This is a genomic window from Symplocastrum torsivum, assembly GCF_059505465.1.
Genome location: NZ_JCACKQ010000010.1, coordinates 1 through 57671 on the forward strand (window position 1 = coordinate 1; position 57671 = coordinate 57671).

Below are 57671 nucleotides of genomic sequence, written 5' to 3' on the forward strand. Positions count from 1 at the left end.
TTATTTGGGGCAGTATTTCCTTAAGTTGACACCAATGACAGCCGTGCGCCCCTAATAGGCAATTGGATATGGTAGCAAATCTCTGATTAAGATTGAAATACCACTTATGAAGTTTTATTAATGATGATTGTTCGGCGACTAGCTGCATTCCTCTTGACGCTCCTTGCTCTATGCTGTGCCTTCCCAGCAGAAGCGGCTGACTATCCTCCTCCGCTGTCCTACAGTAATGCAGAACTAAAAGCCCATGACTTTTCGGGGCAAACCTTACGAACTGCTGAGTTTTCTAATGCAAATTTGGAGTTAACTAACTTTGCTGATGCCGATTTGCGGGGAACGATTTTTAGCGCCTCGGTGATGACTCAGGCAAATCTGCACGGCGCGGATTTAACTTACGGAATGTTAGATCAGGTAAATTTGACTGGCGCAGATTTAAGCGATGCCATATTGAGTGAAGCCATCTTGCTGCGCTCTATCTTTAACGGTACTGACATCCGTGGTGCCGACTTTAGTGACGCGATTCTCGATGGTGCCCAAGTCAAAGAACTCTGTGCTAAGGCATCTGGCGTAAATTCTAAGACAGGCGTAACGACTCGTGATTCTTTGGGATGTCGATGAGATAATCTAACGTCTATTAGTTCAGTAACAGCAATTCGGTTAAAGACTACCCTCTATTTTCTTAGTCTAGCGGCTTGGCTTGAATGAATTGCAACTGAATTAGGGGGATAAGGCCCCTCGAACGGAATTTCTGAGTACGAGGCTGTAGGGTAAATAATCCTATACCCTAAGCTAGAAAGGAATTCATAGGTGTCTTTAATGCTGTGGGAACTGGTTGCAAAAAATATTTCTAGGGTTTCAAAATACAGAATCGGATGGTATTTCTCTAGAACAGCTTTACCCCCCATCAGCACATCATATTCCATCCCTTCAACATCAATCTTAATCACATCTATCTTGTCTAATTTCTCAAGAGCAACCCATTCATCTAGAGAAAATACTTCTACAGCAATTCCCTTTTGTCCATGCAGAGAACCGTTGCCTCTATAATTTGGATCTTCGTTATAAAAGCCTTTGTAGTTGTGTCGTCCAAGCCCATAGGGCAAAACCGTTACAATCTCTTTGAGTTTAGGATTTAACTCTACATTGCCTTGAAGCCTAGAACGAACTGTTGGTGCTGGTTCAAAAGCATAAATTTTTCCTTGATCGATTAAACTAGCGGCGACTAAGGTAAGGGCACCACAATTCGCTCCAATATCAAGAACTACATCATCTGGGTGGATGACTTTTTTTAAAAAGTTAGTTGTTGTAACGTCGTAGACTCCTGCCAACCAAACGGAGGATTCCATCGGATAGGTTGTATCCACCTCAAAATTTAAATTGCCGCAATAATTAGGAATCAAAAATCTTTGATCTTTAGGGAGGAACTTAGCAAATTTTCCTCCTCCCTTACCTGTTAACTTGCAAAATATCCTGACAATTATTTGTAATAATCGACTATAAGCCCTTATAAAAATACCGTTCATAGAGTCTTTATTCTGTGTGTCAAAATTGCTGAATAAAACAGCCTACAGCGAAAGAGATGCAATTTTCATTTAAGGTTTAATAATATATAGAGCAATTCTCGTTGAGAGTGAGGTACATCTAAGTCTCTTACCAATTCCCTGCGGGTGCGCTTCCTCATCCGGAGGGAGCCTCCGGATGCCAGCGTCACCCAATTCCCAATTCCCCATTCCCGAAGACACAGACTATGGTTTCAAAATCCACGCCGATTAACGCCTCCCCATCTTACCAAGAGTCTATTCAAACCACCCGCCTCGCTGAGAGTTCACCTAGCAATATCAAGCGTGTGGGTGTGATTGGTGGAGGGCAGCTTGCCTGGATGATGGCGGGTGCAGCTAAGGCTTTGGGAATTGAACTAATCATACAGACCCCCCATCCTACTGATCCAGCGGTGGCAATTGCTTCGGACACAATTTTTGCGCCAATTGATGATGCCACCGCGACGGGTGAAGTTGCATCTCGTTGTGATGTCATCACGTTTGAAAACGAATTCATTAATTTGCCAGCTTTGATGCCGTTGGCACAGCAGGGTGTTTGCTTTCGCCCACGCCTAGAAGCCTTAGCACCGCTTTTGGATAAATATGATCAACGCTGTTATCTAGAAGATATTGGCTTACCTCAGCCAGAGTTTATGACACTTGCGGGAGACGTTGGCAATGAGGAATTAGTGTCTCCTGCATCTTCTCTTGCACCGATGAACCTAAGCGAGTTAGAGTTTCCGCTCGTCCTCAAGGCGCGACGCCACGGCTATGATGGGCAAGGCACATTTGTTGTTAAAACTAGTACTGACTTACAGGACATTTGGCAAAAGCTAGGATATGCGCCAGTATTGCTGGAAAAGTTCATTCCTTTTGAACGAGAGTTAGCAGTGATTGCTGCACGTTCTGTTACTGGGGATGTGTTGGTTTACCCAATGGTAGAAACTCAGCAGGAAGAACAAGTTTGTCGTCGTGTTATTGTTCCGGCACAGATTAGCTTAAGTGTTGTAGAAGAGATTAATGCGATCGCACAAACTCTTCTTAACAGTCTTGATGTTGTCGGTGTCTTTGGGATTGAACTCTTTCTCACTACGAGTGGCAAGGTATTAGTCAATGAAGTATCACCCCGCACTCATAATTCCGGGCACTTTACCCTTGATGCTTGTGAAACATCTCAGTTTGAACAGCAACTGCGGGCAGTTACGGGTTTACCCTTAGGAAGTCCTACACTCAATTGTGCTGGTGCCGTAATGGTAAATCTTTTGGGCTATGAACACTCCCAGAGTGGCTACCTCGACAAACGGCAAGAGTTAGCGAGTGTCCCTGGGGCTTTTGTACATTGGTACGGTAAAACGGAATCCCGTCCTGGACGCAAGTTAGGTCATGTCACCGTTCGGTTGGACTCTCAACAGCCAACTGAGGCACAAGCCGTTGCTAAAAAAATTGAATCCCTCTGGTACAGCTAATAAGCTGTTATGCAGTCACCTATTGAACTAATCGGTTTTAGGTTAAAGGGTTTTCCCTTTACCTTTCACCCTTCCCCTTTAACCTTTTTCCCATGAATGCATAATGTAACTTAAAATGCATAGCCGCTAATTACTCTAATCCCTGCACTGTCACTAACAAACCCGTCTGAGTTGCTTGCTTAAGGTATTCCTCAGCCATGCGGTGCGGTATGTTTAGCCGCACAATTTCTCGCTCACCTGTTGCAAACCGTCTTCTCACTTGGAGCAGATTCATCTCTTCTTCAACGATACTTTGGAGAAATTTTAGCTGCTCAACTGACAGAGATATCGTTGGTTCAAGATAGATATGGCATGATAAAGACTCTGGTTCACCTAGTAAAAGAACTGGTTCTGCAATAACAGGATCGAAAATATAGGCAGCAACACAAAGACCATTCATGTAAGCTTTTTTTAGCTCTTCATTAGAGTTTAGAAAATACACGCTACGCTCACAACTTTTACAAAAACGGCGGCTAGCATCTGCCGTTAATTCGAGTTGATCGCACTTGTTTGGACATTTGAAACTGAAATTGCAGTTTAGAATAGCTTCAATCTTGTTCATAATTATAGGGCGAGAGTTCAGTCTCTAACGTAACCTCTACAACCCATGTCCAAGCAAAAATAACCTATTTTATGAAAGGCAAAAGGTCAAATTCTTGACGAATCTCTAAGAGTGAACGATCAAGCAATGGTTCAAAATCGAGAAACGGGACAAAGCACTCCCGCTTACGCGACTTTGACCACATCGAAATCTATTCTGGCAATAGTTGCGGCAATACAAAGAAAATTGAGGTATACAACCAAATTACCCCATGCTCTTTTATCAAGTCGTCGTACATCACACGAATCGCAGGGCTGATAGTTGGATCTTTGATTGTGCGTAGGTGATCACGAAACTTGTAGTTGCTAGTCCACCAAGTTAGTGGGAGAATCTTGAGTTCGTCATACATACTTGTATCACAACCGTATACAACGTGTGAAACATCATGCGCCAGCAAAATTTTTGCAAACTCCGGAGGCAGTTTTCTAGGATCAGTGACGTTCGGATTTAGAGCATAGTATTCCTCTAGCCCATCCCGAAGAGTCTGAATGCTATTTTTGTCCGTGTAGTGAGGGCGGGACATTACCTTATCGGCTACTCTATTTCAATACGAAACAGTTTCGTAAACTATAGTAGCACTCATGAGTGATATCACAAAAAAATTGCCGGGAAGACCCCGCAGTACTCAATCTCATCAAGCAATGTTGCAAGCAACCCTAGAATTGCTGGCAGAAGTTGGTTTTGAGGCGATGAGTATTGATGCGATCGCTACTCGTGCTGGAGTGGGCAAGACAACCATCTATCGACGCTACAACAGCAAAGAAGAACTAGTTGCTGATGCAATAGAGAGTGTCAGGCAAGATGTTGTAATTCCGGATACTGGTAATCTCTGGAGCGATATTGATGCGTTAATCGAGAATGCTGCCCAGATCACGCTTAGTTCTCTAGGGCGACAGACGGTTGCGATGATTATCAGCAGTGCATCAAGCAACTCTCAGTTTGCTCAAATTTACTGGACAAAGTATCTACAACCTCGGCGACAAGCCTTTGCTATTGTGCTGGAACGGGCAAAAGCGAGAAATGAAATTCAGGCAGATTTAGATCCTGGGCTAGTCTTCGATGCAATGAGTGGGATTATGCTCTATGCACTAATCTTTCAACCTACGACTGAATCGTGGGAAGCCTACGTTCGTCGTGCTTTAGGTCTGTTCCTGAGAGGGGCTTCTAATCGCTCCTAAAAATTTTACGCCTTGACCTCTTGACAAAAAGATGCAGGAACCTTTAACGTTTGATTTAATTGAACTAGGTAGCCTAATCTTGTCTGGTACTCATACCCATCGTTGTAGAGTAAGAGCCAGCTTAGAGCGGAGGAACCAAATCTTGGGGCTAATCTCGTAACTTGAGAGAGACACCTTCCAGTCTTAGCCCGTCAGCTAACTCCGTCGGCATTGGGAGGAGTACCTATGACACAAGCTTGATGTAAGCCGTAGTCTCAAGGGTCTCCTAAGTGTAGAGCTGTAAATGAAAATATCAGCTATATGCTCCTGCCTGTCTCATCAAACCCCTACAGATTAACAAAGGCTAAGACGATGACTTACAAAGAATGGAGTCTGCTCATCAAAAAAGAGCTGAACCGTATCGCAGTTGACTATGTTGACCCGTCAGGGCAAGTTTATAGTGAACCGTTCTGCTTCTATACTCTTGATGAGGCATTAACCTACGGAAAAATGTGCATTGACCACTCCATCCGCTCAAAGGTATCCGGCAACAAAGGAATTGTGGCTGTTCAAAACTCAGCTATTGGTTAGGTAATTGTAAGGTGTGCTGCGCTTCTTAAGGAAGGTCGTGTGTTTTCTGGAGGAAACGCAGCAGCTAGCAGAGTGAGTCAGTGAATAATCAGGACAGCGATCGAGGCACTTCATCAAAATTGAGGTCAGTAGGATAAAGTTAGGGTTCTTGTTGCCTAACTGCAATTTGGACAAGATTGTACTCTTGAGAAATTTACATCTCACGAAGGATTTTGCTCCCCTCAGGTGAAGTGCTAAGATAGCAAAAATAAATTCAGTAAGTCAGCCTAATCCAGTTTGCGCTTACAACATTCACTAAACTGTAATGCGATCGCTGGAGCGGAGGAACCAAATTTTGGGGCTTATTTCTGACCTTGTGTCTTCTTAAAGTAGGAGACAAAGAAGAAAGGGACATCTCTCAGTCCTAGCCCGTCAGCTAACTTCGTAGGCATTGAGAGGAGACTGAAGAGTCAGCATTTTCTACTAATATGCGTGAACTCTTTCAGTGTCCTTGGCTGGTATCTGTTCGCATCGTTGTACCTGCCTCGCTCCTGAAAAAGGGTTGTCGTACTCTAAACTTCTGGTGTCTGAGGCAGGAAAAGTTGCTATTAGGTGAAAAACTCCCATGTTCCTGACTCAAAAGCATCTTGTAATCCAAGAAATTGACAAAGTTTTGGCAGATTATCCAGAACACCCTTATCAAGCTGCCTTCTCGATTGAGGAACTGCGCCAAAAGTTAGTTACTCATGTTCTTAAGCATATCCCTGCTGAATGCATGGTCACAGAGATTGAGCAGAAACAACTGAAGAAACCCAATTCTCTATTCCTCACCAAGGAACAACGGCTACGCATTGATGTTTTGATTCGCGGGAGTATTCTGCATCTCCTCCGAGAAAACGCCGACTGGATTGGTCACCGCATTCATCAAGCGAATAACTAATCCAAGAAAAATTTCGGCTAAAACTACACTGAAAACTAAGAGATTCAGACATGATTGAAAAGAAATACCTTTACAACAAAGGGGTCAGCTACAGAAGCTTCTTTGTTTGCCCAATCGTACACCCAAACGGTTACACCTACAGATGTCTTCGTCCTCAAGATAACCCAGAAATTCAACTGGGAGGGGGGCTATTTGCTAGTATTGCGGAAGCTCTAGAAGCTGGGAAGCGATACTTGGATCGGGAGTGGCAGTATCAGCATGAACTGAGCCATTACAAGAGGTTATTGGAGACTCAAACAATTTCCAACGAAGAGTATCACTTGAATAAGTGTTCCCTTGATCAAGCGATTTGGGGACTGTCCTAACGGGACTTAAACAAATTTCAAGCCCAAACGAAGCCCAAAGCAGCGATGTTCGCAAAGCACCCAAGTAACCCTACGCGTACGCCACCCCAAGGAAAGAAACAGCCCAAACTGCGGCTCTTCCAATTGCGCGATGTTGTGGCATGAAACCTTCGTGAGACATTGTGCTACTTGCTTCATCCTTGTGTTAATCGCTCAGAAGCCTAACGGTCAGTTACAACCAGATTTTAGCCTGCACAAACCCTTCCTCGGCGAGAGAGATTCGCTCTTCCAAACACCGCTATCAAGATGATCGCCACAACGCAATTCAGGAGAGCGTATGCGACAGGGGACACCCCAGTTATAAATAGTCCCCACACGTTCAGCAAACCATGAAAAAGCGCCACTAGCAAAATACTGCCTTTAGTGCTGTTATAAATCCAGGTATATATAAAAGCATCTGCCACGATGCTGATAAACCAGACAAAAGGAAACTCAGTCATCAAACTCCTGCTGTGCCAGTTCTAGTTTTAACCAGTCACGATCAATTAACGGGACTTAAACAGATATCAAGCCCAAATAAAGCCCAAAGCCGCTTTGTAAGCTAAGAATACGTCCTGGTTGTGGTTGAGCCACTCCACAAAACGGAAGGACATCGCTGTCCGAAACGCTTCTAATGCGTCAGTAAAGGTGTTTAAAGGTTTCGATGCCCAACGCCTTCTTAATCCTCCAGTTTTTGTATGCCATAAAACAAATGTATAAGCACAAAATACAAGCATGAAATGGCGTATTAGGCTGCGAGAATCTCTAACTTGATATTCAGATAGCCCTAACCATCCTTTTGCTTCCCGGTAAAAAACTTCCACCCAATTCCTTTGACCATAAGTAGTTACTATCCATTCGGCTGTGGCAATGGATGAGTCAACATTTGTAATAAAATAGTCAATATCACTAGAAGAGTCGAAGGTTGAGGCATTCATGACGATAGCAATTGTTCTCGTTCCTTCTAGCTGTGGCAGTTCAACTTCAACCGTTGCCACCCAAACGGTTTTCGGTTTATCTAAATTGAGTTGAATAGGGGTAAAACCCTTAATAGGCAAGGACTGCGCTAACTTATCTAGGCGAATCTCTTGGAGTTTATTTGCCTCGGTTTGAGTTATCACTTTGCGGTTTTTGGCTAATCCGCCTAGATACTTAAGTTTCCTTTTTTCCAGTTCCAATAGAAACGTTGTGTTATTTCCATAGCCGCCATCAATTAGTACGATACCGGGTCGATATCCTCTTATCAAGCTGCGATCAATTAAACTTAAGGCTAGCTCCGGCTTTTTCTTGAATTCAATGTCTTTTTTTCCCTGAGGTAAAGAACTGGCATGTTGATATAACTCTATATCTAACGGTAGGCTTTTTTTCCCATCATATAGATGGGTTGTTACCACTACTATTCCGTTATCGGTTTTCCCAATTTCTCCAATGTACTGCCGTCCCACTCCCGCTGTAAAATTGCCACTTTTTCTATGCCCTGAGTCATCGACGATTAACGTGAATCCTCGACTTATCCGGGTTTGGCTGCACTGATTCATCACTTTCAGGCGGCGCTCATTTATCTCTTGGGCTTCCCAGGGCGCTTCCGTCAAAAAGCGGATGCGCCGCCTCGGAGGTTTCCTCCGAATTTAGGCGCACCAAGGGTGTAATCGGTGGTAAGTCACTCCTACCGCGTTCGATGCCATTTGAGACAGGTTTTTTCGCTCACTTTCCCCTAATAATTCCCCGACATAGTTCCTAAACTCCCGTTTTTGCGCTTGATGGCTAAAGATATCATCAAAGCGTTTACACCATCTATCGAAGCAAGGGGGCATGGCAGCGGGAGTTGTCTCTTTCATGACTCAGACTTTAACGTGAGATGTTTGCCATACCAAGATTATACCTTTATTTGTTCTTGTTTTTCGTTTAAGTCCCGTTAACCGATCGACTAGTGGAGAACAGTAATGTTAGATATCGATGAAATGGGACAAAAAGAAATACACGAACTGCTACATAAAGTAGGATATGGACACCTCGGCTGCATAGGCGAAGGACATCCATATATTGTGCCTATGCACTATTACCTCAAAGACTCAGAAATATATATCTTCACAACTGAAGGAATGAAGACTAAGTACATGGATGCAAATCCAAAAGTTTGCTTACAAATCGAAGAAGTTCACGATCTGCTGCACTGGCGCAGCGTTGTTGTGAATGGTCACGCTGAACGCCTCACTGAGCAGCAAGACATTGATCGCGTGATGCAATTTGTCAAAACGCAGAATCCAACACTTTCGCCTGCGATCAATCGAACCTGGAGCGATGCTGGGGGACGAGCGGAAGTAGCCGTAATATATCGCCTTCATCCCATCGAAATGAGCGGACGCACGACTGATGGAGTTAGCAGTCAGTAAAAATCGAAAAATTTGCACAAACTTATTCTGGAAGGCTAATTTTAATTCTGCGATCGCCTCTCTAAAATTTCGCCCTAGCTTCATTATCTATAAATCTGCCAACCAGGGTATCGCAAATCTTCAGGGGAACATCTTGAAGAGTTTAGGAAATCGTTATGGGTTGAGAACCTGGATTGAATAGGCTTTTCGTCAAGACAAGCAGGAATTGGTTGGACGGATTATCGCTTTACTAATTTCCAGGAGATTGAAAAGTGGTGGGAAATCATTTTTAGCGTTTATTTGATGATTAGTTTAAATTCCCCAGCTTTTTTGTCCTTAAGCCAATCTTGTCAAAGTGATACTGAGATTCAACCGACTCCTGTTGATTTCTCTAGCCATCAACAATGGAATCATCAAGGGGGCTGGAAAAATGTTTTGAATAATTTGCGGTTAATTATCCAACCGACTCTTGCCTTGTGGCTCATTTCTCCTTGGTTAGACGTTTTCCCTAATCCTTATTTATTGCTCGGTTTTCACGATTTAATTCATGTGATGAATCAGTTCCAACTTTATTTTCCTGATGGATAATCTGGCTTTCTTGTTATTTCCTGTTTCGGAGAGTGACAGAAGAGGGTTATATGCTCTTAGCCAATTCAAAGACCGCTTCGCACCAAGCTTATCCTGCATATCTTCCAGAGAAGTGTAATCACGCTCGTTAGTGTGCCCAAGAATGAAGCCTGAAGAACAGGATGAACTGAAAAAATCAAAATAGATAACAAAAAATCCCCTACCTTCGGGTGGGGGATTTTATTTAGTTACCTATAAGGCGCTTGTTCAGCCGAGGCTAGCCAAATTTACCAGCCGTCGAGGCAATCAGGAATGCCGCGTAGGTGAGGACATAGCCAACTGTGAAGTGAACTAGACCCGTCAACCAACCTTGAACGATGGATAGAGCAACTGGCTTATCTTTCCAGCTAACCAGGTTCGCAAGCGGTGTACGCTCGTGGGCCCAGACTAGAGTTTCGATCAACTCTTGCCAGTAGCCTCTCCAGGAAATCAGGAACATGAAGCCTGTTGCCCACACAAGGTGTCCGAACAGGAACATCCAGTCCCAAACCGCCAGGTTAGTCGTACCGTAGGGGTTGTATCCGTTAATCGTTTGAGCTGAGTACAGCCAGAGATAATCCCGGAACCAGCCCATCAGGTAAGTAGAAGACTCATTAAACTGAGCAACGTTACCTTGCCAGACACCCAGATGCTTCCAATGGAAGTAGAAGGTGACCCAGCCCAGTGTGTTCAGCATCCAGAACGTAGCTAGGAAGAAGCTTTGCTCCCAAGCGGACGTTTGGCAGGTACCGCCACGACCAGGACCGTCGCAGGGGAAGGTGAAGCCGAAGTCCTTTTTGTCAGGGAACAGTTTGGAACCACGGGCATCCAACGCACCCTTAACACAAATCAAGGTGGTGGTGTGCAGTCCTAGTGCGATCGCATGGTGAACCAGGAAATCGCCAGGGCCAATCGTCAAGAACACAGAGTTAGTGGTGTCGTTAATTACATCTAACCAACCTGGCAGCCAGACGTTAGCATAGTTTGGCCATGCTGTTGTCGCGATACTGTCGGGGTTTGATAACAACACGTCCATTCCATACAGCGCCTTACCATGAGACGCTTGGATGAACTGAGCAAACACTGGCTCAATCAGAATTTGCTTCTCAGGCGTACCAAAGGCGTGCATTACGTCGTTGTGGACGTACAAACCTAGGGTATGGAAGCCCAAGAATAGAGACACCCAGGACAAGTGAGAGATAATCGCCTCTTTGTGCCGTAGCACCCGATCCAAGACGTTCCCTTTGTTTTGCTCTGGGTCATAATCGCGTACCCAGAAAATTGCACCGTGGGCAAATGCCCCAACCATCAGGAAACCAGCAATGTACTGGTGGTGCGTGTATAGCGCAGCTACTGTGGTGTAGTCCCTCCCGATGAAGACATAAGGAGGCAGTGCATACTGGTGTTGCGCTACCAATGAGGTGACAACTCCTAACGCCGCTAGGTGAATTCCCAACTGGAAGTGCAGGGAGTTGTTGTAGGTGTCATACAGTCCTTGGTGAGGCAGGTTGAACTGACCTTCGCTCCTTGGACTCAATAGACCCGCTTTGGAGTTCAGCATCTCTTTGATGCTGTGACCAATTCCAAAGTTCGTCCGGTACATGTGACCGGCGATGATGAAGATGACTGCGATCGCCAAGTGGTGATGAGCCATATCCGTCAGCCACAGCGACTCTGTCTGGGGATGGAAGCCACCCAAGAAAGTCAAAATCGCTGAACCAGCACCTTCGGATGTTCCAAATACATGCTGAGCTGTATCCGGGTCTTGGGCATATACACCCCAGTTCCCTGTGAAGAATGGTCTCAATCCCTCTGGGTGTGGCAGGGTCGTCAGGAAGTTATCCCAACCCACATGCTGACCGCGAGATTCGGGGATAGCGACGTGGATTAAGTGACCTGCCCAAGCCAAAGAGCTAACACCAAACAGACCAGCCAGGTGGTGGTTTAGACGGTGTTCTGCACTCTTGAACCAAGACAAGCTTGGACGGAACTTCGGCTGTAAGTGCAGCCAGCCTGCAAACAAGAAGACTGCGGACAACAACAAGAGGAACACTGCACCTTGGTACAGGTCATTATTTGTTGTCATGCCGATGGTGTACCACCAGTGGTAGACACCCGAATAAGCAATGTTAACTGGGTTAGTCGCACCCGCTTGGGTGAAAGCATCCACTGCTGGTGCGCCAAATTGAGGGTCCCAAATCGCGTGGGCGATGGGACGGACATTTAACGGATCTTTAATCCACTGTTCAAAGTTACCTTGCCACGCGACGTGGAACAGGAGACTAGATGTCCACAGGAAAATGATTGCCACATGACCGAAGTGAGAAGCAAAAATCTTTTGATAAAGATTTTCCTCTGTCATGCCATCATGGCTCTCGAAATCGTGAGCCGTGGCTATCCCGTACCAAATCCGACGTGTTGTCGGATCTTGAGCGAGATCCTGGCTAAATTTGGGAAATTTTGTTGCCATCTCTCTTAGGAAATCCTCCTCGCTGACAAATGAGACTTATGCAATTGGCGCTGCTCATTTTCTGTCTGGGTAGACCCCCTGGAACCGAAGTTCCAGGCTTTTTAGGTCTAAATCGGTGAGACACATTAACAAATTGTGCCTCATTTCAGATTTGGCGTTCGTTCTTCGCCAGTTATCCGATTGCGATGATTCGCGATAGGAAGAACGCCCATATAGTGACGATACTCCCCAGGAGGTAGTGAGTTACCCCCACAGCCCGACCCTGAATGATGCTCAGAGCGCGAGGCTGAATTGATGGTGCGACCTTCAGTTTATTATGTGCCCACACAATTGACTCAATCAATTCTTGCCAGTAGCCGCGACCACTGAACAGGAACATCAGGCTGAAAGCAAACAGGAAGTGACCGCCTAGGAACAGCAAACCGTAAGCTGAGAGCGGTGTTCCGTAAGATGTAATCACCTGAGAAGATTGAGCCCACTGGAAGTCACGCAACCAACCGTTAATCGTAAGGGCGCTCGTTGCAAAGTTACCACCAGTAATGTGAGTCACTACGCCGTCTGGCGACACCGTTCCCCAGACATCCGATTGCATCTTCCAGCTAAAGTGGTAGACCGCAATTGCGATGGTGTTGAACATCCAGAACAGACCAAGGAACACATGGTCCCAACCGGACACCTGGCAAGTACCACCACGACCCGGTCCATCACAAGGGAAGCGGAAGCCCAGATTCGCTTTGTCTGGAACCAGACGAGAGCTACGGGCAAATAGCACACCCTTGAGCAGAATCAGCACAGTAACGTGAATTTGGAAGGCATGAATATGGTGGATCATGAAGTCCGCCGTACCCAGTGCGATCGGCATCATCGCCACTTTACCAGCAACAGCAACAATACCGCCGCCGAAAGCATAGCTAACAGGCTCTAGCGCATTGGGAGCGGTTGCACCCGGAGCTAGAGTATGAATGTTTTGTACCCATTGAGCGAACACGGGCTGCAACTGAATTGCACTATCCGAGAACATATCCTGAGGACGACCAAAAGCCCGCATCGTGTCGTTGTGAACGTACAGACCAAAGCTATGGAAACCTAAGAACATGCACACCCAGTTCAGGTGAGAGATAATCGCATCCCGGTGACGGAGTACCCGATCCAGCAGATTGTTTTGGTTCAGTGCTGGATCATAGTCACGCACCATGTAGATCGCGCCATGCGCCCCAGCACCAACGATTAGGAATCCCCCAATCCACATGTGATGGGTAAAGATCGAAAGCTGCGTGGGATAGTCAGTCGCCAAGTACGGATACGGAGGCATCGCGTACATGTGATGAGCGACGATGATGCTGAGCGAACCAACCATTGCCAGGTTGATTGCCAACTGAGCGTGCCAAGACGTGGTTAGAACTTCATAGAGACCTTTGTGTCCTTCTCCAGTGAAAGGACCTTTATGGTTCTCTAGAATTTCCTTGATGCTGTGACCAAGTCCCCAGTTAGTCCGGTACTGGTGACCAGCCACGAGGAACAGAACAGCGATCGCCAAATGATGGTGCGCCGTATCGGTCAACCACAAGCCGCCAGTAATTGGATTTAAGCCACCCTTGAACGTTAGGAAGTCAGCATACTGACCCCAGTTCAACGTGTAGAAGGGCTTCAAGCCTTGGGCAAAACTAGGAAACAGTTCTGCCATCAAGCCTCGGTTCAAGATGAACTCGTGGGGCAAAGGAATGTCACCTGGTGCTACCCCAGAATCCAATAACTTGTTAATCGGCAGAGCAACGTGGATCTGGTGACCCGCCCAACTCAAGGAGCCAAGTCCAAGTAAACCAGCTAAATGGTGGTTGAGCATTGATTCCACGTTCTGGAACCATTCCAATTTTGGAGCCCGTTTGTGATAGTGGAACCAGCCCGCAAACAGCATCAGAGCCGCCATCACAAGACCACCAATCGCCGTGCAGTAAAGCTGGAACTCATTCGTGATTCCAGAAGCACGCCAAAGCTGGAAGAAACCAGAGGTGATTTGAATGCCGTGGAAGCCTCCACCGACATCACCATTCAAGATACCTTGACCAACAATTGGCCAGACAACTTGAGCACTTGGCTTGATATTCATCGGATCAGAAAGCCAAGCCTCGTAGTTAGAAAAGCGAGCGCCATGAAAATACATGCCGCTCAGCCAGACAAAGATGACAGCTAAGTGTCCGAAGTGCGCGCTAAAGATTTTGCGCGATACGTCTTCTAGATCACTGGTATGACTATCGAAATCGTTGCCGAGAGCGTGAAGGTTCCAAATCCATGTTGTGGTTTTTGGACCTTTTACCAAGGTGCGGTCGAAGTGTCCTGGTTTTGCCCACTTCTCGAAAGAAGTGGGAACCGGGTCTTTATCGACGACAACCCTTACTTTCGCTTCGCCTCCAGGAGGGCCACCAGTAGGAGGTCTGGTAATTGTCATGAGGAATCTCCTCTCTAGACAAGGAACGAGAAATACCCCGAAGGGATGTGCTTTTTATCAATGAGGAAAGCTCGACCCGTTGGACGGCTTTCCTTTGAAACGAGATACCCGATTTGAAAAGGTCAAAGGGAATACCTTCTGTTGTTGATGATATGGCTTGCATCTGGAAGTCTTTGGAAGCCCTTAACAATAATTCAAATTTGGGCAAATCAAGGTCTACTTTGGCTTGCAATCCGAAAACCCCTCGAAAAAAAGTCAAGGGGAGTCTGCTTAATTTTCACAAAACGCAACAATTACCGGATGTGTCTAATGTACATAGTGACTTCGCTTTGGTTAGCGTTGAGGAAGAACAGAATATTTTGCGATGTAGAGCCGAGGAATGGCATAAGCTTTCTCTGTGTCTACAGGTGGCTGACTCTTTTTCAGTGAGTAATGCACTCTCAAAAAGGTAAACATACAGAAAATTTACCCAATACTAGAGAAGAGGTGGAACTGTATTCGGCTATAGTGCCTATGGACGGCTTCAGTTAAGATGGAATGCCCGTGGCAAAAGGAGATTGCGTGTTGGCTAGGAATCGCCAGTGGACAAGTGTGAGAGTATTTTTTTCGTTTCTGATGGCAGTGGTTTTTGCCTGGGGTTTAGTAGGATGTGGCGAACGCATTGAGACACCCCAGATCGGTAATACTAACGGGGCATCCAAAACTCAGTTATCTGGTTCACTTTCGGAGGTTGCACCGCCTCCTGTCATTCAGCAGCTAAGCCAAAGCTTGGAAACTTACCAGCCGCAAGTAGCGATCGCAAGTCCTATAGCTGATCAAGTTCTCCAAGACACAACCGTATCTGTGCAATTCCAGGTTCAGGATTTGCCCATATTTAAAAACCCAGATTTAGGCTTAGGTCCTCATCTACACGTCATTCTGGACAACGAACCTTACAAAGCCGTTTATGACTTAGCTCAGCCGCTAGTTTTTGAAGACGTAGCTCCTGGAACTCATACATTAAGAGTTTTCGCCTCCCGTCCCTGGCACGAGAGCTTCAAAAACGAAGGGGCATATGCTCAAACAACCTTTCACATCTTCACAAAGACAACTGACAATAACCCCAACCCTGCTCTACCACTCCTAACCTACAGCCGTCCCACAGGCAGCTATGGAGCCGAGCCAATCATGCTCGACTTCTACCTGACTAACGCTCCCCTCCACATCGTTGCTCAGGAAAACCCTGATGATGAGATTGCTGACTGGCGGATTCGGGTGACAGTAAACGGTCAAAGTTTTGTTCTTGACCGATGGCAGCCGATTTATCTCAAAGGATTTAAACCGGGCAAAAACTGGGTGCAGTTAGAGTTTCTTGATGAGCAGGGGAACCCTGTCAAAAACGTTTTTAACGACACCGTCCGGCTGATCAACTACGAGCCGAAGGGCAAAGACACCCTTGCAAAATTAGTACGCGGTGAACTTTCCGCAGAAGCGGCTCGTGGCATTGTCCCCAATGCTAAAGTCATACCGACACCGATACCATCACCTGCTATAACGCCAACTCCCATCCCCTCACCCGAACCTGTAGTGCCTGAGGAGCCAGAGCTAACACCAGAACCAGACACTTCAGCAACGCCCAGCGAACTTCCAACAGAAGCAGAGGAACCAACCCCAACCGATGAATTAGTTCCAGCTGAGCCAGTCCCGTCTGAAAAACCTAAATCAGGTGGCTTCTTTAATCGTTTCCGTCGTCCAGCAGCAGTTTCTATCCCAGCGCCTGAACTGCCAGAAGAACTAGAGGCTCCTACCCCTGAACTTATAGTGCCTGAGGAGCCAGAGCTGACACCAGAACCGGAATCCACGGTAACTCCAAGCGAACTCCCAACAGAAGCAGAGGAACCAACTCCTGCTGATGAAGCGGCTCATACTCCGCCAGTCTCCGTGGAAAATCCTAAACCTAGGGGTTTCTTTGGTCGGTTCCGGCGTACCGTCGAGGCTCCAACACCATTACTTCAACAACAACTACCAGAGACACTGGAAGCTCCCTCTCCTGAACCATCCGTTGTCCCAGAGCAACCAGAGCAGTTGGTAATCCCAAGTGAGCCTCCAGCAACCGTGGAGGAACCAACGACTGAACCTGAAAAGCTAGAAGTGGAACCTGCCCCAGTGATTAAGCCAGTTCCAGTACCAATAGAGCCGAGAGGGAAAGGTTTCTTCAATCGTTTGCGATCGCCAGTTCCTAGTAAAGCAATGCCAGATACTGGCTTGCCACCAACCCTACCGGAGATTATCGAGACACCATCCCCAGAACTGTCGGAGCCAGATCTGTTACCAACTACCCCACCAGATGCTACACCCACAGAAACCACGCCAGCCGCTTCAGCTTCTGAAACACCAGAAACATCTAGCCCAGAAGTAGCAGCTACAGCGCCAAAACTGGATTTGAAGGAAGTGTTTCTCACTCCTCCTGCCCTAAGTCCACCCCTTCGTATCATCCAAGCTCCGGCTGATATTAAATCAGACATACCGAGCCGCTTTCTCAAAAAATCAGTACCTGAGTCTCCAACAGATGTTTTAGAACCCGTGGAAGCCCCAGCCGCTGATTCAGAAGCTATTGATGTTCCACTAGAGGCAGAAGAGACTCCCTAAGTTCGCTAGGGTAAAGAAGTCTAAAGCTAAAGCTCATGTAAGGGAAAAGATTCAATGTCGCCTCGTGTGCGATCGCCAGAACTGCCCCAAAACAGAATCTGGTTCAATACAGACCACCCGTTGTTTCTCAAAGATTTAAGAGGACGGGTGGTCATTCTTGACTTTTGGACATACTGCTGCATCAACTGCCTGCATATCCTGCCAGACCTAAAATACTTGGAGCAAAAGTATAAGGATAGCCTTACCGTTATTGGTGTCCACTCCGCCAAGTTTGATAACGAGAAAGAAGCAGAAAGTATCCGTCAAGCCATTCTCCGCTATGACATTGAGCATCCAGTCTTGGTTGACACTGATTTCAATGTCTGGCAACAATATGCAGTTCGAGCTTGGCCAACCTTAGTGGTGATTGATCCACAGGGGTATGTGATTGGCTCTGTAGCAGGTGAGGGCAATCGAGAGGCGTTAGATGAGCTAATTAGCCAGATAATCGACGAACACCACAAGAAAGGAACAACCAACTTTCAGGAACTCAGCCTTACTTTAGAAAAACAGCGGCAACCTCTAACAACACCTCTAGCTTTTCCGGGTAAAGTACTGGCAGATGAAGCTGGACAACGCCTGTTTATTGCGGACTCTGGTCATCATCGTCTTGTGGTCAGTAGTTTATCGGGTGAAGTTCAGTATGTAATCGGTACTGGCAAATCAGGATTAACCGACGGCTCGTTCTCAGAAGCTCAATTCTTTGCTCCTCAAGGTATGGCACTTGATGCCAAAAATCAGCAGCTGTATGTTGCTGATACAGAAAACCATTGCATACGGCAAATTGACCTTAAGGCTCAGCTAGTGAAGACTATTGCTGGGACTGGAGAGCAAAGTCACCAAATTCGTCCTCATGGTGGTGTGACTTTAGAGACAGCGTTAAATTCCCCCTGGGATTTGGTAAAGGTGGATAATCGTCTCCTGATTGCAATGGCGGGTTCCCACCAAATTTGGGAAATGCAGCTAGAAACGAGTAGGGTTAGCACTTATGCTGGCACGGGTGCAGAAGCTTGTGTCGATGGAACACTCGCTGAGGCGGCTTTTGCTCAACCTAGTGGACTGACAACTGATGGTCAAGAGTTATACGTCGCTGATAGTGAAGTTAGCTCGATTCGGGGTGTGGGTATCGTTGACAATCGTCCAGTACGAACAGTTTGTGGCAGTGGTGAACTGTTTGGGTTTGGTGATGTCGATGGGAAAGGGTTGGAGGCTCGACTCCAGCACTGCCTAGGGGTTGAATATAGTAAGAATTACCTTTGGGTTGCTGATAGCTATAACCACAAAATTAAGTGTGTTGACCCTTGTACTGGTAGTTGTCAAACGGTGTTGGGAGATGGAACGGCTGGCTATCAAGATGGTCAGGGAACGGCTACTCGTTTTTGTGAACCATCAGGGGTGAGTGCGATCGCCAATCATCTCTACATTGCCGACACCAATAATCATGTTATTCGCCATGTTGACCTTGGCACTCTCCAGGTAACGACTTTACAGTTAGTTTCCTGGACTATGCACACCAGACGTATGTCTTCCTGCTTTTACCCCTTCGCCTCTTCCTTCTTCACAAGATTAATTCGCTTATTCTCCCATCTCATCCTCTTTTGAAGCAGAGAGAACCCGCAAGACTGTCTCAACATTGGTTAAGTCACCAACTAGTCGTCGGACAGGCTGTGGCCAAACTCGAAGCAGGGTTGGTGTTGCTGAAATATGATTTGCCTCTGCTTGGTCAGGGTGCTTGAAAACATCAATTATTTTTAGAGTGTAAGGATGATGTAGAGAATTCTCTAATAGCTCATGCAGACCTTTAAGTGTATGCTCTGTCGCCTCACTATTCCCAGAAACAAATAAACGTAGAACATAACTGTGAGTACGTCGTGGCTGAGGATGAAGTTCAATTTCCTCAGAGGTGCTAATTGATGCCAAAGGTTGTAGTTCCTCGGAAGCTGTTGTGGTATTTTTATCGACCGAATGCTGTATCTGAAGCAACCCTCGCGCCGTTAGTTCGGTTTCCGAAGACCTAATGTCCTGGCTAACAATGGCTTCTTGCTTGGCATATTTTTTTGGAGAAACTGAAGAGTAGTCTGCTCTAAAGGAAAAAGAGTCAGGCAAGCGCACCGTGCGATCAAAACGCACAATTAGGTCATGGTCTTCCCACAGTTGAGGGAACTGAGAACGATAAGTTTCCAGCACACTTGAGTCGCATGACTCTTCCTGCCAAGGAGCAACCTGCCAGACTAAATTACCCGTATCAAACACAGCATTCAGCAGGGCCTGATGATGTTGCACGGGTCGATAAAGTTCTGCTGATGTTCGCACTTGCTGAGTCCGAGGGTCGAGCCATCGATCTACAGCCGCTGTGTACCCTGGTACTAAAAAATGAGGTGGCTCCGGTAAACCTAATAGTTCTTGTAAGCCCACACACAGATGTAAATGCCAATGACCCTGCTTTGTCGGGTCAATACCATAAATTAGATCTCCCCCTGGCGTGAAAATGGCAATGCCTTTAAATAACTGGGGCAAGAGTGGTTTTTGTAGTTTCAATGCAAAGAGCCAGGGACTGGAGCAGTAGGAATAGAGCGTTAGAGCGTTGCCGTGTCAGAACTGTTGCTTTCAGGAATCGTAGAAAAATTCTCTTACAATCCTCTCGTTCGTCATCTGTATTCATAGGTTATTCGTCCTGGATTACCTGTGAAGAAGGAACGAGCGGTAAAAATAAAAGCGTTCTAGTGGATTTTATACGAACCCTAGGCTTCCTGTCTTACCTCTTGCCTACAATCCAGTCCCATTCATTCTATATGCGACCGCGTAGCATCATCGCCATCTCGTTTTGAGTCGGCGACATTTCCAAGGCAGTTTCTTCTGTGATACGCCCTTCCTGATAAAGGTTAAACAGAGATTTGTTCATTGTAATCATGCCATCATATTCACCCTCCTCCATAAGGGCTGAAATCTCATCGTTCTTCCCTTTCTGAATGTAGTCCTTAACCGTCTCTGTATTCACCATGATGTCGTGAAAAGCCGCACGCTTACCATCGGTTGTACGGCATAATCCCTGAGCAATGATTGCTACGAGGGATTCTGAGATTGCCGCCCGCATCGCTGGCTGCTCTTCAGCACTGTAGAGTGTGAAAATCCGCTCCAGGGTTTTAACAGCACTGTTTGTATGCAGTGTACCCATAACTAAGTGACCGGTCTGAGCCGCTTTTAGCGCTGTGTTTACTGTCTCTCTATCTCGCATTTCCCCAATCAGAATTACATCAGGGTCTTCCCGCAGAGACGCTTTCAACGCATTATCAAATTTCAGGGTATGTATTCCAACTTCCCGCTGTCTAATCAGCGCTTTGCGACTTTGGTGAACGAATTCAATCGGGTCTTCGATGGTGATGATATGTTTGGGCATCTCCTTATTGATGTAGTCCACCATTGCTGCTAGCGTTGTGGACTTACCTGAACCCGTAGGACCTGTCACCAAAATTAAACCCTTATGGGAGTGACAAACATCCTTGAGTACTGGTGGCATCCGAAGTTGCTCTAGAGTCAAGATGGTCAAAGGAATGATTCGCATCACCATGCCTGGACCACGTAGGCTGTCGAAGATATTAATCCGCACTCGCGCATAATCATATTCAGCAGCGCCATCAAACTCCAGGGTGTCCTGAAATTGACGGATTTCTTCGTCCTTTAGGACTTCGCGCAGCCAACTCATAAACGTGGCTCTATCAGTCATTGGATAGTCAGTGGGTTCCATTTCACCACGGTTGCGGAAACGGGGAACCTCACCAACGCCGATGTGAATGTCAGAAAAGCCTTTATCAAAAGCTTGGCGAGTAAGGTGAGCCAAAGTCGGTTGCCCTGGTGAAAGACTTGCGTCACGCATTGGCATCCGGGCTTTAGCGGCTGACGCGGCTGGAGGAGCAGCATTTGGAGACGCTTGTACACCTGGATTAGCCGCGCGTGGAGGGGGAGCAGCGGCACCAGGCTGTTGCAGTGTTTGTGAAGGTATCCGTTGCGTAGCTACACCAGCAGCTTGTCCAGCAGCAGTACTCCTTGGTGGTGGCGCTGGTGGAACACGGGGGGGAGGTGGCGGTGAGATCGGCTGACGCTGTGGGTCTGTCATATTTCAACTACGACTTGGCTTGTGAGAATTGATTTTATGAACTCTTCTTTACAGTATTCCCAAACCTTAGGGTTCACTATCATTTACACACAACATTACTAAATCTGCTTGTAATTGTCTTAAACCGCTGAATGAAAGCTCTTGAAAATTGGTGAATAGAGACTGATTTATGGTTTACAGCCTGTGAGGGGAATTATGAGATTCAGGTTCGTAAATTATAAGAAGTGTTAAGCAAGACCAACAAGCTTGTTGATTCGTTCCTACTTAGAGAAATTTTGCGACTCAGTTATCTATCCTATGGGACTGGAAATAAAGATAAATTAGTGCCTCTATCTTTTGGAAGATTATTCTTCCTAGTTATTACGGAGACTGTAGTTTATGTAACGATTTAGATCCATAAATGTTCCCAGGTGAGTGTAAAGTTTTTTAAACATAAGCTCATCTGATTCGAGACATTACCTATACTGATTTTCACTAAGCAAATCCGCAAGGATTAGAAAAAGACTTTTCTCAAAATTCATTTTTTTTTAATGACAACTGGAGGAACAATATGCAATTGACAACACGCGAGAGCTTGGCAAAGACTTATTCTTTAGTGATGGTCAAAAGCTTTTTGATTTGGACTTTTACATTAGCCGTTTGCTTACTGGTAGTCGGTTTTCCCTTGATTGTATTGATGGTCACCATTGGCTCACTTTTGGCGATCGCATTACAATCCGTCCTACCTGTTAGTGCCGTTTTACTAGTGGCAGGAAGCTTAATTAGCATCAATGTTTTAGCTGTAGTACTGGGTGCAGCGGCATTAACCTTTAAGGGCGTTCATCCGAGTGAAGTTAGTTGGTTGAGCTGGCTACATGGTGAGCCTGATGCTCTGCATACTGCCGTTTATGCAGCTTGCCCTCTTACCTGCGATTTGAGAGCGTAGAAATCAGGTAAAGACCACGAGCAACTGTTGGTCAATCTTTAATTAATTGTTAAGTTTTGAATACAACAGCTTTGCTACCCGGTCAAAACCGGGTTTTTTCATGTTCAAATTTTGTCGTACCAGGACAACCGATTTTTTAAACGGGAAGGATGTCAAACGCTTGCAAGACGGGATAAGCTCAAGGGCAGACTGATAGCTGTAGACTAATAGCTCCCTCAAGAGTAAGACTGCTTTTCCGATTTGTTGCAACTTAACAAACTTTCATGATGCCATCGCCGCTTCCGATTTGTATTACTTTAGGAACTCGTCCTGAGGCGATTAAACTCGCATCGGTTATCCAACAGTTTCGCCAGTGTGCTGCCTTTAAGACTCATGTAATTTTGACAGGTCAGCATCGAGAGATGGTTGAGCAGGTTATGCAGCTATTTGAACTCAGTGCTGACCAAGACTTAGAAATCATGACCAATAAGCAAACTTTGACTGATATCACCTGTCGGAGTTTGCGAGGGTTGGAAACTGTGTTTCAGGAGATTGAGCCGAAGCTTGTTATTGTCCAGGGAGATACAACAACTGCCTTTGCAGCAACCTTAGCAGCGTTTTACCAACAAATTCCTGTGGGTCATGTAGAAGCTGGGTTGCGTACAGATGATTTATTCAATCCCTACCCAGAGGAAGCTAATCGGCGTTTGATTTCCCAGCTAGCGCAGCTAAACTTTGCACCAACTTCCTTAGCTGTAGAACATCTGAAACGTTCTGGGATTGTTGGGGAAATTCACCAAACTGGCAACACCGTAATTGATGCCTTGCTAGCTGTGGCAAAGCGTGAACCGCCATGTAATATCAATGGCTTGGATTGGGGAAAGTACCGCACGATGTTAGCAACCGTGCATCGGCGGGAGAATTGGGGCGAACCTCTGCGGGATATTGCTCAAGGTTTTCTGCAACTTTTAGATAAGTTTCCCGATACGGCATTACTGCTGCCATTACACCGTAATCCTACAGTTAGGGAGCCACTGCAAGCGCTTTTAGGTGACCATCCCAGGGTGTTTTTAACGGAACCGTTGGATTATGCGGAATTGGTAGGTGCGATCGCACGTTGTTATCTTTTGCTGACAGATTCAGGAGGATTACAGGAAGAAGCACCGAGTTTAGGTAAGCCAGTACTAGTATTGCGGGAAACGACCGAACGACCAGAAGCCATAGACGCAGGTACAGCCAAACTGGTAGGGACAAATCCGGAGCAACTTGTGGCAACAGCTAGCCAATTACTAAGTGATGCCAGTGCTTATGACGCGATGGCAACAGCGATTAATCCCTTTGGGGATGGTCATGCGGCTGAAAGAATTTTGGGAATCGTGAAAAACTATTTTGGCTTGTAGAAGCGATCGCAATCGGTCAGATCTAGAGCAGAATTGCCATTAAATTGGTTAGAAAAAAAGCGATGTACACAGCAGGTAATCCAGACCCGCAAAAGGTTCCTGGAGATGTCAAATCCGCTAAGCAGCCCGGACTCGTCTTCAATGCAATGGTGGTTGTAGCCTTTGTCCTGGGTCTGTTCTGTTACTCCTTACCTGGTCTGCACATCGTTCTCAAGCCCACCCTCGTTAATGTTTTGCTAGCACCGTTATATTTCTTAGCGTTTATCCATGTGACAGCCCTGGTGGCGCTGGTGTCCCTACTGTTTTGGCTGAGTACTTTAGGAACAGATTCATCAATTACCTATGTAAGTGCCATCTTTTTTCCCTGTATGTTACTTTGGCTGGTACTCGTGTGGGTTTGGGTACTTCACCCGCCTGTTCCTGTCAAAAAATTATCGGTTCGACGCTGGCAGCGATACAAGCAGCGATACAAAGGGTGGTTTGCGCCAATGATGCTATGGGTATTGTCAATTCTCTGGGCAACCCATATTCCGCTATCTGTTAATTTCTCCTTTCACAAATCAGAGTTTGAGAAATTAAGCGATCGCGTAATAGCCGAGCCGTCTGGGAAAATAGATTTCACACCTATCAAGCCAATGGGAACGTTTTCGATCTCCGGAGCATTTCGTCAGTCCAAAATCATCGCCTCGATTGAAACTACCAGCGATCACAGTTTATGGACGCATGAGGGGTTTGTGCGAGATTTGTCTCGAAAACAAGGCGGACTCAAAGCTAATACCTACAGCCTTGTCCCTTACAGCAACAATGGCGATCAGGATATTGTTTACTTGGGTGATGGTTGGTAGGTTTTCCAGAATCTCTTGGATTGAAGATACAGACTCTGACAACAAAAGAACACCAAAAGTGCGATCGCAAAACCTCCTAAAGATGGCGACCATTGATCGATCGCAATCAACTCTACTCCCAGTTGGGTAAAACCTCGTTGTAGGTCAGCATTTTTTGCTTCTATTACCAACAATTCATGCTCAGACGGCAAATAGTAATCTAGCGATCGCAACTACAAAATCTCTGACTCAGTTAGCCGCTTTCAAAGCTGCACCAGCCCTAAAAAAGACATAGGACTGGCATTTTACCAATCCTACACCTTAAAAATTTAAACTGAAACGTCCAGCACTAGGGCTTACCAATTGTCGGTGCGACTAAAGACACTACCGGCTCATTAGCCTTTGCCACGGCGGGTTGAGCCAATGTAGGTACCGAGGCACGCAACCGAACTGTCAACTGCTGTGTTGTAGAGTCGTAAATCTGAGTCAGCATCTTGGGATACAAGCCAAAGCCAATAATCGGAACCAACAAACAGGCAACGATAAACACCTCTCGTGGTTCAGCATCAATAAGGGCTTCGTGTTCCACTAATTCCTTATTCTCCGGACCATAGAAGATCTCCCGGAGATTAGACAGCAAATAGATTGGTGTAAGAATCACCCCAACCGCTGCCAGGAATATCACAATTACTTTAAAAGTGGAACTGTAGGCATCACTGGTTGCAAAGCCAACAAAAATCATCAGCTCGGCAACAAATCCGCTCATCCCTGGTAACGCTAAAGAGGCTAGTGAACAGGTAGTCCACATTGCGAAAATCTTCTTCATCCTCTGACCCACACCCCCCATCTCATCCAGCATCAGGGTGTGCGTCCGGTCATACGTGGCACCAACTAAGAAGAAGAGGCTTGCCCCAATCAAACCGTGGGACACCATTTGCAGGACTGCGCCACTCAATCCTAAATCGGTGAAGGAAGCAATACCAATCAACACAAACCCCATGTGGGAAATCGAGGAGTAGGCAATCTTTCGCTTCAAGTTACGCTGAGCAAAGGAAGTCAGAGCGGCGTAAACAATATTGACCACTCCTAAAATCACTAACGCGGGTGCGAAAACAGCATGGGCATCAGGGAGCATCCCAGCATTCATCCGAAGTAAAGCATAACCACCCATTTTCAGGAGAATTCCTGCCAGTAACATATGTACTGGTGCTGTTGCTTCCCCGTGGGCATCCGGGAGCCAAGTATGTAGGGGAAAAATCGGGAGCTTAACACCGTAGGCAATCAGGAATGCCGCGTAGAGCAGGAGTTGGAAGTTGAGGGCGTAGTCCTTAGCAGCAAGCGCACTCATATCAAACGTCACGGTATCCCCGTAAAACGCCATCGCCAACGCCGCTACCAAGATAAATAGTGAACCTCCAGCCGTGTACAAGATAAACTTCGTTGCTGCGTAGAGACGCTTTTTGCCTCCCCAAATTGACAACAACAGGTAAACCGGAATCAACTCCAATTCCCAGACGAGGAAGAACAACAGCATATCCTGAACAGCAAATACGGCAATTTGACCGCCATACATTGCCAGCATCAAGAAGTAAAAAAGCTTTGGCTTGAACGTTACAGGCCATGCAGCTAAAGTTGCCAGCGTCGTCATAAAGCCTGTCAGCAAAACCAAAGGCATTGATAAACCATCAACACCCACCGACCAATTTAAGTCTAGTTGGGGTACCCAAGAGTATTTCTCAACCAGTTGCAACCCAGGAGTAGCAAAATCATACTGACTGCCGAACACATAAACAATTAGGGCAAAATCAATCAAGCCCACAATCAGAGCGTACCAACGCTCCCACATACCATTTTTATTTGGCAACAACGGAATCAGCAGCGAGGCTGCGATCGGAAACAGAATTATCGTTGTTAGCCAGGGAAAATCTGTCAAGTTCATGCTTCGTTGTTAGTTTTTAGTTTTTTGTTGTTAGTTAGGAAAGGTCAGCTAAGTTTCTAGGGTTTAGAGCCTATCTAAAAAGTCCTGAGCGGCAATGACCAAACATTCTCGTGTTTATCTTGATTTGCATCTATGGTTTTCCTATCTCATCTCAACAGCTTGGAGAAGCTTTTAGTGGTTAGAAGTCACTCAATCACTCGAATTACCGACGACAAGCTATCTAACCACTAATACCCAATAACCAACAACTAACAACTTTTTAGGTAATACCAGAGAAAATCACTAAACCCAGTACCGCTCCAAAGACGATCAGAGCATAGAATTGAGCGCGACCATTCTCCAGATATTTCAGACCTTCGCCACTGAGCAACGTGAACAAGCCAGTTAGGTTAACTGCACCATCAACAACTCGGTAGTCCACTTCCATAATTTGGCGGGCTATCCGACGCAATCCCATCACAAAAACGCTGTGATAAATGTTGTCGATGTACCATTTGTTGAGAGACAGTTCGTACAGTGGCTTGATTTTTTGTGCGATCAGAGCAGGGTCAATCTTACCCCTCAAGTACATCAGTGAAGCCAGCGTAATTCCAATCAAGGCAATTCCCACAGAATTACCGCCCATAATCAGAAATTCCGTCCAGTCAAATCCCTCTGCCTGTAATGCTACTTCCGCCGCTGTTTCGCCTGCTGGGTGAATGAACTCCTCGAAGTAGTTATCAAACGGCATCCCAACTAAACCAATCAACGTCGATGGCACTGCCAGCAGTAGCAAAGGTAGCGTCATCGTTAACGGGGACTCATGAGGCAAGTCACTGTGATGACCAGGATCGTGTTCATGATCCGTCTCGGCTGACAATTCTCTGGTATCCATAGCACCCGGCCCAAAAGCTGGCATGGGTCTACCCGCTTCTGCTAAAAGCTGATGCCGGATTTCTGTGTCCTTACCCCGAAATTCTCCTTCAAAGGTTCTGAAATACATCCGGAACATATAGAAAGCGGTTAATCCTGCTGTTGACCAGCCAATCAACCACAGTGCAGGATTCACTCCGAACGCACTTCCTAAAATTTCATCCTTTGACCAGAAACCAGCAAAAGGTGGGATTCCCGAAATTGCCAGAGTACCAATCAAAAACGTTAAGGAGGTAATGGGCATAAACTTGCGTAAGCCCCCCATCATCCGCATGTCCTGCGCTAAAGCGGGGTCGTGACCGACAACGGCTTCCATGCCATGAATCACTGAACCCGAACCGAGGAACAGCATGGCTTTGAAATAAGCGTGGGTCATCAAGTGGAATAAGCCAGCGGTATAGGCTCCAATCCCCATCGCCATTACCATATAACCCAACTGGGAGATGGTGGAATAGGCTAGACCTTTTTTGATGTCATTTTGAGTAATTGCGATCGAGGCACCCAGAAACGCGGTAAATGCTCCCGTCCAAGCAATCACACTCATGACCACGGGAATGCCTTCAAACACCGGATACATCCGCGCAATTAAAAACACCCCAGCCGCCACCATCGTCGCGGCGTGAATCAAAGCAGAAATTGGTGTTGGACCCTCCATCGCATCAGGAAGCCAGACATGGAGGGGAAATTGTGCTGACTTCGCGACTGGTCCTAAGAACACCAAAATCGCAAACAATGCCGCTAAACCAGCACTGATGTAACCTGAGGCAACAAAGTCTTGTAGGCGGCTACCGATGACATCAAACTCGAAACTATTCGTTGCCCAATAAAGCCCCAAAATTCCCAACAGTAGACCAAAGTCACCGACACGGTTGACAACAAAGGCTTTTTGACAAGCATCTGCTGCGGATGAGCGGTCATACCAGAATCCAACTAGCAGGTAAGAACACATACCCACTAATTCCCAAAAAATATAAACCTGCACCAAGTTGGGGCTAACGACTAAACCCAACATTGAGGAGCTAAACAGACTCAAATAGGCATAGAAGCGAACATATCCTGGGTCATGAGCCATGTAGCCGTCGGTATAAATCATTACCAGCAAGGCTACGGTTGTCACAATCACCAACATCAAAGCGGTCAAATGATCGACTGTATAGCCCATCATTAAGTGAAAGTTTCCGGCAGCTGCCCACTCAATAGTGCGAGTAAATGGCTCATGCCCGTGAAATTGACTCCAAAGCAACGCCAAGGAGAGAGCCATCGAAGCTCCCAAAGTGGAGACAATAAACACGGCGTTCAACTGCCGCAGACGATTAGTTGCTTTGTTGAATGAGATTAGTCCTAGTCCTACCAGCATTGCTGCTAGTAAGGGCAAGACTGGAATTAACCAGGCATATTGGTAAAGCGGTTCCATTGAAGACAGCCTACTTTAGATTTCTTTACTATTTTGGCAAACCGTTACTACAGTGACATATACCTACTTAAAAAAAAAGGGTAACTCTAACCTTCAGAAGTAATTGTCAAAGCACCCACACAATACAAAAACCATCGGCTGATGATTTATACCGATGGTCATACATAGATAAAACTAATGTTGGTTTATTAAAGATTGTGTGTTGAGCTAGGCCTTTGGGACTCAGGCAAAACTAACCTCATACCTTTGAGAAAAGACCCTATAGTATAGCTCTTGTCTAGTCTTTAGCCTAAGTATGAGGTTGTCTAAAGAAGCCCTAGGCTGACTTGGGTAAAGAACTTAGCATCAGTTTTTTGAGTGCAATTTGTAAATCCTCCCGCCCCTGGAAACCGTCAAGTCGCTGAATCACCTGACCATCCTCGATAAAGAGTAACGTGGGCAGAGACTTGATGCGATAGGTTGTAGCAAGATGCAGATTCTCATCGGCGTTTACTCTCACCAACTTGACTTGATCGCTCCAGTCTGACTGAAATCCTCGGAGGATTGGGTGAATAATGCGGCATAGCCCACACCAAGGTGCCCAAAAATCGACCAGAACGGGTGTAGAAGATTCTAAAACTTCTTGTCTAAAAGTCCGCTCGTTTACAGACAACACCATGCTCCCTCGAAATATATCGGTTTTTTACAATTGTTTGGGATCATGCTACATCCAATTGGGATCATGTGAACAAGAAAAGTCCTGTAATACTTAAAATACAAATTGATGAGTTATCGTAGTACATGTATTACAGGTTGATCGTTGCTGTTGCTTGAATGAGTAGGGGATGTACCCACCACAACAGCACAATAAAGCCGATGACACCCAAGTACGCAGGACGAGCAAACTCCTCCCATTTTAAGTGCTGCCGTCCCTGGAGAATCGCCAAGAAGGGAATAACAGAGGTGCGGGCTTTAGCTGCCTCAAATGCCTCACCATAGCGGGCTAAGAGGCGTTTATCGCCGTGCCAAACGGCAAAAAGATGGTGCAAGACCAAACCAACAGAAGTCAATAGCGTAAACGAGGTACCAATCCAGAGGGTATGAGCAACACACCAGATTACTTGTCCAACCATCTGGGGGTGACGAGTAATCCGAATGATCCCAGTCTCAAATAGGTGAACTTGTGGCTTTTGGATAGCGGCAATTTCCAGCAAGTTGAAGGTTGCTGGATACAGAAACAGAAAAGAAATCGCTGAAAGCACCCAAACAACGGTTTGAATACCCGGAGTCCCCTGCACCTGCCAGAGTTGCAAACCATCATAGCGGTGATTAAAAAAGTAAATTATTAATACAACTGCGAAGGGGAGACTCACAAGGGCAAACAGAACCCGGTAGAGCCTTGCACCGATGCGTTGTTCACCCCAAGGGCGTAGTGCAGCTAAACCACTATGCGCGATCGCAAACCCAACCAGTAATCCAGCCATCACAAAGTGGCTGGATGTCAGCCAATCCGAGGACTTCATATAAATTAAAGTAGATTCTTCAAACATTCCATCCTAGCAAGGATTGGAGAGGGAGTTGATCCCTAGGTATGTTACTGTCGATTTCAGCAGAGGCTTACACATTCGCTTATTGGGGGCAATCTATGGCTTGAGCTAACAGTTCACTCTTCTCTAGTCCTTAGTTGTTTCAGTTGCTCCTTTCTCTCAGGTATAGCCGTATGTCTGACCTTCCTTTCACTCTAGATCAACTCCGTATTCTCAAAGCGATCGCTGCTGAGGGGAGTTTTAAACGTGCTGCTGATAGTTTGTACGTTTCACAACCCGCCGTTAGCTTACAGGTTCAGAATTTAGAGCGGCAACTCGATGTGCCGCTATTTGATCGAGGCGGACGCCGCGCCCAACTCACGGAAGCGGGACACCTACTCCTGAGTTATGGAGAAAAAATTTTGACCCTTTGCCAGGAAACTTGCCGCGCTATTGAAGACTTGCAAAATCTCCAAGGCGGTACTCTCATTGTCGGGGCATCTCAAACTACAGGCACCTATCTCCTGCCTCGGATGATTGGTTTATTTAGGCAACGCTATCCTGATGTCGCGGTGCAGTTGCAGGTTCACTCGACTCGCCGGACTTCGTGGAGCGTCGCTAATGGACAAGTGGATTTGGCAATCATTGGTGGTGAAGTACCCGCTGAGCTACAAGAAATCTTAGAAATTATCCCGTATGCCGAAGATGAACTGGCATTAATCTTGCCAGTCTTCCACCCCTTGTCAAAAATCGGTACGATCCAGAAAGAGGATTTGTACAAGTTGCAGTTTATTGCCTTAGATTCCCAATCCACAATTCGTAAGGTAATTGACCAAGTGTTAACTCGCTGTGGCATTGATACTCGGCGCCTGAGGGTGGAGATGGAACTCAATTCAATTGAGGCGATTAAAAATGCTGTGCAATCGGGGTTGGGAGCCTCATTTGTCTCAATTTCCGCGATCGAAAAAGAGTTACAAATGGGCGTTCTGCACCGTGCCCCCATTGATGAAGTCGTAGTGAAGCGAGGACTGTCTGTCATTGTCAATCCCCATCGCTACCGTTCTAAGGCAGCCGAAGCGTTTAGTCGCGAGATTTTACCGGAGTTTACCTCTCACCTTTTACAACCGCCAACGGTAGTTCCCTCGGCAATTTCAGCGGAAACACTCAAGACAGCTTCTTCTCACATAACAGGAAGCTAACTTAGAGTTGGTTAGGGGCCGAGGCATGAACTGAGCGTTGAGCGAAGATGGCTAAAGTGAGAAGAGAAAAAAAATCAGTGGCTGACTTTCCCTAGTGCCTAATCCTTAGTCCCGACGCTCTCTCGAACATGGAAATTTACTGCACTCGTCCTGCTTGCCCTCGCCCCCAAAACTTCTTTGCTGATCTCGATGACAGAGAAACGCTCAAGACAACTCAGCAGAAATACTGCACAGCTTGTGGAATGCCGCTGATTTTAGTCGGTCGTTACATTCCCTCAAGGTTGCTAGGGCAAGGTGGATTTGGCGCAGCATTTCTGGCACGCGATCGCTATACTCCAGCCATGCGTCAGTGCGTGGTTAAGCAATTTCAACCGTCGGGTGACTTGAACCCCCAACAGCTAAAAATTGCCCAGGACTTATTTGAGCGGGAGGCAGAAGTTTTAGAGCAACTGGGCAGCGAAAATGACCAGATTCCTAATTTGTTTGCCTTTTTTCAGCTAAGTGTCCCCACCCAGCAACTCGGAAAAGATGACCAGTTTTTCTATTTGGTGCAGGAATTCATTGATGGGAAGGACTTGGAGGGGGAACTGGCTGAGAAAGGGAAATTCTCTGAGGCTGAGGTTCTGGAAGTGCTGCGAGAAATCCTCAAAGTGCTAAAGTTTGTCCATGAAAATGGTTCGATTCATCGAGATATCAAGCCCTCCAACATCATGCGCCATCGCAACGGGCGACTGTATCTCTTGGATTTTGGAGCAGTCAAACAGGTAACGAAAGCTGGAGCCGCCGGAGGGGCGGCTGGGCGCTCTACTGGCATTTATTCAATGGGATTTGCACCGCCAGAGCAGATGTCAGGTTCTCAAGTCTACCCATCAACTGACTTATATGCCCTTGCCGTGACATTGATAACATTGCTGACAGGTAAAGAGGCAGGGGAACTCTATGACTCCTATAACAACCAGTGGAATTGGAGAAACTACGCTCAGGTAAACGATACCCTGGCAGATGTTCTAGACCGGATGCTGTTGGCAACGCCGAATCAACGCTATGGCTCAGCACAGGAAGTCATGGATGCCCTGGACTATCGACGAACGCCTCAACCGCTGCCATCTCCACCACCGAGTAATCCCCTACCACAGCGAACCACAGCACCCCCAACGAATCCGCTGCCTGTTCAAGCATCTACACCTACGGCTGCACCGCCAGTTTCTAAACCGCCCAGTAACCCACCCGTAACAGTAGCCCCTAGTACTCCTCCCCGCTCTAGACGTGGCACCTTTTCGACACTAGAGCTACTCCGTGGAGCTGCCTTCACAGGATTTGAGGGTGCATTGTTGTTTATTGCCTTGGGTAGCCTCCTACCATCACCCGCTCTTGGTATTGGCTTGTGGGGCATGGTTATGGGGGGGCTAATCTTTGCTCAGTTCCGTCGGGTTATAGAAAAGTTTGACTTCGTTATCATTGCAGTAATCACGCTGTTACCGCTTGTGTTCTTTCCGGCTTTACGCAACGATATGGTGATTCAGACTGTTATTGTGCTATCCGTTTTAGCCGCCGCTGGAGCGATCGCAGTAACAGCACTTTTTCGTCTGGTTTATCTGCTTTTATCCCGGTTGCTTTAAATCCCTGCAAGCGCCTTCCGGTGTCACCCGTTCATGTCCCAGAAAAACGAAACTGTAGTTCTTTTGCTTTCTTTGCTCGTTACGGTTGCACTCGTAGCGACTGGCTTGTGGTGGTTTACAAATCGAGATGGCATTAATCTGGGAGGCTTAACGGGAAGCAACAATCCAGCCTCGACACAAAGGGCACCCAATCAACCTGTTGAAGCACGAATTAGCCTAGGAGACAAGCTTTTATTGTCTTCAGGAGAAACACCTGAGAAACAAGCGGCTGTAAAAGCGATCGCATCTGGTAACTACGAGGCGGCTGTTTCTGATTTGGAAGCGGCACTAAAAAGCGATCGCAACGACCCAGAAGCACTGATTTACCTCAACAATGCTCGTATCGGCAACCGAAAGTCTTATGCAATTGCTGCCTCTATTCCAATAGGTACTGCCCAGAATCCTTCTAAGGAAGTCCTACGCGGTGTTGCTCAGGCTCAAAATGAAGTTAATCAAGCTGGTGGAATTGGTGGTGTTCCCTTAAAGGTAATCATTGCTAATGATGACAATGATCCAAATGTTGCTCAACAAGTTGCTGAAGCCCTAGTAGAGAATCAACAAGTCTTAGGTGTTGTCGGGAACTTTGATAGTGATGTCACCCTTGCAGCGGGGAAAGTCTATGAAAAGGGTCAACTGGTACAGATTTCTCCCACAAGCACGTCCGTGCAGCTCTCAAACGCAGGTGAGTATATCTTCCGTACTGTACCAAGCGATCGCTTTGCGGGAAATGCGCTGTCTCGTTATATGTTGACTCAGCTCAAAAAACAAAAAGCGGCTGTCTTTTTTAATTCCAAAAGTAATTACAGCCAATCTCTAAAAAATGAATTCTCCACTACCCTGCTTGGCGATGGTGGAGAGGTAGTAGCTGAGTTTGACTTCAGTAGCCCTAATTTTGATGTTGCCAGTAGTGTCCAAGAAGCCATAGGACAAGGCGCAGAAGTTTTGATGCTTGCTCCCAATACAGCAGCCCTCGATCAGGCATTGCAAGTAGTGCAAGTGAATGAAAAACGTTTGCCAGTCTTAGCTGGAGATAGCGGGTACAGTTTTAAAACTCTAGAAGTTGGGCGTAGTAACGCAGTTGGCATGCTATTGGCTGTACCCTGGCATATTTTAGGTAACCCTGAAGCAGAGTTTCCAAAAGCCGCTAATCAACTTTGGGGAGCAGAGATCAATTGGCGGACAGCGATGGCGTATGATGCCACTAAAGCGCTAATTGCTGGAATCGAGCAAAATCCAACACGTACAGGTGTTCAACAAGCGCTTTCTGCATCAGACTTCTCTGCCACAGGCGCTGCGAATCCGATTCGATTTTTACCTTCAGGCGATCGCAATCAAGTCGTACAATTGGTAACCATTCAGCCTGTAAATAATAAAGACCCTGGTTATGAATTTATTCCAGTACGCGAATAAAGCTGGTACCTAACCTATTGGTTATAAATAGAAATAAACTTTCTTAACTTTGCTTAAAGCGCAAGTGCTTAGAAAGCGGATGCCAGGAGAAGTTTTACTGGAAATTTAAACTACACACGCCAAGATGAAATGAACCCGTCCTCATCTAGGGTCGGAGTACAACCTATTTCAATTCAGGATTATGTCTCAGAAAAACGAATCTACAGTTTTGGTCTTAGCTTTCCTGATTACAGCCGCACTACTAGGCGCGGGTTTTTGGTGGTTTACCCGTAGTTCTGGCTTTAATCCTGGAACTTTAACTGGAGGAGGCAATGACACCCAGCCAAATCAACCACAAGCATCTCCATCTGCTTCCAACCCTACCTTTACATCCCCAACGAGTGTACCCAGTGGAACAATAGTCAGAATCGAAGGTTCCACCAGTATGGTGCAGATTAATCAAGCACTCAAAGGCAGCTTTGAGAAGCAATTTCCCAGGACAACGATTAATACTCAAGCAAGAGGAACAGAAAAAGGGATTCAGGAACTCCAAGCGGGAATTGTAGATATTGCAGCAATTTCTCGTCCTCTCACCTCTCAAGAACAATCCCAAGGTTTGACAGCGGTACCTGTGGCTAAGGATGCTGTAGCGATTGTTGTTGGCGAGAACAATCCTTTCCGGAAAGGACTGACCAGTGAGCAAGTTGTCTGGATTTTTACAGGACAGATCACAAATTGGTCAGAGGTAGGAGGAACAACTGGAACCATTCGGGTAATTAACCGACCACCCTTCAGCGGTACCCATCAAGCATTTCGAGAACTGGTGCTAAAAGGCGGAAATTTTGGCACAACGCCTAATATCACAACCCTAGAAAGGGATGCTACCACACCCTTACTTCAAGCTTTACAAACTGATGGAATTGGGTATGCGACCTATGCTCAAGTCGCAAATCAACAGACAGTGCGAACAGTTGCGGTTGATGGCTTAACTCCGGAAGCCGCTAATTACCCCTATCAACGAGAGTTGTACTACGTTTACAAACAACCTGCTAGCCCCCAGGTTGATGCCTTTCTAGGTTATTTGAACTCACCCCAAGCACAACAAGCGATCGCACCTACCAATTGAGACACACGGCTACGGTAAGTGACTACATGCCTGTTTGAGTTAAATTTGTGATACTGCGCTGTGTGTAGACAAAGAATAGACTTCTTGCATAAGTGGCAAAGCTTTGGGAGCTAAGTATTACTGTCTCCCTTGATTCATTAACTCTTACTTTTCTTTAAATCCCTACCGTCCATGTCCCAAAAAAACGAAACGAAAGTTCTTATTTTGTCTCTACTGGTTACAGCAGCTTTATTGGGAATTGGTTTTTGGTGGTTTACAAGACAAACTGGAGTGAATCTAGACAGTTTTTCTGGCTCAAAATCCGGTCAACCTGGCTTAGATACCACTTCTGGAAGCCCAGAAAGCCGGATAAGTTTGGGAGATAAAATTCTCGTCACTGCTGATACAAACCCTAGAAAACAGGCGGGAGTCCAAGCATTTGCCAAGGGAGACTTTGCCACAGCTACCACTGAGTTTCAGGCATCGCTGCAAAGCAACCGCAACGATCCAGAAGCATTAATTTATCTGAATAATGCCAAGATTGGTCAAGGTAAGGGCATCAAAATTGTAGTGAGTGTGCCCATTGGCGGCAATTTGAATGTCGCAAAAGAAATATTGCGAGGGGTTGCTCAAGCGCAAGATGAGGTGAATAAAAGTGGTGGGATTAACGGAGTCTTGTTGCAGGTAGAGATTGCCAATGATGATAATGCCTCTCTAGTCGCAAAACAACTCGCTGACAACTTTGTCAAAGACCCAAGTATTTTAGCGGTAATAGGGCATAACTCCAGTGATGTGTCCCTTGCCGCTGCACCAGAGTATCAAAAGGGAAAACTGGTGATGATTTCCCCTACCAGCGATGCTAGGAACCTATCAGGCTTTGGTAACTACATCTTTCGCACAATTCCCACGAATCGCTCTCAAGCAGAAAGACTTTCCAACTACGCTACTAAGACTCTGGGCAAAACCAATATTGTCGTTTGTCTAGATTCCCAATCTCAATCAAGTCAGTCCTGGAAGGAGGACTTTATCGCCGCAATTGCAGCTAATGGAGGCAAAGTTACCCCAATCGAATGCGATCTTTCTGCACCAACTTTCAATGCTAGCGCTGTGATGTCTCAAGCGATTAGTCAGGGTGCCGATGGCTTGCTACTTTTACCTTCTATTGAGAGGCTCAATCAAGCGATTGATGTCGCGCAAGTCAATCAAAGGCGTTTAGCTTTATTCGGTAGTTCTACTCTCTATACCATCCAGACACTACAGCAAGGGCAAGCTGCCGTTAATGGGATGGTACTGTCTGTTGCTTGGCACCCTCAAGCCATTCCAGGAAATCCTTTTGCTGGGAACGCCGTTAAACTTTGGGGTGGTGAGGTAAATTGGCGTAGTGCGACGGCTTATGATGCGGCTCAAGCAATTATCACTGGCTTGAGGCAAACTAGCACTCGTGAGGGACTACAACAAGCACTATCGAGTCCTGCATTTTCTGCTAATGGTGCCACTGGAACAGTACAGTTTTCATCAGGCGATCGCAACAGTACCGCTATCCTTGTACAAATTCAACCGGGTGAAAGTCCCAGTGGCTTTAGTTTTGTACCCTTGAAGCCTTAACAAGAGTTTTCAAAAAACTTTTTCACCCACTCTGTTCTAATAAATTAGCTAGATAGGGTGTGATCAAGTTTAATTGCTAGTAGTTTTTTCTGATTTAGCTGGTAGAAAAATTAAATTATCGCCTTGAATTCCAATTAGCCCACGCTGGCGAAGCTTACCCATTAAACGAGTTACAGTCACACGGGTAGAGCCAATTGCACTGCCAATCTGAGCATGGGTTAAAGGAAAAGGCAAACAATATCCGTTAGTACAGGGTTCACCAAATTCTTCTATTAATAACGTTAGAAATCCTAATAGTCGATCAATTGTCCGTCGCTGTCCCAACGTACTTAGCCAAAGAAGTTTACGCTGATGCTGATATCGAAAGGCATCCAAAACCTCTCGCCGGAAGTGAGGCCAATTATCCAAGTCGTGCCAGTACATCCAGACAACAGACGTTTGGTCAACATGGGAATAAGCTTGAAGTGTAAAGGGAGACTGTACCACAATTTCAAAAGGTTGACCAGCACCCACAAAGCCCAAAAACGCTTCCTCAGAGACCTGATGCGACAATGGAGAAGCGCTATGACTTGTGCTAGCACTGACTTGAGCTGTACCCACCAAGCGAATTGCTCCACGCTGTACAAGATACAGTAATCCAGCACGGGCAGGAATCCGTTCATCTTTGTTAAAAGTCCGAAAGCGGTAGTGTTCCTGCGCCCAGTCTAGAATCCGTTGCCAGGTTATAAATGGTCGAGATGCCTCTGATGAGGAGGGTGGTGAGTGCATAAGCCTTAAGCGTAGTGGAAACGCCAATTTTTCTAGATTTTACATGGAGTCGAAAGTAGCAAAAAATACTTCTAACTGCCGTTCGTTAAGTGTGAATATATCGCGTAATTTTATTGCGATTAAGCCACTATTACAGCAGCAACTTATAGCAGCAATGAATTTAGCAGGTACGGATATCGCGCCAGCTAATTTACCTAGTGATTTAAAGCTGATGTCACAGATGATTCCGCTGCATCGCTTATCAGATAATGCCTTTGCAGTTTATCGCTGTGCGATCGCATTTAAGCTTGCTCCCCTGTGGCAATTACCCGCCTTCGATATTGCCAATCAACTAGTTGCCTGTTTGCCAATAAATACTCAGAACACCAGTAATCAAATATGTTTAGACTTCACCATAGAGGTCGTGTTCCCCGGTTGGATTAACTTTCGATTAAGCTCTCAGGGTTTAGCGGCTTGGTTACAACAATCACTTCAGACATCTCCCAATCAGCGAGGACAACTGGATAAAAATCAGAAAGAGGCTCACAATCTATTTCCAGCCCAGTATGCCCATGCTCGTTGCTGCTCACTCCTGCGTCTTGCTCACCAACAGGATTTAATCAAGTTACAGGACTTAAGCTTCAAAACTCTTAACTACCCGTTTATCGAACCTCATCCAATTCCTTGGCTAGATAACGACCAACAAGTAAATACAACTACAGGTCAAGTGCAACTGCGTTTAGTACATCCGGCTGAACAGCATTTGATTGCCCAGCTATTAGATTGGCAAGATGCCATCAACATTCAGAACCAAGGCAGTTCGATCAAGCTAGCTAGTGCTTTAAGCAAAGCTTTTGAGACATTCTACAGTAGTTGCCGCATTTTGGGAGAAGTGAAGACCAATACCCCGAAGCTTGCTCAGGCAAGATTAGGATTGGTGGGGCTAACTCAAATAATTTTGCGATCGCTTTTACAAGACCAACTGGGTGTACCTGCACCCACAGAATTGTGAAGTTTGGGTGAAATATAAAAGAAACTTAAAGAAGGTAGTGACAAATCCAATACCCTTCGAGTATTATTTCTTTAGTGTGAGGAGCGAACCAGTAAGGGAACCGAGACGAAACACGGCCAGTCGTCGGTTCCCTTCCTGATTTTAGGGTTCTGATAAGAGCAGACACGAGGTACTGCCTCTACATCAAGAATGCTTCACAACACAAAAGCTTCAATTGCTGCTGCTGCACCATCTTCCTCAACATCCGGAGCTACCCAGTTTGCGATCGCTTGTACTTCTGCTGGTGCATTCCCCATCGCTACACCCAAACCAGCATATTCAAGCATTTCCACATCATTAAAGTTATCACCAATTGTCATCACGTTCTGGGCACTGAGTCCTAGCATTTCTTCCGCTAGATAGCGTACTGCTGTCCCTTTATTGGCGGCGGGATTCGTTGCTTCAAAGAACGTTGCCACCGATTTGGTTAAATAAAGCTCAGCCGGGGTGTATTGCTTACGCAAACTACCTAGCATCTGCTCAATGATTGCCGTATCATCACTCAACGCTAAAACCTTTGTCGGTTCAGAGTCTAAAGTTTTTCGCAAGTCACCCACAGGCATCGGCTGAATATTGGCGCGTTCAGCATAAATCTTGGTTTCTGGTGTGACTTCCCGAACATACAACTGGTCATTGATATAGAAGTGAACCGAGAGAAGCGATCGCAGTGCATCACTCTCAAAATAATCCAGCAATGCCTCTGCTGTAGTGCGTGAGACGGGTAAGTGTTGGTAAATTTGTTGCGTTGCCGGGTCTTGAATCCAAGCGCCTTGGTAAGCCAGTAGGGGTAGAGTAGAAGCGACTTCGTGGTAAAAGCGCAAAGCAGAACAATACATACGACCTGTAGCGATCGCAACCTGAACCCCTTTTGCCTGTGCAGAACGGATCGCTTGCTTCACGGGTTCCCGAACATCATTAGACTGACCTGCAATTGTGCCATCAATATCCAGCACCAGCAATCGAATATCCAGGGCATCTATGTCATTAATCATTTGTCATTCGTCCCTAATGATGAGTCTAAGCGCCATTATTCATTACTTCTGATTAAATCAACGATAATGTTGGGAAACCGTCGTTGGTTCCCTTCAGGCTATGACCGAAGGAAAAAATCGCGCTCAAGTCGGTCGTTTGATTTTATTTACGACTCTCTGGCTGACGTTATTCGTAGTATTAGTCAAAATTTCAGCCGCTTGGGCAACGCGATCGCTAAGTCTTTTGGCAGAGTCGCTACAAACTTTGCTTGTCAGCTTCAGCACACTTTTGAGCTTACTCAAACTTACAAAAAGTGACCGCTCCAGGAGTTTATCAGTCTACGGTCATGGCAAACGAGAAACTATTTTAACATTCCTCTTTATCGCCTTTTTGGGCTTTGCAGGTTGGAGTTTATTGGGAATTTCTGCTCAGCAGTGGGTAGCCATCACTCAAGGGGAAAGGTTAGCGTTTTCTGTACGTGTCAGTTTACCTTTACTGCAACTGCTAGGTGTTGTTATAGTCACTAGCTTAGGTTTAGCAATCCTTAGCCTCTACCAAGGCAGAGTTTTGAGTAATACTGCCCTGCGCTTCAATGGTAGTCAATTACTTAGGGATGCTTTGTTAACTCTTTTAGTTATGGCTGGACTTTTGGGAGTGCTGTGGGGTTGGGTTTGGATTGATGTCGTGTTAGCCATTTTGCTATTGCTGTTGACAGCCGGAAGTTGTTGGCAAGTGGTAAGTTGGCACTTACCGCTGCTTGTCCAGCAAACAGCGATCGCTCCAGAAGTTATCGCACAAATTGCCTGTCAAGTTGGAGGGGTAACACACTGTTATCAAATCCAATCCCAAGGAATTGTTGGACGCTTTGTATATATTCAGATGCACCTCATTATCCATCCTGAATTTGCCAACAGCACTTCCCTAATTGCGGCACGCATTGAAAATGTAATTCAAGAACGTTACAGTCCTGTTCAAGTGACTTTTTACATCGACGATCCATCAATAGAATTAACCACTGGGAGTAAATCTTCGCTTTCACCAGAAGTTAATCGAAAAAACGACCCCATCAGTGGAAAATAACTGATAGGGTCGAGATTATTAGAGAAGCTAACGTTGTTTAATTACTGTGGCTTAGCAACGGTAGCATTAACAGTCACAGTCTTAACACCCTTAATTTCTTTCGCTAAGCTTTCTATTTTATTAAGCTGATCTTGATTTGGGACAGTTCCAGCTACAGTTACAGCATCGTCTTCAACCTCAACAGTAAGCTGACCATTAGGAATATTTGCTTCTAGCTTACTGCGAACTTGACTAGCAAGGTCTTCATCAGGCCGACCTTCTGCTTGACCTTGATTCAGTGCATTGTTGCGCTCCTCACGCGCTTTAATGTCAGCGTTAAGCTGTTGTCTACGAAGTTCGCTTTCTGCATCGGCTTTAGCTTGTTGGGTATCTTCTGCTTTTGGAGCCTGTACCGTTCCTTCATTAGCAGCAGGAGCCTCAGATGTAGTTTTTGCTTGTTCAGAGCAAGCAGCGGCACCAAACAATAAGACGCTACTGAGGAGAAAGACTGTGAGTTTTTTCATTGTTTGTTTTCCTCTTTTTAAAGGGTTGAATGGTGAAATAGTTGAATAACTAAAGTGGAAAAACCCTGATAGTTCAGGAATTTTATGCTTAGAAAGTGCTCCTGTACTCCACTTTTTAGGAAGCGAAGAATTGTGATCTAAGTCCTGATTGGAGATGAGGAGGAGCAAGATTAATTAAGACCTTGCTCCTGGATAGCTACTAGAAAGTTAGGATGGCAAACTAACTAGGGAGCCTACAAAGACTCGTCACGACGATCAATGATGATAACTTCAGGTTCCTTAGAAACAACCTCGGAGTGACCAGGAGTTGTACTAACGCCTGGTGTAGTGTCATGAGCAATCACCTGGCGAGTTGCAGTCGTGGGAGTAGCATTTACAGCACGAGACTTATCTGTATCTGGTGCATCAAAAATTGCCCAATCCTGAATACCACGACGGCTAAGAATCGCTTCGGCACGACGGATTTCTGGCTCGGTACCATCAACCATCACTAGGTAATCACCACGGTTTACGCGGTCGTTATACAAGTGGGCTTTCTCGTCAGGAATTCCTAAGCCAACCAAAGCACCCGTAAGACCACCAGCGGCTGCACCAATTGCGCCACCAGCAGCAGTTGTAGCTAAAGCGGTTGCCAAAGCACCACCAGCAAGCACTGGCCCAATACCAGGAATCGCTAATGCACCTAAACCGACTAACAAGCCACCTAAACCGCCAAGTGCGCCACCTGTAGCTGCACCTGCTTTCGCACCTTCGTCCGTCTTGGTGCGGTCAGTAACGTCACCACCAGTAGCACCTGTGCCACCAGCAACAGTACCTGTGCCATTCAAGTCCTTGCCAACTACAGACACTTGATTCATGTCAAAGCCAGCATCGCGCAATTCTCCGAGTGCGACTTCAACATCACGATGGTGAGGGAAGACACCAATGGCACGATGACGAGTGTAACTAGTGCGTTGCGCCGTAGGAGTAGCAGTAGCAACAGGAGTAGCAGCAGCAACAGGAGTAGCAGCAGCATAGGAAGCGCGATCGCGTTGTAAGGTAGACTTACCGCTATCTCCCGCAGCCACATCTGATTTATCGTAGATACCCCACTCCTGAATTCTGTGTCGGCTGAGAATCGGTTCGGCACGACGGAGTTCGTCTTCTGTGCCATCAACCATCACGAGATAGTCACCCCGATTCACTCGGTCGTTATACAATTTTGCCTGCTCTTCCGGAATACCTAAACCGACTAAGGCACCAGTGATACCACCTGCTGCTGCACCAATTGCACCACCCGCTGCTGTTGTTGCTAACGCGGTTGCCAAGGCACCACCCGCAATCACGGGACCAACACCAGGGATTGCCAAAGCACCCAACCCAACAAGTAAGCCGCTTAAACCACCGAGGATACCGCCTGTAGCTGCACCCGCCTTAGCTCCATCATCCGCTTTGTTGCCTTCTGCACGATTGCCCATTTCTACACCAGCAATCTGGTCATCACCATGGGCATTTTTTCCAACAACAGACAGATGATCCATGTTAAAGCCAGCACTTCTCAAATCATGGATGGCAGCTTCAGCATCACGACGATGGGGGAAGACCCCAACACCACGTCGAACGCGACCTGTATCACGAGGGGAAGTACCAGTAGCAGCGACAGCATAACCAGGACGGGATTTATCTGCATCTGGCGCATCAAAGATATCCCATTCTTGAATTCCGTGGCGCCTAAAAATCGCTTCCGCACGACGAACTTCGTCTTCCGAACCATCAACCATCACCAGATAATCACCATGGTTTACCCGGTCGTTGTACAACTTAGCTCGCTTATCAGGAATTCCTAAGCCCACTAAGGCACCTGTAAGACCACCAGCCGCAGCGCCAATTGCGCCACCTGCTGCCGCCGTTGCTAACGCAGTCGCCAAAGCACCACCAGCAAGAACGGGTCCAATACCAGGAATTGCTAACGCACCTAAGCCAACCAACAAACCACCTAAACCACCCAGTGCGCCACCTGTAGCGGCACCTGTAGCAGCACCTTCGCCTGTCTTAGTGCGGTCAGCAACGTTACCGCCAGCAAGACGATTTGCATCATTCGCATCTTTGCCAACGACAGACACTTGATTCATGTCAAAGCCAGCTGTTCTCAAGTCATGGAGGGCAGCTTCGGCATCACGACGGTGGGGGAAGACACCGACGGCACGCTTGTTGCGGACTAAAGCACTACGGGGAGTGGTTTGATAATCGGTACGAGAATGAACCACTTCGGGTGCATCAAATAGTCTCCAATCTTGGATACCACGACGACTCAGAATCGCTTCAGCACGACGAATTTCATCGGCTGTACCGTGAACCATTACTACATATTCACCACGGTTCACTCGGTCGTCGTAGAACCGAACACGATCATTGGGAAAACCATAACGTGTATTATCCAAGCGATCGCGAACATCAAGCCCTGTAATTCCGTGGTTCCGATCATAGTCACGCGCCACTAGCGAGACTTGACCCATTGAAAAGCCAGAATCTCTAAGTTCGCCAAGTGCTTCGTGTGCCTCACGGCGGTGGGGAAAGACACCAACAGCACGATGACGGCGAGTCGCTACCGCATCAGTGTTGGGCATATCATAGATTCCCCAATCCTCAATACCTTGACCGTGCAAAATCCCTTCTGCATGACGGATTTCGTCATCCGTACCTTCCACCATTATTAGGTAATGCCCTCGCGAGACACGCTCGTTGTAAGCTCTCGCCCGTTCTTCAGGAATACCTAAACCGATAAGTGCACCAAGAAGACTACCAGCTACTGCACCAATTGCTCCACCAGCTAGAGTTGTTGCGATCGCTGTTGCCGTTGCTCCAGCTAGCATGATTGGTCCAATTCCAGGAAGCAATAGGGTTCCTAAACCAACGAGTAAACCCGTGACACCTCCAGCTATCCCGCCAGTCGTTGCACCAATCGCAGCCCCTTCGTCAGCTTTATTGCCAGCGCGATCGCGCACATCAGCACCAGACATATCACCTTGCTGGTCTGTATCTTGCGTGATTACGGAAACTCTATCCATCGGAAAGCGAGAGTCTCTAAGTTCCCGGAGAGCTACTTCCGCATCCCGGCGATTTGAAAAAACACCTACAGCTCTTTTGTGTTGCCCTAAAGCCATATTATCCGCCCCCCTAAGGGAAAATACTAATACTCACAACACCAAAATGTGTTTTTTATCGGTGCTGGTTGTTACTATTTAGGCATCTTTATAAGTAGGGCTTCATCAGTCGAGAGAAATAACTTCTATCTCTACCACTGGAGAGGTGAAAACTAATTGTAATTTGCTATATTACAAAACTAAATGTTTAGCTTTAATTTCCAGTTTATCTTAAATAATTAAAATCTTCCTTATCAAAGAATTCAACTGTTAATAAATAGAATCGTATTACTAAACTTGATAAAATTACCCTATTTTCAAGGGTAAACCAGTCAATAAAACTTGAATCAATTCTCCAAAAGGAATGTGAGTTTTACCAACTGGAACAACGGCAAGACCATTAGTTTGAGCTAGGTTAATTAAATTACCAGAGCTGTGGCTACCACCCGCTAGCTGAAATTCGTAAGTGCCAGCCGTATTTGCACCTAGCTGACCCCAAAGGTAAGTCTCACGCTTTCCATCTGATCGTAAATCATGAAGCGATCGCGCTTGTACAAACATAGGACTCCAGTCTTCTTCAGGCAAACCCGAAAGTTTCGCAAGCGCTGGCTGCACAAATCGCCAACAACTCACCATTGCTGAAACAGGATTTCCTGGTAAACCAAAGTACAAGACACTACGCCCTGGTTCTTCTCTATGTAAAGGAGAGGGAAAAGTAGCAACAGTTAGAGGTTTACCTGGTTTAACAGCAACGGAACGAATATGAAGTTCAGCACCAAGTTGAGCCAGGATTTGATCAACATAGTCGTAATCACCCACAGAAACACCCCCAGTCGAGAGAACGATGTCCGCTGAAAAGATTGCTTGTGAAATTGCCTCTTTAAGAGCTTCTGGTTCATCAGGCACAATTCCCAACCGTTGAGGAGTACCTCCCATTTGCGTGACTAAAGCAGCTAAGGCGTATTGATTTGAGTCTACAATCTGACCCGGTTGCAGAGGTTGGTCAGGTGTTACCAATTCGTCGCCTGTCGATAAAATCGCTACACGCGGACGTCGATAAACAGTTAATTTTGTAGATTGAACGGCTGCTAATACAGCGATTTCCGTAGCACCTAAGCGAATTCCCGGCTTCAGTAGCTGCCCTCCCGCTTCGTAGAAGGCTCCCCGATGACGCACAAAAGCCTGGGGTTCGGGAGCTTCTAAGATAAAGACACTGTTTTCTTCCCGTCGGGTGCGCTCCTGGATTACTACGGTATCCGCCCCCATCGGCATACAAGCACCCGTTAAAATGCGAGAGGCTTGACCCGGTTGAATCGACTGTTGGGGTTGATACCCAGCTGGTATTTCTTCAACTATTTCTAAAACAACTGGCTCTTCGGTACTACAGGCTTGGACATCTGCATAACGCACGGCGTAGCCATCCATTGCCGAGTTATCCCAGTGAGGAAAATCAAGCTGACTCGTCACAGAAGAGGCAAGAACACGACCTATCGCGCCTGACAAGTCTACAACCTCCGCATCTAACTGTTTGTCAAAAGGTTGTACCAAACCAAGAATAATTGACGAAGCTTCTTCAACTGGCAGCATTGCAATCAATCCAGACTTTTGTTTTACTCACTTACTTAGTTTATAGGGCTTGTTAGCTTAAGAGTTTTAAGGGGGTAGGTTTAAAGGCTTTGCACAAGGAACCCAAAACCCTAATTTTTCTAAGTCTTAGTCTGAGTTGTGCCCTACAACCTACGACCTAACACCTTGACACTAATGGTAGTTGTAAGGTCAGGCTAATATGTAAAAAAGCCAGTCCGCCCTTGGTGAATTCCCATGAGTCTCGAACCCATCTACTACCGCTTTCCTAAGGTGCCAATTGAGCGGCGAGTTGCTGCCTTTGGGATTGATTTTGTTGGGGTTTGGTTCGTTAGCGCACTGCTGGGATTAAACGTCGTGTTTCAGGCGATGGTTTTCATCCTACTCTGGCTGGGGATGCGGGTGATTTTAGTATCAAGCAATCAAGGACAGAGTTTGGGGCGCTGGGCATTAGATATAAAAGTTCTGGATACCAAAGGCAAGATTCCTGGACTGTTGACGTTAGCCAAACGGGAAGGAATACTGGGATTTTGTGCTCTACTTGCCATGATTGGTCTGAGTGTCGGTCTAGCTAATGGCATCTCGCTTCTGCTGCTGATTACTCCCTTAGCTGTAGACTGTGGTCTTGCCCTTGGAGATGCTGAAGCTCGGCAAGCATTCCATGACCGTATTGGCAACACGATTGTCATACAGACTCGTCGAGGGTTTTCCCTCGATCTCCGGCTCAAAAAACTATTTACACAGATGAGCCGTCGTATGAAATAATAGAAATTTGTGTTTAATTACGACCAACCATTTGATTTTCTAGAAATAGCACTATGGCAAGCAAGAAAGGTGTCCGCATTATTATCACCTTGGAGTGTACCGAGTGTCGCAGCAATCCCGATAAGCGATCGCCTGGTGTCTCTCGTTATACAACCATGAAGAACCGTCGCAACACGACAGCACGCCTAGAACTGAAGAAGTTCTGCACTCACTGCAACAAGCACACCACTCATAAAGAAATCAAGTAGTGCCTAATCATTAGTTGTTTGCAATGACCAACAACTAAGCACTCACTAGTGCAAGAAGGCAGAAGGCAGAAGGAAGGAAAGCTTGCACAGTATGCTTTTTAACCTTTTTTAACTGGATAGTTATTTCCGCCGTGCTGCACTAGACCAACCAAAAACCAACAACCAAAAACCAACAACGACTCATGGCTTACTTTCGTAAACGTTTATCCCCCATCAAACCTGAAGACCCCATTGACTACAAAGATGTCGAACTGCTACGCAAGTTTATTACAGAGCGAGGGAAGATTCTGCCACGCCGAATTACAGGGCTAACGGCAAAACAACAACGAGATTTGACTAAATCTATCAAGCGAGCGCGTTTCATGGCTTTGTTACCTTTCGTGAATATAGAAGGGTAAGCCAAAGTTTGTAGAGTAAGGCTTGATCAAAGCAAGAGCGGTGGTGTCAAAGGAATAACAAATTGCGAGTCAATTCAATTCATCTTCGATGAACGTCATTCGTGTTTTGATACTCCGCCCCCTGGCTTTGTTATGGCATTGGCACCCGATAGACTGGGTGTAGTTGATAAAAAAAACGCTACCGGGGTTAGCGAAACTGGTGGAAAAGGGAACACTGATTGAATTTCGTCTGCAAGGAGAGCGCCGTCTTGCTGTTGCTGATCGTCCAGAGGGCAAAAAGCACTGGATTGTCATAGATGAACGTGGGCAATCTCATACGCTTCATCCTCGGCAAGTTACCTACGAAGTCGCAGGTTGCACTTTTAAACCATCGGAAATTCATAATTTCTTAGAAGAAGTCGAGTCTTATCTCGACCCTTCTAGCTTGGAAGTGGCGTGGGAATTATTGGTCGAAGACGGAGAAGCTGTAACCGATGCCCAAATGGCCCAGCTTTTATTTTCTGACCAAAGTCCACCACTCCGCTATGCGGCACACTGTTTATTGTCTGAAGACAAAATCTACTTCAAACAAAAGGCAGAAAGCTACGAACCCCGTTCCGCTACGATGGTGGCTGAAATTAAACACCAACGATCAGCGGAAGAAGCGAAGCTGCGGGAGCAACAAGAATTTTCAACCCGTGTACAGCAACGGCTGACGGGTATTCTAGTGGAGTGGCAAGATAGTGATCGCTCTCGCTTCGATGTCTTAGAACGTTTTGTCCTTCATCCAGAAAACGCCTCTCGTGCTGCCCAGGATATTCTGGTAGGATTAGGACGTTCCCAAACCGCCCAAGCCGCCTTTGATTTATTGGTGGATTTGGGTTGGTGGAGTCCCCACGAGAACTTATTTTTGCGGCGTAGTCAAATCCCTATCCAATTTCGTCGAGAGGTGCTTGAAGTGGCGCAGCAATGCCTGGAGTCTCCACCTCCCGATCCGGATGTGGATCGCTTGGATTTAACACACCTGAAGGTCTATACCATTGATGATGAAAGTACCCAAGAAATTGACGACGGTTTAAGTCTAGAAACCTTGGAAGACGGTCGTCAACGCCTTTGGATTCACATTGCCGACCCAACCCGCTTAGTGCAACCAGGGGATGAACTTGACCTGGAAGCCCGACGGCGCAGTACGACACTATATCTCCCCACAGGGATGATCCCGATGTTCCCACCGGAACTGGCGACAGGGCCGATGAGTCTGGTTCAGGGCAGAGTCTGTCCAGCGCTAAGTTTTGGTGTTGTCTTGGATGAAACAGGCAATATCCAAGATTACAAAATCCGTGCCAGTCTAATTAAACCAACCTATCGCCTGACCTACGAAGATGTCGATGAGATGTTGCAGCTAGGGGTACGGGCAGAACCAGAAATCGACGCGATCGCGTCTTGGGCGGTGCGTCGAGAGGAGTGGCGTCGGTCACAAGGCTCAATTAGTATCCATATGCCAGAGGCGGTAATCAAGGTTCACAGTGACGACGAAATCATTATTGATGTTTTAGACGATGCGCGATCGCGTCAGCTAGTAGCAGAAATGATGATTCTTGCTGGAGAAGTGGCAGGGCGCTATGGACAAGAACACCAAATTCCTCTCCCCTTCCGAGGACAGCCCCAACCAGAACTTCCCTCTGAAGAAGAACTAGTACAACTGCCCGCAGGACCTGTGCGCTTTTGTGCCGTGCGTCGGTGTATGCCTCGTAGTGAAATGAGCATTACACCCATACGGCACGCGGGTTTGGCATTAGAAACTTATACTCAAGCCACTTCGCCAATCCGTCGCTACACAGACTTACTGACTCATTTTCAGATCAAAGCTCATCTACGTGGCGACCCCCTGCCCTTTAGTGCTGAACAACTGCAAGAAACGTTACTGAGTGTCACCACAACGGCTTATGAAGCGACATTAGTGGAACGTCAGACTAATCGTTACTGGGGATTAGAATACTTGCGGCGTAACGCTGACCAAGTCTGGCAGGTCTTAGTACTGCGTTGGTTGCGAGAACACGATAACTTGGGGCTGATTCTTTTAGAGGATTTAGGCTTAGAGTTGGTTATGCGTTTCAAGCGTTCTGTCTCACTAGGCGATCGCTTAGAAGTCCAAGTGAGTCACGCTGACCCTCGCCAAGATGTGATTCAGTTTCGAGAACTCGTTGACCAAGAAGCGCAAGCGGCGGCTAGCTAAAAAAGCGATAAGTTTGGAATTAGCGTCTTCTAATTCCAAACTTATGCTTCTTTAAATCCCCATTGCATCCAGTTCATCTGATGAGCCAACCCGTCCCCGAAAAGACTGGATGACTGCCTGGAATGCCGCAAGGTCTTCTTCGGGTATATCGATCACAGTTACCATCTTTGCCTCAGCCTCAGATTCATCAAAACGTAAGGATTCAGTATCTGGTAGTGAGGGAATCTCAGAAAATGGAAGAGCGAGATAAAACCTCGGCAGTCCCTGATTATAAAATTCACCAAAATCCTGCGGTTTCTCAAAAAGGACTGGAACTTTTACGTTCATATTGTTCTAGCTAGCAAATTTTATAAATTATATGGCTGTAGGGCTTTCTTAAGCGGTTCGATAAATGTGTAATGTTGTTATCGAATCCTTAGAATAGAAAAATAAGCTGATCTGGATATATATTAATAGTGAAGCCAGCACCAATCGGTTCGGCATACAAGTTCCAGCCTCGCCAGATTGTTTGTTTAGAGCATGAGGACACTTGTTTATACACCGAAGTCATTGAAGTTGTAACATCACGGCAGGTCTGCTGGGTACGTCCTTTGATGCTAGTTATCTCTGAAGCTAATCGTGACGCGCTCACTTCAGCAGAACTACTAACTTTATACGACTTGCGTCAGGGTGCAGACTTAGTCTGGCCAACAATATTATTCCGCGCTGCTCTAGATACTGAGGTAATTCCACTTTTAGCGAAGCTGGATAACCTAGATGCCAACGGAGCCAGTACTCCAGATGTTCACAAGCAACTGAGCTTGTTTGTTCGCAAAATTTGGTTAGCCTATAAAGAAACTTTTTAGACTTCCATGAGCAATGCTGGGAACAATAAAGGGTGGAACGCCCGATAAAAGTTGCATTCTCTAAATATTTGCTGACAACGCCTTCAGGGTTCTCAACTTGTAATACGGTTTCGAGTTGTTAAACTTCGACTAGAGATTGGGAACTAACTGGATTCGACCAGCGTCCATTTCAGACATTAGCAGTTCAAGTGCCTCGTAATCCACATCTGAGATATGACCCACACGAGTCAGCTCAGAATTTATTGCGTTCTCTATATCAGGAGTTAGTTGCCTAATATAAAGGGCTTTTTCTACCAATTGACGAATAACGTATGTAGTTTTCACTATTCATTGCGTAGAACTCCATACCAAGCCATTTTGCGCGGAATCTCAAGCCTTAAACGTGATCTAAATCTAAATAGCCATGTGATCTAAATCACTTTTTTTAAGAGGAGATTATGTCGGATTTCTTGATTCCTATCTCAATCACGATAGGGAAATCCCTACTTGAGATTGAGAGTGTAATACATTAATTTAAAATATTTCTCGTTTCACTAAGTTCATGTTTTCTAGCCATTACTCAAGGAATTTACATGAATTCTCTTGAGTGCAGTACTTGCTCTGAAGCGAAATTCTTAATGCTTGAAAACGATTGAATGACTGACTTGTAGATAATTTTGTTGTTTGATACAAGAACTCTATTCAACAATTAATTGAAGTAATACACGTAATTCCGTATACTACTACACATTTTTTTACAAACTCTTAGTGAAAACTTTAAGGAAGTAGAGCAACTTGATAAAGATATAGAGAAATCTGCCAAACGGAGTAGTCTTTACGAAGCTTTACAGTTTATTGTCAAAACATTCTCTATCAAGTTTTTTTACTAGTAACCTTGAGGATTTCACTATGGCGCTTACTTTTATGAACTCACAATTGACAGTTATTCAGCCTTCTGGTCATGTCAATGCAGCCAACGCAGTAGAGTTTCAGCAGCAGCTAACAACGGCTGTGTCGTCAGGAGAACGTCCAGTATTGGTTGACATGCACCGTGTTGAGTCTATCGATAGTGCAGGTCTAATGGCGCTAGTTTCTGCTTTTCGGTTAGCTCAAAGTCGAAAGCAGCGCTTTGGTCTATGCTGTCTTGCGCCCTCGATTAGGATTATCTTCGAGCTAACTCAGCTAGATGAGGCATTTGAGATTTTTGAGAGCCGTGATGCCTTTACTGCCACGCTTGAGCAAAAGATTATAGACAAGGCTTTAGAGGATTTAGCTGCATCAAGCTTGAGATCCGGGATGCTCATCGCCTAAACACCTCCCAAAACGACAATGTCGCTTGTCCTTACACATTCACGAGCAACGCAATGCTCCTCACACGAATGCTTGCTACTGTGATATAAGCGAAAACCTTTGCCAATGCTTTTCCCCGGCAATATTAGCAATACTGTCTCTCAATCGCTGGAGAGAGTACCAGCATTGGGGCAGTACCGGGATTCGCTACTGCCTTGAATCAGAGCGATCGCAAGCGTCGCAAAGGCAACACAAAACTCCTCAGGGACGGTGATCGCCCTTGGAAACATCCGGTTAAGATGAATGAGTGCTGCGGGATAACTACACAAAGGCAGCAGGGAAGATTGCCATGGTGTTCACCGTTGAGGAACTACTTAGTAAAGAGATTATTACTCCAGCGCGTTACTTGGGTAACGAGTTAGGCGCAGTCCATAAATCCTGGGAATCCGCGCAGGTGCGCTGGGTGTTAACCTACCCAGAAATTTATGAAGTTGGCGCTTCTAATCTGGGGCACATTATCCTTTACAACATTTTGAATGCTCAGCCTAGGCAGTTGTGCGATCGCGCCTATTTACCTGCACCAGACTTAGCCGCGAAACTGCGAGAAACTCAGACACCCCTCTTTGCCGTCGAAAATCGGCGCTCATTAACCGACTTCGATATCTTAGGTTTTAGCCTCAGCTACGAATTAGGAGCAACCAACATCCTAGAAATGTTGAACTTGGCAGGAATTCCGCTCACCTACCAAGAACGTGCAACGGGTTCTTACCCCTTAATTTTTGCGGGTGGACAAACAGCCACCTCAAACCCTGAACCCTACGCTGACTTTTTTGACTTTATTGCCTTAGGGGATGGAGAGGAACTGCTGCCAGAAATTGGCTTAGTACTAGAGGACGGAAAGGCAGCCAATTTAACTAAAGAAGAACTACTGCTAGATTTGGCACAAATTCCGGGCGTGTATGTTCCGCAGTTCTACGATATGGCACCCGACGGCTCCGTTCATCCCAACCGTCCGGATGTTCCGAATCGGATTTTGCGACGAGTTGCTACACCGATGCCAGCGTACTCGATTGGGCTGGTTCCCTATGTCGAAACCGTACACAACCGATTAACCATTGAAATCCGCCGTGGCTGTACTCGTGGTTGTCGCTTCTGTCAGCCAGGGATGCTAACTCGTCCTGCACGAGATGTGGAACCGGAGAAAGTGGTAGAGGCAATTGAGCAGGGCATGAGAGCAACGGGATATAATGAATTCTCCCTATTGTCTCTTAGCTGCTCTGACTACCTTGCCCTGCCAGCCGTTGGGATGGAAATCAAGAATCGGCTCAAAGATGAAAATATTTCCCTTTCCCTACCCAGTCAACGGGTAGATCGATTTGATGAAAATATTGCGAATATCCTTGGTGGTACACGGCAGGGAGGATTGACATTTGCCCCGGAAGCGGGAACGCAGCGAATGCGGGACATTGTGAATAAAGGCTTAACCAATGAAGAACTACTCAGAGGAGTGAAAACTGCCGTTGAGCAGGGCTGGGATAAGATTAAGCTCTACTTCATGATTGGCTTGCCTGGGGAGACGGATGTCGATGTCCTAGGGATTGCGGAGACAGTGCGTTGGTTAAAGCAGGAATGCTACACGCAGGGGAGACGGCACCTTAACTTTAATCTGACGATTTCCAACTTTACGCCCAAGCCCCATACCCCGTTTCAATGGCACTCGGTTTCAACGACTGAGTTTCAGCGTAAGCAAGCTTTGCTCCGTAATGAGTTTCGTCGGATAAAGGGTGTCAAAGTGAATTTCACTGATGTCCGAATTTCGGCAATGGAAGACTTTATTGGGCGAGGTGATAGGCGCTTGTCTTCTGTGCTGCGTCGGGCTTGGGAACTGGGTGCAGGAATGGATTCTTGGTTTGATAGTTTAGAGCGTGCGTTTGCCGCTTGGGAAAAAGCGATCACAGAATCTGGACTAACCTGGAAATATCGCCAAGTCGAAAATGGCGAATGGAATGTATTTCAGCCGTTAGCTGACAGCCCTCAACCGTCAGAAGCGACAAACTCTACTCCCCAACCCTCATACTCTAATTCTCTTGAGGCTCCCCTGCCTTGGGATCACATTGATACCGGGATAGATAAGAATTGGCTGATAGATGACTTGCAGCGTGCCTTAGAAGCAGCTACCGTGCCCGATTGTTCTTTTGAAGGCTGTTCTCACTGTGGCATCTGCGGCACTGACTTTGGTCACAATGTCGTCATTGCACCGGTGCCGATTCCTGAATTTGCAGGACACTTCAAGCCAAATCAAGAAAAAGTTCAGCGGCTGCGGGTTTGGTTTGGCAAGCACGGCGAAATGGCTTTGGTGAGTCATTTAGATTTAGTCCGACTGTATGACAGGGCTGTAAGACGAGCTTCACTGCCAATTGCTTATACTGGTGGTTTTCATCCCAATCCCCGGATTATGATTGCTAACGCTTTGCCGTTGGGAGCCACCAGCGACGGTGAGATTGTGGATTTTGAACTTAGCCAAGCGATGGATGTTGAACAGTTTAAGGAACGCCTAGCTTCCCAACTACCCGAAGATATTCCTGTGTATCAGGTTGAGGAGGTTAGTTTAACAGCTCCTGCTGCAACGCAAGTGTTAGAACGGGCGGAATATTGTATTACAGTTGCGGCAAGTGAAGGCGCTTCTCTTCAACAATTGCAAGATTGGATAGAAGTGATTAAGCGTCAAGAGGCAATTTGGTGGGAGAAAACAACGAAATCTAGGAAGAAACAACAAGTAAATTTACGCGATCGCCTTTTTGAGTTAGAACTAGTTGAATCAGACAAACCCGAAGCATACCCAACCGATTCAGCCGTTGTCCGCTATGTCGGTAGCTGTCGCAATGATGGAACGCTCCTACGACCAGAGCATTTAGTCTATATGCTAGACCAAGTCAGCCAACAAGAGTGGGAGCTACTACACAGTCATCGGCAACAGTTGATTTTAACTAACCCTTAGTTTTTAAGACAAACGCGGGCGCAATCCGTAATGGCGATACTGCCAATAATCCTGCAAGATTTTGTCATGGTCAAAGCACAAGTTAGCGGGGACATCCCAAGCCTGAAAAACCCCTATTGTTTTAGCATCATCAGCGGCTTGGGGTTCACCTTTTGCTGTTGCTAGAAATACAACACTAAGAGTATGTTTGCGAGGGTCGCGGTTAGGGTCTGAATACACCTGAAACTGTTCTATTAGCTCAACCTGTAAGCTGACTTCCTCTGCCGCCTCCCGTATAGCCGCTGTTTCTACTGACTCGCCATAATCCACAAAACCACCAGGAATTGCCCAGCCAAACGGTTCATTTTTGCGTTCAATCAAAATGATTGGACGATGGGGGCGATCAATTAATTCAATGATGATATCGACGGTCGGGACAGGATTTCGGTAGTCCATAACATTTAGCAATCAGCAGTCAGTTTGTAGTTTCTAGATCTATCCAAGGAATTGATGAAATAAATGATGTACTGATTGAAGGCTTAAATCGCTTCCACCCTACTCCAATTAGTTTTATCCTTTCTTCTGGACAAATAAACTTGAAGACTTGTATCTGAGGCTGATAGCTGATAGCTGACAGCTTTTCCCAATCACAAGTTAGTGTAATTTATCACAATGCTGGTCTTAGCATAGGGCTGTTGCTACGACCAAATTTAGTGCTAGCTAGGGTTTACGATTTCTGCAACTACCTCGCTTGAGATTGATGTTCCGCCGTCTGTACCGTGATAATGTCGTAAGATTTGCTCCCTATACATATTGTCTATGGCGTTTCCCAGATCGAGTGGCATTTTACTGCATCCTACTTCTCTTCCTAGTCGTTTTGGTATTGGTGAGTTGGGATCAGAAGCCTACCGCTTCATTGATTTCTTGGTGGAAAGTTCTCAACAGCTTTGGCAGGTATTACCACTGGGACCTACTGGTTATGGCAATTCTCCCTATGCCTCCTTTTCAGCTATGGCAGGAAACCCGCTACTGGTTAGCCTGGAACAGTTGCAAGAGCAAGGAATACTCACGGAAGAAGACTTTGCAGCATTACCAGAGTTTCCGGTTGACCATGTGGATTTTGACCAAGTGATCAAAACCAAAACATCTCTGCTTCGGAAAGCCTACGAAACCTTTAAAACAAAAGCAACTCTGGTGCAGCAAAAGGAATTTACGGCTTTTTGTGAACTCAAGGCGTATTGGTTGGATGACTATGCCTTCTTTATGGCGCTCCGGGAAGCGCATGGAGGGGCAAGTTGGTTCACCTGGGAGCGGGAGCTTGTCAAGAGGCAACCTGAGGCGTTAGAGCATTGGACAAAGCAGCTAGACGGTGAGATTTACTTCCACAAGTTCTTGCAATTTGAGTTTTTCCGCCAGTGGTCAAAGTTAAAGCAGTATGCCAATTCCCAAGGCATTGAGATCATTGGCGATATTCCCATTTATGTTGCTCACGACAGTGCTGATGTCTGGGCACATCCCGAAATATTTACCCTGGATCAAGAAACGGGTGAAGCCGTACTGATGGCGGGTGTTCCCCCTGATTACTTTAGCGAAACAGGTCAACTGTGGGGCAATCCGCTGTATAACTGGGAACGCTTGCAGCATGACAACTTCGGTTGGTGGGTGCAGCGCTTTGAGTCCCTGCTAGATTATGTAGATATTATTCGGATTGATCACTTCCGGGCATTTGAAGCGTACTGGGCAGTTGATCGGGGTGAAACGACTGCCATAAATGGGCGCTGGATAGAGGCACCAGGTGTTGCCTTTTTTCAGAACCTTAAGGATGAGTTAGGTGAACTGCCAATCATGGCGGAAGACTTGGGAATTATTACACCAGAGGTGGAAGCACTGCGCGATCGCTTCGACTTTCCTGGTATGAAAATTTTACACTTTGCCTTTGGTGGGGATTCCAGTAATCCGTATTTGCCCTTTATCTACCCGCGCAACTGTGTGGCTTATACAGGTACCCATGACAATAACACGACTGTAGGCTGGTTTAATCAGCTTTCAGGCGGGGAAAAAGAGAGCTTGCTGCGATATTTGGGTTGTACAAGTTCAGATGGCATCCACTGGGATCTCATTCGGCTAGCCTTGGGTTCTGTAGCGAATCAGGCAATTATCCCACTTCAGGATGTTTTGGGATTGGACGCTGAGGCTCGAATGAATTTTCCTAGCCAAGCTGAAGGGAACTGGGGGTGGCGCTACCATTCTGGTGCAATCACCGAGGAAATATGCGATCGCCTTAAGACTATGACCCATACTTACGGTCGTGCCCCACGTAGGTAACAGGAGGGAGTTGTTAGTTTCTAGTTGTTCTTGAAATTACCAACAACTAAAAGCTAACAACCTTCTTATAGGCTGGAGTTTGCAGCGAATGTTACTTCCTGAACTTCGCCAGGTGCGCCCAATTGTTTAACCGATTCGTTATTAAACTCAACCAGAACGCCTCCGGCGTTACCCGCTCGAACAATCAGTTTTTGATTGGCAACCCAAGTACGTTGTGTTCCTTCGGGTAAGACTCCTTCAAATTCCGTCTTCCCATCTGCCACGACTCGAATCCAGGATTGAGCCTTGAGGGTAATACCCACTTGTACTGACTTTCCGTCTTCAATTGACTGCGTTACTTTAGCCAGTTT

50 protein-coding genes, 2 pseudogenes and 2 riboswitches (1 of these 54 running past the window's edge) are annotated in these 57671 nt (G+C 46.3%); of the genes and pseudogenes, 28 read left to right on the plus strand and 24 right to left on the minus strand.

The genetic code is table 11. The features are described 5' to 3' along the window. Nucleotides 1-120 precede the first annotated feature (120 nt). Nucleotides 121-615 (plus strand): pentapeptide repeat-containing protein, encoded by a 495-nt coding sequence (locus tag AC5JL3_RS02805; protein ID WP_496073041.1) that lies wholly within the window; start codon nt 121-123, stop codon nt 613-615. 53 nt (nt 616-668) lie between these two features. Here the strand turns inward: AC5JL3_RS02805 and AC5JL3_RS02810 are convergent, their stop codons facing one another. Further along, entirely contained in the window at nt 669-1520 is an 852-nt protein-coding gene (locus AC5JL3_RS02810; protein ID WP_496073042.1) for an FkbM family methyltransferase, read from the minus strand. A gap of 224 nt (nt 1521-1744) precedes the next feature. On the opposite strand from AC5JL3_RS02810, the gene AC5JL3_RS02815 reads away from it, so the two are divergent. Beyond that, nucleotides 1745-3001, plus strand: coding sequence for a 5-(carboxyamino)imidazole ribonucleotide synthase (locus AC5JL3_RS02815; protein WP_496073043.1), 1257 nt, complete (start codon nt 1745-1747; stop codon nt 2999-3001). A gap of 130 nt (nt 3002-3131) precedes the next feature. Here AC5JL3_RS02815 and AC5JL3_RS02820 read toward each other — a convergent pair whose 3' ends face one another. Further along, nucleotides 3132-3440, minus strand: a complete 309-nt coding sequence (locus tag AC5JL3_RS02820; RefSeq protein ID WP_496073044.1) for a hypothetical protein — start codon at nt 3438-3440, stop codon at nt 3132-3134. A gap of 352 nt (nt 3441-3792) precedes the next feature. Next, nucleotides 3793-4164: a hypothetical protein gene (locus AC5JL3_RS02825; protein ID WP_496073045.1), complete on the minus strand. Its 372-nt coding sequence runs from the start codon at nt 4162-4164 to the stop codon at nt 3793-3795. Nucleotides 4165-4222: 58 nt separating this feature from the next. Here AC5JL3_RS02825 and AC5JL3_RS02830 point away from each other — a divergent pair, with 58 nt between their 5' ends. From AC5JL3_RS02830 to AC5JL3_RS02845, 4 genes are all read left to right on the plus strand, one after another. Next, on the plus strand, nt 4223-4819 hold the full coding sequence (locus tag AC5JL3_RS02830; RefSeq protein ID WP_496073046.1) for a TetR/AcrR family transcriptional regulator: 597 nt from the start codon (nt 4223-4225) through the stop codon (nt 4817-4819). Between the two features lie 104 nt (nt 4820-4923). Beyond that, nucleotides 4924-5044: riboswitch (cyclic di-AMP (ydaO/yuaA leader) on the plus strand. 126 nt (nt 5045-5170) lie between these two features. Continuing rightward, nucleotides 5171-5389 carry a hypothetical protein gene (locus AC5JL3_RS02835; RefSeq protein WP_496073047.1) on the plus strand — a complete coding sequence of 73 codons (219 nt, stop codon included), beginning with the start codon at nt 5171-5173 and terminating at the stop codon, nt 5387-5389. Nucleotides 5390-5676: 287 nt separating this feature from the next. Further along, nucleotides 5677-5834, plus strand: a riboswitch (cyclic di-AMP (ydaO/yuaA leader). A gap of 159 nt (nt 5835-5993) precedes the next feature. Further along, nucleotides 5994-6308 (plus strand): hypothetical protein, encoded by a 315-nt coding sequence (locus tag AC5JL3_RS02840; RefSeq protein ID WP_496073048.1) that lies wholly within the window; start codon nt 5994-5996, stop codon nt 6306-6308. A 50-nt stretch (nt 6309-6358) separates the two neighbouring features. After that, the gene (locus AC5JL3_RS02845; RefSeq protein WP_496073049.1) at nt 6359-6673 is read left to right on the plus strand and encodes a hypothetical protein; all 315 of its coding nucleotides are present in this window, start codon (nt 6359-6361) and stop codon (nt 6671-6673) included. Between the two features lie 224 nt (nt 6674-6897). Here AC5JL3_RS02845 and AC5JL3_RS02850 read toward each other — a convergent pair whose 3' ends face one another. Together AC5JL3_RS02850 and AC5JL3_RS02855 are read right to left on the minus strand one after the other, a co-directional pair. Further along, nucleotides 6898-7152, minus strand: coding sequence for a hypothetical protein (locus AC5JL3_RS02850; RefSeq protein ID WP_496073050.1), 255 nt, complete (start codon nt 7150-7152; stop codon nt 6898-6900). 66 nt (nt 7153-7218) lie between these two features. Next, nucleotides 7219-8529 (minus strand): annotated as a pseudogene (locus tag AC5JL3_RS02855) (IS701 family transposase). Nucleotides 8530-8634: 105 nt separating this feature from the next. Between AC5JL3_RS02855 and AC5JL3_RS02860 the strand changes: the two are divergent. Further along, nucleotides 8635-9084 (plus strand): pyridoxamine 5'-phosphate oxidase family protein, encoded by a 450-nt coding sequence (locus AC5JL3_RS02860; protein WP_496073051.1) that lies wholly within the window; start codon nt 8635-8637, stop codon nt 9082-9084. Between the two features lie 109 nt (nt 9085-9193). Then, nucleotides 9194-9651: pseudogene (locus tag AC5JL3_RS02865) on the plus strand (IS701 family transposase); the annotation flags it as partial. A 256-nt stretch (nt 9652-9907) separates the two neighbouring features. On the opposite strand, the gene psaB reads toward AC5JL3_RS02865, so the two are convergent. Beyond that, on the minus strand, nt 9908-12139 hold the full coding sequence (psaB, locus tag AC5JL3_RS02870; protein ID WP_496073052.1) for a photosystem I core protein PsaB: 2232 nt from the start codon (nt 12137-12139) through the stop codon (nt 9908-9910). Between the two features lie 172 nt (nt 12140-12311). Then, nucleotides 12312-14585 (minus strand): photosystem I core protein PsaA, encoded by a 2274-nt coding sequence (gene psaA / locus AC5JL3_RS02875; protein ID WP_496073053.1) that lies wholly within the window; start codon nt 14583-14585, stop codon nt 12312-12314. Nucleotides 14586-15149: 564 nt separating this feature from the next. On the opposite strand from psaA, the gene AC5JL3_RS02880 reads away from it, so the two are divergent. Further along, nucleotides 15150-17213 (plus strand): hypothetical protein, encoded by a 2064-nt coding sequence (locus AC5JL3_RS02880; RefSeq protein ID WP_496073054.1) that lies wholly within the window; start codon nt 15150-15152, stop codon nt 17211-17213. 54 nt (nt 17214-17267) lie between these two features. Then, nucleotides 17268-18854 (plus strand): thioredoxin-like domain-containing protein, encoded by a 1587-nt coding sequence (locus tag AC5JL3_RS02885; RefSeq protein ID WP_496073055.1) that lies wholly within the window; start codon nt 17268-17270, stop codon nt 18852-18854. On the opposite strand, the gene AC5JL3_RS02890 is transcribed toward AC5JL3_RS02885, so the two are convergent. Together AC5JL3_RS02890 and AC5JL3_RS02895 are read right to left on the minus strand one after the other, a co-directional pair. Next, nucleotides 18828-19790, minus strand: coding sequence for a circadian clock KaiB family protein (locus tag AC5JL3_RS02890; protein ID WP_496073056.1), 963 nt, complete (start codon nt 19788-19790; stop codon nt 18828-18830). The two genes, AC5JL3_RS02885 and AC5JL3_RS02890, sit on opposite strands and share 27 nt — an antisense overlap. Before the next feature lie 250 nt (nt 19791-20040). Beyond that, nucleotides 20041-21366, minus strand: a complete 1326-nt coding sequence (locus tag AC5JL3_RS02895) for a type IV pilus twitching motility protein PilT (RefSeq protein WP_496073057.1) — start codon at nt 21364-21366, stop codon at nt 20041-20043. Nucleotides 21367-21916: 550 nt separating this feature from the next. Between AC5JL3_RS02895 and AC5JL3_RS02900 the strand changes: the two genes are divergently transcribed. The 3 genes from AC5JL3_RS02900 to AC5JL3_RS02910 all read left to right on the plus strand — a co-directional run bounded on the left by AC5JL3_RS02900 (nt 21917) and on the right by AC5JL3_RS02910 (nt 24515). After that, nucleotides 21917-22291, plus strand: a complete 375-nt coding sequence (locus AC5JL3_RS02900) for a hypothetical protein (RefSeq protein WP_496073058.1) — start codon at nt 21917-21919, stop codon at nt 22289-22291. A 263-nt stretch (nt 22292-22554) separates the two neighbouring features. Then, nucleotides 22555-23670, plus strand: a complete 1116-nt coding sequence (gene wecB, locus AC5JL3_RS02905; RefSeq protein ID WP_496073059.1) for a non-hydrolyzing UDP-N-acetylglucosamine 2-epimerase — start codon at nt 22555-22557, stop codon at nt 23668-23670. Nucleotides 23671-23714: 44 nt separating this feature from the next. Further along, nucleotides 23715-24515 carry a hypothetical protein gene (locus tag AC5JL3_RS02910; RefSeq protein ID WP_496073060.1) on the plus strand — a complete coding sequence of 267 codons (801 nt, stop codon included), beginning with the start codon at nt 23715-23717 and terminating at the stop codon, nt 24513-24515. On the opposite strand, the gene AC5JL3_RS02915 is transcribed toward AC5JL3_RS02910, so the two are convergent. The 5 genes from AC5JL3_RS02915 to AC5JL3_RS02935 form a co-directional block, all read right to left on the minus strand. Beyond that, nucleotides 24494-24727 carry a hypothetical protein gene (locus AC5JL3_RS02915; RefSeq protein WP_496073061.1) on the minus strand — a complete coding sequence of 78 codons (234 nt, stop codon included), beginning with the start codon at nt 24725-24727 and terminating at the stop codon, nt 24494-24496. The genes AC5JL3_RS02910 and AC5JL3_RS02915 overlap by 22 nt on opposite strands. A 116-nt stretch (nt 24728-24843) precedes the next feature. Next, nucleotides 24844-26427, minus strand: a complete 1584-nt coding sequence (ndhD1, locus tag AC5JL3_RS02920; protein WP_496073123.1) for a photosynthetic/respiratory NAD(P)H-quinone oxidoreductase subunit D1 — start codon at nt 26425-26427, stop codon at nt 24844-24846. Between the two features lie 265 nt (nt 26428-26692). Further along, the gene (locus tag AC5JL3_RS02925; protein ID WP_496073062.1) at nt 26693-28759 is read right to left on the minus strand and encodes an NAD(P)H-quinone oxidoreductase subunit 5; all 2067 of its coding nucleotides are present in this window, start codon (nt 28757-28759) and stop codon (nt 26693-26695) included. Nucleotides 28760-29075: 316 nt separating this feature from the next. Then, nucleotides 29076-29417 (minus strand): thioredoxin, encoded by a 342-nt coding sequence (gene trxA / locus AC5JL3_RS02930; RefSeq protein WP_496073063.1) that lies wholly within the window; start codon nt 29415-29417, stop codon nt 29076-29078. 127 nt (nt 29418-29544) lie between these two features. Next, nucleotides 29545-30288, minus strand: a complete 744-nt coding sequence (locus AC5JL3_RS02935) for an NnrU family protein (protein ID WP_496073064.1) — start codon at nt 30286-30288, stop codon at nt 29545-29547. A gap of 170 nt (nt 30289-30458) precedes the next feature. Between AC5JL3_RS02935 and AC5JL3_RS02940 the strand changes: the two genes are divergently transcribed. The 5 genes from AC5JL3_RS02940 to AC5JL3_RS02960 all read left to right on the plus strand — a co-directional run bounded on the left by AC5JL3_RS02940 (nt 30459) and on the right by AC5JL3_RS02960 (nt 37220). After that, nucleotides 30459-31463 (plus strand): LysR family transcriptional regulator, encoded by a 1005-nt coding sequence (locus AC5JL3_RS02940; RefSeq protein ID WP_496073065.1) that lies wholly within the window; start codon nt 30459-30461, stop codon nt 31461-31463. A 128-nt stretch (nt 31464-31591) separates the two neighbouring features. After that, a complete protein-coding gene (locus AC5JL3_RS02945) occupies nt 31592-33082 on the plus strand; it encodes a protein kinase domain-containing protein (protein WP_496073066.1) in 1491 nt (496 codons plus the stop codon). A gap of 33 nt (nt 33083-33115) precedes the next feature. Further along, nucleotides 33116-34531, plus strand: coding sequence for an ABC transporter substrate-binding protein (locus AC5JL3_RS02950; protein ID WP_496073067.1), 1416 nt, complete (start codon nt 33116-33118; stop codon nt 34529-34531). A 181-nt stretch (nt 34532-34712) separates the two neighbouring features. Continuing rightward, nucleotides 34713-35636 (plus strand): phosphate ABC transporter substrate-binding protein, encoded by a 924-nt coding sequence (locus tag AC5JL3_RS02955; RefSeq protein ID WP_496073068.1) that lies wholly within the window; start codon nt 34713-34715, stop codon nt 35634-35636. Between the two features lie 171 nt (nt 35637-35807). Beyond that, the gene (locus tag AC5JL3_RS02960) at nt 35808-37220 is read left to right on the plus strand and encodes an ABC transporter substrate-binding protein (protein WP_496073069.1); all 1413 of its coding nucleotides are present in this window, start codon (nt 35808-35810) and stop codon (nt 37218-37220) included. A 69-nt stretch (nt 37221-37289) separates the two neighbouring features. Here AC5JL3_RS02960 and AC5JL3_RS02965 read toward each other — a convergent pair whose 3' ends face one another. Continuing rightward, nucleotides 37290-37988, minus strand: coding sequence for a Crp/Fnr family transcriptional regulator (locus tag AC5JL3_RS02965; RefSeq protein WP_496073070.1), 699 nt, complete (start codon nt 37986-37988; stop codon nt 37290-37292). 91 nt (nt 37989-38079) lie between these two features. Between AC5JL3_RS02965 and AC5JL3_RS02970 the strand changes: the two genes are divergently transcribed. Further along, entirely contained in the window at nt 38080-38979 is a 900-nt protein-coding gene (locus tag AC5JL3_RS02970; RefSeq protein ID WP_496073071.1) for a DALR anticodon-binding domain-containing protein, read from the plus strand. Nucleotides 38980-39173: 194 nt separating this feature from the next. Here AC5JL3_RS02970 and AC5JL3_RS02975 read toward each other — a convergent pair whose 3' ends face one another. Continuing rightward, on the minus strand, nt 39174-40010 hold the full coding sequence (locus AC5JL3_RS02975; protein ID WP_496073072.1) for a Cof-type HAD-IIB family hydrolase: 837 nt from the start codon (nt 40008-40010) through the stop codon (nt 39174-39176). A gap of 100 nt (nt 40011-40110) precedes the next feature. Here AC5JL3_RS02975 and AC5JL3_RS02980 point away from each other — a divergent pair, with 100 nt between their 5' ends. Next, on the plus strand, nt 40111-41070 hold the full coding sequence (locus AC5JL3_RS02980) for a cation efflux transmembrane domain-containing protein (RefSeq protein ID WP_496073073.1): 960 nt from the start codon (nt 40111-40113) through the stop codon (nt 41068-41070). A 41-nt stretch (nt 41071-41111) separates the two neighbouring features. On the opposite strand, the gene AC5JL3_RS02985 is transcribed toward AC5JL3_RS02980, so the two are convergent. The 3 genes from AC5JL3_RS02985 to AC5JL3_RS02995 all read right to left on the minus strand — a co-directional run bounded on the left by AC5JL3_RS02985 (nt 41112) and on the right by AC5JL3_RS02995 (nt 46282). Then, nucleotides 41112-41573: a BON domain-containing protein gene (locus AC5JL3_RS02985; RefSeq protein WP_496073074.1), complete on the minus strand. Its 462-nt coding sequence runs from the start codon at nt 41571-41573 to the stop codon at nt 41112-41114. Nucleotides 41574-41806: 233 nt separating this feature from the next. After that, on the minus strand, nt 41807-44716 hold the full coding sequence (locus tag AC5JL3_RS02990) for a general stress protein (protein WP_496073075.1): 2910 nt from the start codon (nt 44714-44716) through the stop codon (nt 41807-41809). A 285-nt stretch (nt 44717-45001) separates the two neighbouring features. Then, nucleotides 45002-46282 carry a molybdopterin molybdotransferase MoeA gene (locus AC5JL3_RS02995; protein WP_496073076.1) on the minus strand — a complete coding sequence of 427 codons (1281 nt, stop codon included), beginning with the start codon at nt 46280-46282 and terminating at the stop codon, nt 45002-45004. Nucleotides 46283-46516: 234 nt separating this feature from the next. On the opposite strand from AC5JL3_RS02995, the gene AC5JL3_RS03000 reads away from it, so the two are divergent. The 4 genes from AC5JL3_RS03000 to AC5JL3_RS03015 all read left to right on the plus strand — a co-directional run bounded on the left by AC5JL3_RS03000 (nt 46517) and on the right by AC5JL3_RS03015 (nt 49905). After that, nucleotides 46517-47044 carry an RDD family protein gene (locus AC5JL3_RS03000; RefSeq protein WP_192217606.1) on the plus strand — a complete coding sequence of 176 codons (528 nt, stop codon included), beginning with the start codon at nt 46517-46519 and terminating at the stop codon, nt 47042-47044. Between the two features lie 53 nt (nt 47045-47097). Then, a complete protein-coding gene (gene rpmG / locus AC5JL3_RS03005) occupies nt 47098-47292 on the plus strand; it encodes a 50S ribosomal protein L33 (protein WP_496073077.1) in 195 nt (64 codons plus the stop codon). Nucleotides 47293-47474: 182 nt separating this feature from the next. Next, entirely contained in the window at nt 47475-47690 is a 216-nt protein-coding gene (gene rpsR, locus AC5JL3_RS03010) for a 30S ribosomal protein S18 (protein ID WP_192217608.1), read from the plus strand. Nucleotides 47691-47889: 199 nt separating this feature from the next. Then, the gene (locus tag AC5JL3_RS03015; RefSeq protein ID WP_496073124.1) at nt 47890-49905 is read left to right on the plus strand and encodes a ribonuclease catalytic domain-containing protein; all 2016 of its coding nucleotides are present in this window, start codon (nt 47890-47892) and stop codon (nt 49903-49905) included. Between the two features lie 51 nt (nt 49906-49956). Here AC5JL3_RS03015 and AC5JL3_RS03020 read toward each other — a convergent pair whose 3' ends face one another. Further along, nucleotides 49957-50232 (minus strand): hypothetical protein, encoded by a 276-nt coding sequence (locus AC5JL3_RS03020; RefSeq protein WP_496073078.1) that lies wholly within the window; start codon nt 50230-50232, stop codon nt 49957-49959. A gap of 128 nt (nt 50233-50360) precedes the next feature. On the opposite strand from AC5JL3_RS03020, the gene AC5JL3_RS03025 reads away from it, so the two are divergent. Continuing rightward, entirely contained in the window at nt 50361-50750 is a 390-nt protein-coding gene (locus AC5JL3_RS03025) for a hypothetical protein (protein WP_496073079.1), read from the plus strand. A 129-nt stretch (nt 50751-50879) separates the two neighbouring features. On the opposite strand, the gene AC5JL3_RS03030 is transcribed toward AC5JL3_RS03025, so the two are convergent. Then, nucleotides 50880-51074 carry a hypothetical protein gene (locus AC5JL3_RS03030; RefSeq protein WP_192217611.1) on the minus strand — a complete coding sequence of 65 codons (195 nt, stop codon included), beginning with the start codon at nt 51072-51074 and terminating at the stop codon, nt 50880-50882. A 564-nt stretch (nt 51075-51638) separates the two neighbouring features. Between AC5JL3_RS03030 and AC5JL3_RS03035 the strand changes: the two genes are divergently transcribed. Continuing rightward, a complete protein-coding gene (locus AC5JL3_RS03035; RefSeq protein ID WP_192217612.1) occupies nt 51639-52040 on the plus strand; it encodes an STAS domain-containing protein in 402 nt (133 codons plus the stop codon). Between the two features lie 140 nt (nt 52041-52180). Here the strand turns inward: AC5JL3_RS03035 and AC5JL3_RS03040 are convergent, their stop codons facing one another. Continuing rightward, nucleotides 52181-52348: a hypothetical protein gene (locus tag AC5JL3_RS03040; RefSeq protein WP_192217613.1), complete on the minus strand. Its 168-nt coding sequence runs from the start codon at nt 52346-52348 to the stop codon at nt 52181-52183. A 20-nt stretch (nt 52349-52368) separates the two neighbouring features. Between AC5JL3_RS03040 and AC5JL3_RS03045 the strand changes: the two genes are divergently transcribed. Continuing rightward, the gene (locus tag AC5JL3_RS03045; protein ID WP_496073080.1) at nt 52369-55017 is read left to right on the plus strand and encodes a TIGR03960 family B12-binding radical SAM protein; all 2649 of its coding nucleotides are present in this window, start codon (nt 52369-52371) and stop codon (nt 55015-55017) included. Between the two features lie 3 nt (nt 55018-55020). On the opposite strand, the gene AC5JL3_RS03050 is transcribed toward AC5JL3_RS03045, so the two are convergent. After that, on the minus strand, nt 55021-55452 hold the full coding sequence (locus AC5JL3_RS03050) for an NUDIX domain-containing protein (RefSeq protein ID WP_192217615.1): 432 nt from the start codon (nt 55450-55452) through the stop codon (nt 55021-55023). Nucleotides 55453-55815: 363 nt separating this feature from the next. Between AC5JL3_RS03050 and malQ the strand changes: the two genes are divergently transcribed. Next, nucleotides 55816-57321: a 4-alpha-glucanotransferase gene (gene malQ / locus AC5JL3_RS03055; protein WP_496073081.1), complete on the plus strand. Its 1506-nt coding sequence runs from the start codon at nt 55816-55818 to the stop codon at nt 57319-57321. A 65-nt stretch (nt 57322-57386) separates the two neighbouring features. Here the strand turns inward: malQ and AC5JL3_RS03060 are convergent, their stop codons facing one another. Then, nucleotides 57387-57671, minus strand: partial view of a helix-turn-helix domain-containing protein gene (locus tag AC5JL3_RS03060; protein WP_496073082.1) — the 3' end only. The gene runs 486 nt beyond the window's last position; only the last 285 of its 771 coding nucleotides appear in the window; the start codon falls outside the window, past its right edge — the gene reads right to left on this strand; the stop codon is at nt 57387-57389.

Bases quoted from the DNA above. Each gene is read 5' to 3' on its own strand.
- AC5JL3_RS02805 (WP_496073041.1), top strand. From the start codon at position 121: ATGATGATTGTTCGGCGACTAGCTGCATTCCTCTTGACGCTCCTTGCT.
- AC5JL3_RS02810 (WP_496073042.1), bottom strand. From the start codon at position 1,520: ATGAACGGTATTTTTATAAGGGCTTATAGTCGATTATTACAAATAATT.
- AC5JL3_RS02815 (WP_496073043.1), top strand. From the start codon at position 1,745: ATGGTTTCAAAATCCACGCCGATTAACGCCTCCCCATCTTACCAAGAG.
- AC5JL3_RS02820 (WP_496073044.1), bottom strand. From the start codon at position 3,440: ATGAATGGTCTTTGTGTTGCTGCCTATATTTTCGATCCTGTTATTGCA.
- AC5JL3_RS02825 (WP_496073045.1), bottom strand. From the start codon at position 4,164: ATGTCCCGCCCTCACTACACGGACAAAAATAGCATTCAGACTCTTCGG.
- AC5JL3_RS02830 (WP_496073046.1), top strand. From the start codon at position 4,223: ATGAGTGATATCACAAAAAAATTGCCGGGAAGACCCCGCAGTACTCAA.
- AC5JL3_RS02835 (WP_496073047.1), top strand. From the start codon at position 5,171: ATGACTTACAAAGAATGGAGTCTGCTCATCAAAAAAGAGCTGAACCGT.
- AC5JL3_RS02840 (WP_496073048.1), top strand. From the start codon at position 5,994: ATGTTCCTGACTCAAAAGCATCTTGTAATCCAAGAAATTGACAAAGTT.
- AC5JL3_RS02845 (WP_496073049.1), top strand. From the start codon at position 6,359: ATGATTGAAAAGAAATACCTTTACAACAAAGGGGTCAGCTACAGAAGC.
- AC5JL3_RS02850 (WP_496073050.1), bottom strand. From the start codon at position 7,152: ATGACTGAGTTTCCTTTTGTCTGGTTTATCAGCATCGTGGCAGATGCT.
- AC5JL3_RS02860 (WP_496073051.1), top strand. From the start codon at position 8,635: ATGTTAGATATCGATGAAATGGGACAAAAAGAAATACACGAACTGCTA.
- psaB (WP_496073052.1), bottom strand. From the start codon at position 12,139: ATGGCAACAAAATTTCCCAAATTTAGCCAGGATCTCGCTCAAGATCCG.
- psaA (WP_496073053.1), bottom strand. From the start codon at position 14,585: ATGACAATTACCAGACCTCCTACTGGTGGCCCTCCTGGAGGCGAAGCG.
- AC5JL3_RS02885 (WP_496073055.1), top strand. From the start codon at position 17,268: ATGTCGCCTCGTGTGCGATCGCCAGAACTGCCCCAAAACAGAATCTGG.
- AC5JL3_RS02895 (WP_496073057.1), bottom strand. From the start codon at position 21,366: ATGACAGACCCACAGCGTCAGCCGATCTCACCGCCACCTCCCCCCCGT.
- AC5JL3_RS02900 (WP_496073058.1), top strand. From the start codon at position 21,917: ATGCAATTGACAACACGCGAGAGCTTGGCAAAGACTTATTCTTTAGTG.
- wecB (WP_496073059.1), top strand. From the start codon at position 22,555: ATGATGCCATCGCCGCTTCCGATTTGTATTACTTTAGGAACTCGTCCT.
- AC5JL3_RS02925 (WP_496073062.1), bottom strand. From the start codon at position 28,759: ATGGAACCGCTTTACCAATATGCCTGGTTAATTCCAGTCTTGCCCTTA.
- trxA (WP_496073063.1), bottom strand. From the start codon at position 29,417: ATGGTGTTGTCTGTAAACGAGCGGACTTTTAGACAAGAAGTTTTAGAA.
- AC5JL3_RS02935 (WP_496073064.1), bottom strand. From the start codon at position 30,288: ATGTTTGAAGAATCTACTTTAATTTATATGAAGTCCTCGGATTGGCTG.
- AC5JL3_RS02940 (WP_496073065.1), top strand. From the start codon at position 30,459: ATGTCTGACCTTCCTTTCACTCTAGATCAACTCCGTATTCTCAAAGCG.
- AC5JL3_RS02945 (WP_496073066.1), top strand. From the start codon at position 31,592: ATGGAAATTTACTGCACTCGTCCTGCTTGCCCTCGCCCCCAAAACTTC.
- AC5JL3_RS02950 (WP_496073067.1), top strand. From the start codon at position 33,116: ATGTCCCAGAAAAACGAAACTGTAGTTCTTTTGCTTTCTTTGCTCGTT.
- AC5JL3_RS02955 (WP_496073068.1), top strand. From the start codon at position 34,713: ATGTCTCAGAAAAACGAATCTACAGTTTTGGTCTTAGCTTTCCTGATT.
- AC5JL3_RS02960 (WP_496073069.1), top strand. From the start codon at position 35,808: ATGTCCCAAAAAAACGAAACGAAAGTTCTTATTTTGTCTCTACTGGTT.
- AC5JL3_RS02965 (WP_496073070.1), bottom strand. From the start codon at position 37,988: ATGCACTCACCACCCTCCTCATCAGAGGCATCTCGACCATTTATAACC.
- AC5JL3_RS02975 (WP_496073072.1), bottom strand. From the start codon at position 40,010: ATGATTAATGACATAGATGCCCTGGATATTCGATTGCTGGTGCTGGAT.
- AC5JL3_RS02980 (WP_496073073.1), top strand. From the start codon at position 40,111: ATGACCGAAGGAAAAAATCGCGCTCAAGTCGGTCGTTTGATTTTATTT.
- AC5JL3_RS02985 (WP_496073074.1), bottom strand. From the start codon at position 41,573: ATGAAAAAACTCACAGTCTTTCTCCTCAGTAGCGTCTTATTGTTTGGT.
- AC5JL3_RS02990 (WP_496073075.1), bottom strand. From the start codon at position 44,716: ATGGCTTTAGGGCAACACAAAAGAGCTGTAGGTGTTTTTTCAAATCGC.
- AC5JL3_RS02995 (WP_496073076.1), bottom strand. From the start codon at position 46,282: ATGCTGCCAGTTGAAGAAGCTTCGTCAATTATTCTTGGTTTGGTACAA.
- AC5JL3_RS03000 (WP_192217606.1), top strand. From the start codon at position 46,517: ATGAGTCTCGAACCCATCTACTACCGCTTTCCTAAGGTGCCAATTGAG.
- rpmG (WP_496073077.1), top strand. From the start codon at position 47,098: ATGGCAAGCAAGAAAGGTGTCCGCATTATTATCACCTTGGAGTGTACC.
- rpsR (WP_192217608.1), top strand. From the start codon at position 47,475: ATGGCTTACTTTCGTAAACGTTTATCCCCCATCAAACCTGAAGACCCC.
- AC5JL3_RS03020 (WP_496073078.1), bottom strand. From the start codon at position 50,232: ATGAACGTAAAAGTTCCAGTCCTTTTTGAGAAACCGCAGGATTTTGGT.
- AC5JL3_RS03035 (WP_192217612.1), top strand. From the start codon at position 51,639: ATGGCGCTTACTTTTATGAACTCACAATTGACAGTTATTCAGCCTTCT.
- AC5JL3_RS03045 (WP_496073080.1), top strand. From the start codon at position 52,369: ATGGTGTTCACCGTTGAGGAACTACTTAGTAAAGAGATTATTACTCCA.
- AC5JL3_RS03050 (WP_192217615.1), bottom strand. From the start codon at position 55,452: ATGGACTACCGAAATCCTGTCCCGACCGTCGATATCATCATTGAATTA.
- malQ (WP_496073081.1), top strand. From the start codon at position 55,816: ATGGCGTTTCCCAGATCGAGTGGCATTTTACTGCATCCTACTTCTCTT.